60 protein-coding genes, 1 tRNA gene and 1 riboswitch (2 of these 62 cut by a window edge) are annotated in these 55097 nt (G+C 62.4%); of the genes, 35 read left to right on the top strand and 26 right to left on the bottom strand.

All coding sequences use genetic code 11. The annotated features are described in order from the left end of the window. Window positions 1–521 (top strand): IS630 family transposase gene (locus QA637_RS16205; RefSeq protein WP_283064986.1); it begins 425 nt to the left of the window's first position. Within the gene, window positions 1–521 belong to an annotated coding region that runs on past the window's edge; the region does not span the whole gene. Between the two features lie 93 nt (window positions 522–614). Here QA637_RS16205 and QA637_RS16200 read toward each other — a convergent pair. The 3 genes from QA637_RS16200 to QA637_RS16190 form a co-directional block, all read right to left on the bottom strand. Next, the gene (locus QA637_RS16200) at window positions 615–1118 is read right to left on the bottom strand and encodes an invasion associated locus B family protein (protein WP_153436797.1); all 504 of its coding nucleotides are present in this window, start codon (window positions 1116–1118) and stop codon (window positions 615–617) included. Window positions 1119–1519: 401 nt separating this feature from the next. Then, a complete protein-coding gene (locus tag QA637_RS16195; RefSeq protein ID WP_153436796.1) occupies window positions 1520–1900 on the bottom strand; it encodes a YkvA family protein in 381 nt (126 codons plus the stop codon). Between the two features lie 92 nt (window positions 1901–1992). Continuing rightward, window positions 1993–2310 carry a 4a-hydroxytetrahydrobiopterin dehydratase gene (locus QA637_RS16190; RefSeq protein ID WP_136505355.1) on the bottom strand — a complete coding sequence of 106 codons (318 nt, stop codon included), beginning with the start codon at window positions 2308–2310 and terminating at the stop codon, window positions 1993–1995. A gap of 206 nt (window positions 2311–2516) precedes the next feature. Between QA637_RS16190 and QA637_RS16185 the strand changes: the two genes are divergently transcribed. Continuing rightward, the gene (locus QA637_RS16185; RefSeq protein ID WP_153436795.1) at window positions 2517–2993 is read left to right on the top strand and encodes a low molecular weight protein-tyrosine-phosphatase; all 477 of its coding nucleotides are present in this window, start codon (window positions 2517–2519) and stop codon (window positions 2991–2993) included. On the opposite strand, the gene thpR is transcribed toward QA637_RS16185, so the two are convergent. Both thpR and QA637_RS16175 read right to left on the bottom strand, forming a co-directional pair. Beyond that, window positions 2930–3520 carry an RNA 2',3'-cyclic phosphodiesterase gene (thpR, locus tag QA637_RS16180; protein ID WP_153436794.1) on the bottom strand — a complete coding sequence of 197 codons (591 nt, stop codon included), beginning with the start codon at window positions 3518–3520 and terminating at the stop codon, window positions 2930–2932. The two genes, QA637_RS16185 and thpR, sit on opposite strands and share 64 nt — an antisense overlap. Before the next feature lie 114 nt (window positions 3521–3634). Continuing rightward, window positions 3635–4276, bottom strand: coding sequence for an arylesterase (locus tag QA637_RS16175; RefSeq protein ID WP_153436793.1), 642 nt, complete (start codon window positions 4274–4276; stop codon window positions 3635–3637). A gap of 71 nt (window positions 4277–4347) precedes the next feature. Between QA637_RS16175 and QA637_RS16170 the strand changes: the two genes are divergently transcribed. The 4 genes from QA637_RS16170 to QA637_RS16155 all read left to right on the top strand — a co-directional run bounded on the left by QA637_RS16170 (window position 4348) and on the right by QA637_RS16155 (window position 9293). Continuing rightward, the gene (locus tag QA637_RS16170) at window positions 4348–5073 is read left to right on the top strand and encodes an ABC transporter ATP-binding protein (protein WP_283062314.1); all 726 of its coding nucleotides are present in this window, start codon (window positions 4348–4350) and stop codon (window positions 5071–5073) included. After that, window positions 5070–7625, top strand: coding sequence for an ABC transporter permease (locus QA637_RS16165; RefSeq protein ID WP_153436792.1), 2556 nt, complete (start codon window positions 5070–5072; stop codon window positions 7623–7625). Before QA637_RS16170 ends, QA637_RS16165 begins: the two co-directional genes overlap by 4 nt. Before the next feature lie 210 nt (window positions 7626–7835). Beyond that, complete coding sequence (locus tag QA637_RS16160; RefSeq protein ID WP_153436791.1) at window positions 7836–8573, top strand: Bax inhibitor-1/YccA family protein; 738 nt, start codon at window positions 7836–7838, stop codon at window positions 8571–8573. A gap of 159 nt (window positions 8574–8732) precedes the next feature. Continuing rightward, the gene (locus QA637_RS16155; protein WP_153436790.1) at window positions 8733–9293 is read left to right on the top strand and encodes a GNAT family N-acetyltransferase; all 561 of its coding nucleotides are present in this window, start codon (window positions 8733–8735) and stop codon (window positions 9291–9293) included. A gap of 307 nt (window positions 9294–9600) precedes the next feature. On the opposite strand, the gene QA637_RS16150 is transcribed toward QA637_RS16155, so the two are convergent. From QA637_RS16150 to acnA, 3 genes are all read right to left on the bottom strand, one after another. Next, on the bottom strand, window positions 9601–10002 hold the full coding sequence (locus QA637_RS16150; protein ID WP_153436789.1) for a DUF2794 domain-containing protein: 402 nt from the start codon (window positions 10000–10002) through the stop codon (window positions 9601–9603). 332 nt (window positions 10003–10334) lie between these two features. Next, window positions 10335–11108: a DUF1223 domain-containing protein gene (locus QA637_RS16145; RefSeq protein ID WP_153436788.1), complete on the bottom strand. Its 774-nt coding sequence runs from the start codon at window positions 11106–11108 to the stop codon at window positions 10335–10337. 174 nt (window positions 11109–11282) lie between these two features. Further along, the gene (gene acnA / locus QA637_RS16140) at window positions 11283–13973 is read right to left on the bottom strand and encodes an aconitate hydratase AcnA (protein WP_184108639.1); all 2691 of its coding nucleotides are present in this window, start codon (window positions 13971–13973) and stop codon (window positions 11283–11285) included. A 270-nt stretch (window positions 13974–14243) separates the two neighbouring features. Between acnA and ccmA the strand changes: the two genes are divergently transcribed. From ccmA to QA637_RS16115, 5 genes are all read left to right on the top strand, one after another. Continuing rightward, window positions 14244–14867 (top strand): heme ABC exporter ATP-binding protein CcmA, encoded by a 624-nt coding sequence (gene ccmA / locus QA637_RS16135; protein WP_283062310.1) that lies wholly within the window; start codon window positions 14244–14246, stop codon window positions 14865–14867. Then, window positions 14864–15523: a heme exporter protein CcmB gene (gene ccmB / locus QA637_RS16130; protein WP_153436786.1), complete on the top strand. Its 660-nt coding sequence runs from the start codon at window positions 14864–14866 to the stop codon at window positions 15521–15523. Before ccmA ends, ccmB begins: the two co-directional genes overlap by 4 nt. 180 nt (window positions 15524–15703) lie before the next feature. Next, window positions 15704–16474: a heme ABC transporter permease gene (locus QA637_RS16125; RefSeq protein WP_153436785.1), complete on the top strand. Its 771-nt coding sequence runs from the start codon at window positions 15704–15706 to the stop codon at window positions 16472–16474. Next, a complete protein-coding gene (gene ccmD / locus QA637_RS16120; protein ID WP_153436784.1) occupies window positions 16471–16647 on the top strand; it encodes a heme exporter protein CcmD in 177 nt (58 codons plus the stop codon). Before QA637_RS16125 ends, ccmD begins: the two co-directional genes overlap by 4 nt. Next, on the top strand, window positions 16644–17252 hold the full coding sequence (locus QA637_RS16115) for a DsbE family thiol:disulfide interchange protein (protein WP_153436783.1): 609 nt from the start codon (window positions 16644–16646) through the stop codon (window positions 17250–17252). The genes ccmD and QA637_RS16115 overlap by 4 nt, the downstream gene beginning before the upstream one ends. 269 nt (window positions 17253–17521) lie before the next feature. Here the strand turns inward: QA637_RS16115 and QA637_RS16110 are convergent, their stop codons facing one another. From QA637_RS16110 to QA637_RS16085, 6 genes are all read right to left on the bottom strand, one after another. Beyond that, window positions 17522–18115, bottom strand: a complete 594-nt coding sequence (locus tag QA637_RS16110; RefSeq protein ID WP_184108640.1) for a DUF2585 domain-containing protein — start codon at window positions 18113–18115, stop codon at window positions 17522–17524. After that, complete coding sequence (locus tag QA637_RS16105) at window positions 18112–18744, bottom strand: septation protein A (protein ID WP_153436782.1); 633 nt, start codon at window positions 18742–18744, stop codon at window positions 18112–18114. The genes QA637_RS16110 and QA637_RS16105 overlap by 4 nt, the downstream gene beginning before the upstream one ends. A gap of 251 nt (window positions 18745–18995) precedes the next feature. Continuing rightward, window positions 18996–20483: a signal recognition particle-docking protein FtsY gene (gene ftsY, locus QA637_RS16100; RefSeq protein WP_428843134.1), complete on the bottom strand. Its 1488-nt coding sequence runs from the start codon at window positions 20481–20483 to the stop codon at window positions 18996–18998. Between the two features lie 414 nt (window positions 20484–20897). Then, window positions 20898–22172 carry a tRNA (N(6)-L-threonylcarbamoyladenosine(37)-C(2))-methylthiotransferase MtaB gene (gene mtaB, locus QA637_RS16095; RefSeq protein ID WP_153436780.1) on the bottom strand — a complete coding sequence of 425 codons (1275 nt, stop codon included), beginning with the start codon at window positions 22170–22172 and terminating at the stop codon, window positions 20898–20900. Continuing rightward, on the bottom strand, window positions 22169–23074 hold the full coding sequence (gene dapF / locus QA637_RS16090; RefSeq protein WP_184108657.1) for a diaminopimelate epimerase: 906 nt from the start codon (window positions 23072–23074) through the stop codon (window positions 22169–22171). The genes mtaB and dapF overlap by 4 nt, the downstream gene beginning before the upstream one ends. Window positions 23075–23167: 93 nt before the next feature. Beyond that, a complete protein-coding gene (locus tag QA637_RS16085) occupies window positions 23168–24184 on the bottom strand; it encodes an MBL fold metallo-hydrolase (RefSeq protein WP_283062305.1) in 1017 nt (338 codons plus the stop codon). 121 nt (window positions 24185–24305) lie between these two features. Here QA637_RS16085 and QA637_RS16080 point away from each other — a divergent pair, with 121 nt between their 5' ends. The 7 genes from QA637_RS16080 (at window position 24306) to trmD (ending at window position 29402) form a co-directional block, all read left to right on the top strand. Beyond that, window positions 24306–24779 (top strand): MarR family winged helix-turn-helix transcriptional regulator, encoded by a 474-nt coding sequence (locus tag QA637_RS16080; RefSeq protein WP_283062303.1) that lies wholly within the window; start codon window positions 24306–24308, stop codon window positions 24777–24779. Further along, window positions 24776–25423: a cysteine hydrolase family protein gene (locus QA637_RS16075; protein ID WP_153436776.1), complete on the top strand. Its 648-nt coding sequence runs from the start codon at window positions 24776–24778 to the stop codon at window positions 25421–25423. The genes QA637_RS16080 and QA637_RS16075 overlap by 4 nt, the downstream gene beginning before the upstream one ends. Window positions 25424–25681: 258 nt before the next feature. Continuing rightward, window positions 25682–27250 carry a signal recognition particle protein gene (gene ffh, locus QA637_RS16070; protein ID WP_153436775.1) on the top strand — a complete coding sequence of 523 codons (1569 nt, stop codon included), beginning with the start codon at window positions 25682–25684 and terminating at the stop codon, window positions 27248–27250. A 12-nt stretch (window positions 27251–27262) separates the two neighbouring features. Then, on the top strand, window positions 27263–27598 hold the full coding sequence (locus QA637_RS16065; protein WP_153436774.1) for a chorismate mutase: 336 nt from the start codon (window positions 27263–27265) through the stop codon (window positions 27596–27598). Between the two features lie 37 nt (window positions 27599–27635). Continuing rightward, window positions 27636–28010 (top strand): 30S ribosomal protein S16, encoded by a 375-nt coding sequence (gene rpsP / locus QA637_RS16060; protein ID WP_153436773.1) that lies wholly within the window; start codon window positions 27636–27638, stop codon window positions 28008–28010. Window positions 28011–28116: 106 nt separating this feature from the next. Continuing rightward, complete coding sequence (rimM, locus tag QA637_RS16055; RefSeq protein ID WP_153436772.1) at window positions 28117–28680, top strand: ribosome maturation factor RimM; 564 nt, start codon at window positions 28117–28119, stop codon at window positions 28678–28680. Between the two features lie 11 nt (window positions 28681–28691). After that, window positions 28692–29402, top strand: coding sequence for a tRNA (guanosine(37)-N1)-methyltransferase TrmD (gene trmD, locus QA637_RS16050; RefSeq protein ID WP_153436771.1), 711 nt, complete (start codon window positions 28692–28694; stop codon window positions 29400–29402). 33 nt (window positions 29403–29435) lie between these two features. Here trmD and QA637_RS16045 read toward each other — a convergent pair whose 3' ends face one another. Beyond that, the gene (locus QA637_RS16045; RefSeq protein ID WP_153436770.1) at window positions 29436–30182 is read right to left on the bottom strand and encodes a sulfite exporter TauE/SafE family protein; all 747 of its coding nucleotides are present in this window, start codon (window positions 30180–30182) and stop codon (window positions 29436–29438) included. Continuing rightward, on the bottom strand, window positions 30179–30502 hold the full coding sequence (locus QA637_RS16040) for a hypothetical protein (protein ID WP_153436769.1): 324 nt from the start codon (window positions 30500–30502) through the stop codon (window positions 30179–30181). Before QA637_RS16040 ends, QA637_RS16045 begins: the two co-directional genes overlap by 4 nt. A gap of 11 nt (window positions 30503–30513) precedes the next feature. Between QA637_RS16040 and rplS the strand changes: the two genes are divergently transcribed. From rplS to QA637_RS16015, 5 genes are all read left to right on the top strand, one after another. Continuing rightward, window positions 30514–31047, top strand: coding sequence for a 50S ribosomal protein L19 (gene rplS, locus QA637_RS16035; RefSeq protein WP_136505385.1), 534 nt, complete (start codon window positions 30514–30516; stop codon window positions 31045–31047). A 222-nt stretch (window positions 31048–31269) separates the two neighbouring features. Beyond that, window positions 31270–32079 (top strand): basic amino acid ABC transporter substrate-binding protein, encoded by an 810-nt coding sequence (locus QA637_RS16030; RefSeq protein ID WP_153436768.1) that lies wholly within the window; start codon window positions 31270–31272, stop codon window positions 32077–32079. Window positions 32080–32146: 67 nt separating this feature from the next. After that, window positions 32147–32965, top strand: a complete 819-nt coding sequence (locus QA637_RS16025; RefSeq protein WP_153436767.1) for an amino acid ABC transporter permease — start codon at window positions 32147–32149, stop codon at window positions 32963–32965. Between the two features lie 425 nt (window positions 32966–33390). Continuing rightward, window positions 33391–34800, top strand: coding sequence for a 3-isopropylmalate dehydratase large subunit (gene leuC, locus QA637_RS16020; RefSeq protein ID WP_153436766.1), 1410 nt, complete (start codon window positions 33391–33393; stop codon window positions 34798–34800). 108 nt (window positions 34801–34908) lie between these two features. Then, window positions 34909–35454 (top strand): SixA phosphatase family protein, encoded by a 546-nt coding sequence (locus QA637_RS16015; protein WP_283062297.1) that lies wholly within the window; start codon window positions 34909–34911, stop codon window positions 35452–35454. Window positions 35455–35563: 109 nt separating this feature from the next. Here QA637_RS16015 and QA637_RS16010 read toward each other — a convergent pair whose 3' ends face one another. Next, entirely contained in the window at window positions 35564–36112 is a 549-nt protein-coding gene (locus tag QA637_RS16010; RefSeq protein ID WP_153436764.1) for a L,D-transpeptidase family protein, read from the bottom strand. A gap of 144 nt (window positions 36113–36256) precedes the next feature. Here QA637_RS16010 and QA637_RS16005 point away from each other — a divergent pair, with 144 nt between their 5' ends. Further along, window positions 36257–36940 (top strand): response regulator transcription factor, encoded by a 684-nt coding sequence (locus QA637_RS16005; RefSeq protein ID WP_153436763.1) that lies wholly within the window; start codon window positions 36257–36259, stop codon window positions 36938–36940. Window positions 36941–37015: 75 nt separating this feature from the next. Further along, window positions 37016–37471 carry a cyclic nucleotide-binding domain-containing protein gene (locus tag QA637_RS16000; RefSeq protein WP_153436762.1) on the top strand — a complete coding sequence of 152 codons (456 nt, stop codon included), beginning with the start codon at window positions 37016–37018 and terminating at the stop codon, window positions 37469–37471. A 178-nt stretch (window positions 37472–37649) separates the two neighbouring features. On the opposite strand, the gene QA637_RS15995 is transcribed toward QA637_RS16000, so the two are convergent. After that, on the bottom strand, window positions 37650–38456 hold the full coding sequence (locus QA637_RS15995; RefSeq protein WP_153436761.1) for an exodeoxyribonuclease III: 807 nt from the start codon (window positions 38454–38456) through the stop codon (window positions 37650–37652). Between the two features lie 311 nt (window positions 38457–38767). Continuing rightward, window positions 38768–39430, bottom strand: coding sequence for an outer membrane lipoprotein carrier protein LolA (locus QA637_RS15990; protein ID WP_153436760.1), 663 nt, complete (start codon window positions 39428–39430; stop codon window positions 38768–38770). A gap of 26 nt (window positions 39431–39456) precedes the next feature. Here QA637_RS15990 and QA637_RS15985 point away from each other — a divergent pair, with 26 nt between their 5' ends. Further along, the gene (locus QA637_RS15985) at window positions 39457–39579 is read left to right on the top strand and encodes a hypothetical protein (protein ID WP_283062293.1); all 123 of its coding nucleotides are present in this window, start codon (window positions 39457–39459) and stop codon (window positions 39577–39579) included. Here QA637_RS15985 and QA637_RS15980 read toward each other — a convergent pair. From QA637_RS15980 to tesB, 4 genes are all read right to left on the bottom strand, one after another. Beyond that, window positions 39566–42220 carry an FtsK/SpoIIIE family DNA translocase gene (locus tag QA637_RS15980; RefSeq protein WP_153436759.1) on the bottom strand — a complete coding sequence of 885 codons (2655 nt, stop codon included), beginning with the start codon at window positions 42218–42220 and terminating at the stop codon, window positions 39566–39568. The two genes, QA637_RS15985 and QA637_RS15980, sit on opposite strands and share 14 nt — an antisense overlap. A 344-nt stretch (window positions 42221–42564) precedes the next feature. Continuing rightward, complete coding sequence (locus QA637_RS15975) at window positions 42565–43992, bottom strand: ammonium transporter (protein WP_153436758.1); 1428 nt, start codon at window positions 43990–43992, stop codon at window positions 42565–42567. A 28-nt stretch (window positions 43993–44020) separates the two neighbouring features. Further along, complete coding sequence (locus tag QA637_RS15970) at window positions 44021–44371, bottom strand: P-II family nitrogen regulator (RefSeq protein WP_167528132.1); 351 nt, start codon at window positions 44369–44371, stop codon at window positions 44021–44023. Window positions 44372–44596: 225 nt separating this feature from the next. Then, complete coding sequence (tesB, locus tag QA637_RS15965) at window positions 44597–45481, bottom strand: acyl-CoA thioesterase II (RefSeq protein ID WP_153436756.1); 885 nt, start codon at window positions 45479–45481, stop codon at window positions 44597–44599. Window positions 45482–45596: 115 nt separating this feature from the next. Here tesB and QA637_RS15960 point away from each other — a divergent pair, with 115 nt between their 5' ends. After that, window positions 45597–46811 carry a ubiquinone biosynthesis hydroxylase gene (locus tag QA637_RS15960; RefSeq protein WP_234886742.1) on the top strand — a complete coding sequence of 405 codons (1215 nt, stop codon included), beginning with the start codon at window positions 45597–45599 and terminating at the stop codon, window positions 46809–46811. Window positions 46812–47016: 205 nt separating this feature from the next. On the opposite strand, the gene QA637_RS15955 is transcribed toward QA637_RS15960, so the two are convergent. Both QA637_RS15955 and QA637_RS15950 read right to left on the bottom strand, forming a co-directional pair. After that, window positions 47017–47223, bottom strand: a complete 207-nt coding sequence (locus tag QA637_RS15955) for a DUF1737 domain-containing protein (RefSeq protein ID WP_153436755.1) — start codon at window positions 47221–47223, stop codon at window positions 47017–47019. After that, window positions 47220–48119, bottom strand: coding sequence for an HpcH/HpaI aldolase/citrate lyase family protein (locus QA637_RS15950; RefSeq protein ID WP_153436754.1), 900 nt, complete (start codon window positions 48117–48119; stop codon window positions 47220–47222). The genes QA637_RS15955 and QA637_RS15950 overlap by 4 nt, the downstream gene beginning before the upstream one ends. A 161-nt stretch (window positions 48120–48280) precedes the next feature. Between QA637_RS15950 and QA637_RS15945 the strand changes: the two genes are divergently transcribed. The 7 genes from QA637_RS15945 (at window position 48281) to QA637_RS15915 (ending at window position 54172) form a co-directional block, all read left to right on the top strand. Further along, on the top strand, window positions 48281–48526 hold the full coding sequence (locus tag QA637_RS15945; RefSeq protein ID WP_153436753.1) for a hypothetical protein: 246 nt from the start codon (window positions 48281–48283) through the stop codon (window positions 48524–48526). 90 nt (window positions 48527–48616) lie between these two features. After that, entirely contained in the window at window positions 48617–49222 is a 606-nt protein-coding gene (gene leuD, locus QA637_RS15940; protein WP_153436752.1) for a 3-isopropylmalate dehydratase small subunit, read from the top strand. Between the two features lie 12 nt (window positions 49223–49234). Continuing rightward, window positions 49235–49615 carry a RidA family protein gene (locus tag QA637_RS15935; protein WP_153436751.1) on the top strand — a complete coding sequence of 127 codons (381 nt, stop codon included), beginning with the start codon at window positions 49235–49237 and terminating at the stop codon, window positions 49613–49615. A 45-nt stretch (window positions 49616–49660) separates the two neighbouring features. After that, window positions 49661–50500 (top strand): AAA family ATPase, encoded by an 840-nt coding sequence (locus tag QA637_RS15930; RefSeq protein WP_283062289.1) that lies wholly within the window; start codon window positions 49661–49663, stop codon window positions 50498–50500. Window positions 50501–50688: 188 nt separating this feature from the next. Next, window positions 50689–50766, top strand: a riboswitch (SAM riboswitch). A gap of 61 nt (window positions 50767–50827) precedes the next feature. After that, window positions 50828–51754, top strand: a complete 927-nt coding sequence (gene metA / locus QA637_RS15925; protein ID WP_153436749.1) for a homoserine O-acetyltransferase MetA — start codon at window positions 50828–50830, stop codon at window positions 51752–51754. A 6-nt stretch (window positions 51755–51760) separates the two neighbouring features. Next, the gene (locus tag QA637_RS15920) at window positions 51761–52945 is read left to right on the top strand and encodes a vWA domain-containing protein (RefSeq protein WP_153436748.1); all 1185 of its coding nucleotides are present in this window, start codon (window positions 51761–51763) and stop codon (window positions 52943–52945) included. A 210-nt stretch (window positions 52946–53155) separates the two neighbouring features. Beyond that, window positions 53156–54172, top strand: a complete 1017-nt coding sequence (locus QA637_RS15915; protein ID WP_153436747.1) for an aldose epimerase family protein — start codon at window positions 53156–53158, stop codon at window positions 54170–54172. A gap of 130 nt (window positions 54173–54302) precedes the next feature. On the opposite strand, the gene QA637_RS15910 is transcribed toward QA637_RS15915, so the two are convergent. Beyond that, window positions 54303–54377, bottom strand: a tRNA-Gly gene (locus QA637_RS15910). A 327-nt stretch (window positions 54378–54704) separates the two neighbouring features. Here QA637_RS15910 and QA637_RS15905 point away from each other — a divergent pair. Next, on the top strand, window positions 54705–55097 hold the 5' portion of the coding sequence (locus QA637_RS15905) for a prolyl-tRNA synthetase associated domain-containing protein (protein WP_283064985.1). Its footprint extends 117 nt past the window's final position; the window shows 393 of its 510 coding nt (coding positions 1–393); it begins with the start codon at window positions 54705–54707; its stop codon lies off the right edge, out of view.

Here is a 55097-nt window from a genome sequence, read left to right as displayed (position 1 = left end):
ATCCGCGCCGCCTGGTGTTCGTTGACGAAACCTGGGTCAAAACCAACATGACGCGCAGCCGCGGCTGGTGTCAGCGCGGCCAGCCGCTGATCGCCAGAATACCGCATGGCCATTGGAAGACGCTGACCTTCCTCGCCGGGCTGCGTCACGACCGCATCGTCGCACCCTTCGTGCTCGACGGCCCGATCAACGGCATTGCCTTCACCGCCTGGGTCGAGCAATGCCTGGCGCCAACCCTCAACCCCGGGGATATCGTCATCCTCGACAATCTCGGCAGCCACAAGGGCAAGCCGGCGCGCAGCGCCATCCGCGACGCCGGCGCCCATCTGTTCTTCCTGCCGCCCTACAGCCCCGACCTCAATCCGATCGAGATGATGTTCGCCAAACTCAAGACCCTGCTGCGCAAGGCCGACGAGCGTAGCGTCGAGGCGACATGGCGGCGCGTCGGCGAAGTTCTCAAGGCGTTCAGCCCGCACGAATGCGCCGCCTATTTCAGGCATGCAGGATACGTTTCAACGTAGGTCTGACAGACTCTAGGGTGAGGGGCAATTGCCCAATGCAAAAAGGCCGGTCCAGAGGGCCGGCCTTCGCGATATAGCTCAAGCACCAGCGGGTTACTTGCAGGCTTCGATCTGCTTCAACGCGGCGGAAATGCCGGAGAGGGAATAGGAATAGGAAGTCGCGGTTCCCTTGCGGGACTTCGCGTTGACCGACATGTCCTTGCCCGACTTCATCGCCGCCACCAGCGCCGGTTCTTCCGCAGCGTTTTCGACCCAGGCGGAATTACCCTTGGTAAACATCACGAAAGTCTTGCCGTCGATGACCACATTGACCTTGGAATTGTCCTGCAGCGGGTAGCCCATCATCGCCTGAGGCTCGTAGCTGATGTTCTGCCCCGGGCGCTGCGAGACGAGGAAGAAGATATCGCCATGGTCGACACCGGCAGGGCTCTTCTCCTTCGGAACGGACAGGACGTAGCAGACCTTGCCGGCGCCGGCCTGGTAGGAATAGGCGCCCCAGGCATTGAATTGCTGGATCCGTGTCGGAGATTGAGCGGAAGCAACGCCGGCTGCTGCCACTACGAGTGCGATTGCAGTTGCGATCTTTCTTACAAACATGAGGTCCTGCCGCTTGTCTTGCTTGCGATCGCCCGAAGGTGGGACGGGCATCGCATAGTCATGATTTGATTTATTTTGACTTAATTCAGGTTACTAAACCGTCAACGATCACCGCAATCCGCTCGTTTCCGCCCCAAAACAGGCCGGAGACACGCCCGGCAGTCGGAGTTAGCGCGCTCATCCGGCGGGCCATCTCTTCGTGTCTGCGGATTTGCCGGTTCGGTCGATCGTCAATTCCGGAGGGCCGTGGCCGGTAGGAGTCCCCTGTCTCAAATCTCGCGCAACGCACTGTCCTCAAGCCTATTCGCCCACAGCCGCTGCGTCTGCGGAATCTATGTCACAAAGAATCAGGCAAGAGTTTGTCTTTCCGGCAGAAATGCGGCGGTCCCGCATTCTGATAATCATTCCTCATCCGGCCTGTCGCGCAGGGCTTCGTCGGCCTTGTCGTAATGCGTTTCCTTGATCTGGCCGCTGATCGCGGCGAAGGCAGCCGTCAACACGGCGATGTCGTCGGAAAAGCCGACGACGGCCAGCATGTCCGGCACGAAATCGAGCGGCAGGACGAAATAGGCAAGGGCTGCAAGCAGAATGCCGCGCGTACGCGTCGGAGTCTTCGGATCCACCGCGCAATAAAAGGCGGCAACGAGATCGCGGCTGAAGGGAATCTGGCGGGCTGCACGGCGAAAGGTCGGCCAGAACCGGCGGCGTACCTTGCGCTCCCGCCGTTCCTGTTCGGATTCCTCGCCGGGAAGAAGAATTTCACCGATCTTGATATCGTCCATCGCGTCCGTTTCCGAGTTGGGCCCTGCAGCGCCGCGCGTCTTTCCGGACGCGCGGAGAAACATGCAGGAAGCTGATATGGGAAGGGTGCCGGCTATTTCAAATGGTCGGGCATTCGTCCGGCAGCCGCGCGATCCATCTTTGCCGCCAGCTTGAAATCGAGTTCCGTCAGTCCGTTCGCATCATGCGTCGAAAGCGTGACGTCGACCCTGTTGTAGACGTTGAACCATTCAGGGTGGTGGTCGAGCTTTTCCGCCGCAAGCGCGCATTGAGTCATGAAGCTGAACGCCTCGGCAAAATTCTTGAAGCGAAACGCCTTCCAGATCGATGCGCCATCCTCGGCCAGAACCCAACCTTCCATCTTGTGCAAATGCTCGGCGACAGCCTCGGCGTCCAGTTTTTCCGGCCTCATGCTGTTTCTCCCTGTGATCTTTGGTGCTTAACAACGGCCTAGAACACGCTTTTATCCTTAAATGGGTTCCGATTTAAGGATAAAAACATGCGGCAATTCGAAGTACTGCAGCGGCCTTTGTCCACTTGAAAAGACACAGGGCGCTTTCGCCACGGATAAACTCCGCCCATGCCATGCGGCACAACTCTCGATGCCAACGGGGTGACATGAAGCCGGTCAGAATTCTCTTCGTTTGTCTTGGCAATATTTGCCGTTCGCCGCTCGCCGAGGGCGTCATGCGGGACCTCGCGCAGAAGGCCGGCCACGGGCAGGCGATTTCGGTCGATTCCGCCGGCATCGGCGCATGGCATGTCGGCGCTCCGCCGGATCAGCGGTCGATTTCGGTGGCGAAGGCGCACGGCATCGATATTGCGGCCCTGCGCGGGCGCCAGGTCAGCGCGGCGGATTTTGCGGCCTTCGACCTGATCCTCGGCATGGACATGAGCACCGTCCGCGACTTGAGCGTGCTCGCGCCGCCCGCAATGGCGGGCAAGGTGCATCTATTCATGCGTTATGCCACCGGTCGGGCGGGAGACGTTCCGGATCCCTATTACGAAGCGGCGGACGTCTTCGAAGCGCTCTACCAGATACTGGAAGCCGGGTGCTTGTCCCTGCTGGCAAGGCTCGAGGTTCGCGCCTCGTGAAGCGGAAAAACCTCTTCGGTCAGGTACGGACCGCCGCCGACCGAATCGCGCGACGACAGGAGAACGAAGCGGGAGACCGCAAAAGGTGAGGTGAGGAAATTGCCGCGCCCGGAAAGATAATTCACGACATCCTCGACGCGCGAGGAACGCAGCCTCGCGAGCGTCACGTGAGGCGTGAACTTGCGCGGGTCCGGCGGCAGGCCGAGGCGCTGGCAGATGCGTTCGATTTCCGCCTGGAGCGCAAACATTTCCGGGTCGTTGCTGACACCGGCCCAGACCGAATGCGGCTTTTTTGAGCCGAAGGCACCGGTGCCCGTCAGTTGCAGCTGGAATTCGGGGCGTTCGATCCGGTCGAGCCTTTCAACGATCTCGTCGGCGGTACGTCCGTCGACATCGCCGATGAAACGCAGAGTGATGTGATAGTTCTCCACATCAATCCATCGAGCTCCGGGAAGACCTCCGCGCAGCAAGGAAAGGCTCATTGCTGCATTGCGCGGAATTTCGAGGGCGGTAAACAGTCTCGGCATGGCGAGCTCCCCGAATCTCTTGCAGATGTCTTAGCGAATCACGCATCGAGTCTGCACGCAACTGTTATTTGGGCCGACAGAGTGTTAACTTTCTCTTAACTGTGGACCGATTGATCAGTCTCCTTTCGCAAGCCCTGCAATAAATCGTTCGGCGGCGGGCAGGAAGCGTTCGACCATCTCGCCGACGCCCCGGCTGTTCGGATGCATGCCATCCTCGAGCTTCAGCGCGCCGTCAGTCACAACGCCGTCGAGGAAGAACGGATAGAGCTCGAGATCATATTTCTGCGCCAGCTCCGGGTAGATGGGGTTGAAGCGGGCGGCATAGTCGGCACCCATGTTGGGCGGTGCCATCATGCCGGCAAGAAGCACCGCGATGCCGCGCTCCTTCAACCGGGAAATCATCGCCTCGAGATTTTTCCGCGACTGTTCCGGCGGAATACCCCGCAATGCGTCGTTCGCACCTAACTCGAGGATGACGCCTTTCGTTCCATCCGGCACCGACCAGTCGATGCGGGAAAGGCCGCCGGAGGTTGTATCTCCGGAAACGCCGGCATTGGTGATTGTGACGTCGAAGCCTTTGTTTTTCAATGCCTTTTCGAGTCGCGCAGGAAAGGCGTCCTCGGGCGGGAGCTGGAAGCCCGCCATCAGGCTGTCGCCGAAGCCGACGAGGCTTACACTCTCGGCGCGCACCGCTGACGATAACGCAATTGTCATTGCCAGGCTCAAGAAAAAGCGCAGAAAATCTTTTAATGCCATAGGCTCGTTCCTAAATCCCCGAGGGCAACCGTTTCGTCATCCGATCCAATTTCATATAGGGCTGTTTCCGCGTGGCAAGAACCATCATCGAGCTGAAAAATGCCGACTTGACGCTGGGCGAGGCGGCGGCCGCAGTCCATGTCCTGAAGGCTGTGAGCCTTACGGTTGACGCTGGCGAATCCGTCGGGATCGTCGGCCCATCCGGATCGGGAAAGTCGACGCTGCTGATGGTGCTGGCAGGTCTGGAGAGGCTCGACAGCGGAGAGATCACCATCGACGGGACTCCCTTGCACGGCCTGAGCGAGGACAAGCTTGCGGATTTCCGGGGTCGCAACGTCGGGATCGTCTTCCAGTCCTTTCACCTCATTCCCAACATGACCGCACTTGAAAACGTCGCGGTGCCGCTTGAGCTTGCGAATGTCCGCAACGCCTTCGACGTCGCGCGCCAGGAACTCGTCGCAGTCGGCCTCGGTGACCGGCTGACGCATTATCCGGGGCAGCTTTCGGGTGGCGAGCAGCAGCGCGTCGCGATCGCCCGTGCGCTGGCGCCGTCACCGAAGCTGCTGATCGCCGACGAACCGACCGGCAATCTCGACGCCGAGACCGGCCGGCAGATCGCCGATCTTCTCTTTGCGGAACAGCGCGAACGCGGCATGACGCTGGTTCTTGTTACGCATGATGCAGCACTTGCCGGGCGTTGCGGGCGGCAGGTGCAAGTGCGCTCCGGCGAGATCGTTTCCGGCGGGCATGCCGAATCGACGGCCGCCGCGGTTCGCCAGGAGGCGGCATCGGCATGAGCGAGACGGGCGCCATCAACCGCTTTCGCCCGTTTCTCGCCCTCAGACTGGCGCTGCGCGAAATGCGCGGCGGCCTCAAGGGCTTCTACATCTTCCTTGCCTGCATCGCGCTCGGCACCGCGGCGATCGCCGGCGTCAATTCGCTTTCACAGTCGATCAGCGCGACGATCGCGTCGCAGGGCCAAGAGCTCCTTGCCGGCGATATTCGCTTCGAACTCAACAATCGTGTGGCGACAGCCGAGGAGCAGGCCTTTCTCGACAGTCTCGGCAGCGTTTCCGCTTCCTCGGGTCTGCGTTCCATGGCGCGCCTCCCCGATGGATCCAACCAGGCGCTGGTCGAACTGAAGGCCGTCGACGGTGCTTACCCGCTCTACGGCACTCTTGAGAGTGAACCGGCAAGGCCGCTCGCCGAACTCCTGTCCAAACAGGGAGAGGTGTTCGGCGCGATCGCCGCGCCGCTGCTGCTCGAGCGTCTGGGCATCAGCCTCGGCGATGAAATCCTGATCGGCAATGCCCGCGTTCGGATCAGCGCAACGATCGTGCGGGAACCGGACGCGCTTTCCGACGGGTTCGGTTTCGCGCCGCGGCTGATGGTCTCGGCCGACGCGCTTTCTGCCTCGGGGCTCGTACAGACCGGCAGCCTCGTCGAGCACGGCTACAAGGTGAAGCTTGCCGATCCTCAGCGCGTCGCGTCCGTTCGCGCCGAGGCCGAGAAGCGATTCCCGTCGGCCGGCTGGTCGATCCGGACGAGCGGCAATGCCACCCCGTCGCTCAACGCCAATATCACGCGTTTCTCGCAGTTCCTGACCCTCGTCGGCCTGACGGCGCTGATCGTCGGGGGCGTGGGCGTCGCCAATGCCGTGCGCGCCTATCTCGATGGAAAGCGCAGCGTCATCGCGACCTTCAAATGCCTCGGCGCCCCGGCGTCACTGGTCGCCATGGTCTACCTTGCGCAGATCCTGATGATTGCGCTGATCGGTATTGGCATCGGCCTCGTTTTCGGCGCGCTGATCCCCTTCATCGCGGCCCAGTTCCTTGCCGATGTGCTGCCCGTTCCGACGTCGTTCCAGCTCTACCCGTCGGCGCTCGGCCTCGCGGCGCTTTTCGGCCTGCTGACGGCGCTCGCCTTCGCCATCCTGCCGCTCGGCCGCGCGCGCCGGGTGCCGCCAACGGCGCTCTTCCGGCAACAGGGTTTCGAACCGACCGGCTTTCCGGCCTGGCCCTATCTCGCAGGGGCTCTCGCCTGTCTTGCCGCGCTCGCCGGACTTGCCGTCTGGACGGCCTATGATCGCAGCATTTCGCTGATCTTCCTCGGCGCAATCGCCTTTGCCTTCATCCTGCTCAGGGGCGTGTCGTGGCTCATTTCCTGGCTGGCGCGGCGCAGCCCGCGGGTGAATTCGCCGGCGCTGAGATTGGCGATCGGCAATATCCATCGCCCCGGCGCCCTGACCCCGTCGGTGGTGCTGTCGCTGGGTCTCGGTCTCGCCCTGCTGGTGACGCTGGCGCTGATCGACGGCAATCTCCGGCGCGAACTCACCGGCGACATGGCCGAGCGCGCGCCCAACTTCTTCTTCGTCGACATCCAGGGCAGCGAGATCGAGGGGTTCCGGTCGCTGCTTGCGCAGGCGATGCCGGAGGGCAAGGTCGTCGAGGTGCCGATGCTGCGCGGGCGCATCGTGGCGTTCAACGGCGAGGACGTGAACAGCCGCAACGTACCGCCCGGCGGGCAATGGGTGCTGCGCGGGGACCGTGGCATCACCTATGCCAAAAATCGGCCGGAGAACTCGACGCTGACCGAAGGTACCTGGTGGCCCGAGGACTACCAGGGGGAGCCGCTGGTCTCTTTCTCGGCGGAGGAGGCCCGCGAACTCGGCCTGAAACTCGGCGACGCGGTGACCGTCAACGTGCTCGGCCGCAACATCACCGCGAAGATCGCCAATTTCCGCAATGTCGAATGGGAATCCTTGTCGATCAACTTCGTCATGGTCTTTTCGCCCAACACCTTTGCCGGTGCGCCGCACGCCTGGCTCGCAACCGTCATCGATCCGGATGCCACGGCCAAGGAGGAAGCGGCGGTCTTGAAGTCGGTCACCAATACCTATCCCACGATCACCAGTGTGCGCGTCAAGGATGCTCTCGATATCGTCAACACGCTTCTCGCACAGCTTGCCACGGCCATCCGCGCCGCCGCCGCCGTCGCCCTTATCGCATCGGTTCTCGTTCTTGCGGGGGCGCTCGCCGCCGGCAATCGGGCGCGCATTCACGATGCGGTGGTGTTGAAGACGCTGGGCGCCACGCGCGGCACGCTGATCCGCGCCTTCAGCTACGAATACATCATTCTCGGCTTCGCAACCGCCGTGTTCGCGCTGTTTGCCGGGGGCGTTTCCGCCTGGTTCGTCGTCAGCCGCGTGATGACGCTGCCGTCCGATTTCCTCCCGGATGTCGCGGTCGCCACAATCGTGATCGCGCTTGTCATGACCGTCGGCATCGGTCTTGCCGGAACCTGGCGCATTCTCGGCCAGAAGGCCGCTCCGGTGCTGCGTGAATTGTGAGCGCCGAAATTAACCGTAAATCACCCTTGTTTGATGGCTCAGGCCCCGGCTTTGCGCGATTCCGGCTCTTGCGGGTCTTGTGCGTGATCCGTTTCAACATCATATTTGTCCACAGGCATGCTGGAGCCCCGCAGCGGCGCCTGGGCGCTTGAAGGACAAGCACTTACCGCCCGACACCGTCACTCCAACCGGGGCTTAAATGAGGAAACAATGGCTGATCTGAGAAACTACCAAACCCGAATGTCGCCCGCCGGCGCTCAGGCGGGTGCCGTGATCGACGAAGGCCTTCGCGCTTACATGCTGAAGGTCTACAACCTGATGGCTCTCGGGCTGGCGATCACAGGTGTAGCAGCTTACGGAACCTATGCGCTTGCCGTCTCCAATCCGGCATTCGCCCAGCTCATCTACGCTTCGCCCTTGAAGTGGGTCGTAATGCTGGCGCCGCTGGCGCTGGTCTTCTTCATGAGCTTCCGCATCAATTCGATGAGCGTCTCCGCAGCGCAGACGACGTTCTGGATCTACGCCGCCTTGATGGGGGTTTCGCTGTCCTCGATCTTCCTGGTCTTCACCGGCCAGAGCATCGTGCAGACGTTCTTCGTCACGGCCGCCTCCTTCGGCGCCCTGTCGCTTTACGGCTACACGACGAAGAAAGATCTGTCGGGCTTCGGCACGTTCCTGATCATGGGCCTCTTCGGCCTGATCATTGCGTCGATCGTGAACATCTTCCTGGCGTCTTCGGCGCTCGCATTCGCGATCTCGGTCATCGGTGTGCTGGTCTTCGCCGGCCTGACCGCCTACGACACGCAGAAGATCAAGGAAATGTACTACGAGGCCGATGACGTCGCGGTTGCTGGCCGCAAGGCCATCATGGGCGCGCTGACGCTCTATCTCGATTTCATCAACCTGTTCATGTTCCTGCTGCAGTTCCTGGGCAACAGGAACGAGTAGTCAGACGCGCATTTACAGAAAAGGCGGCTTCGGCCGCCTTTTTTGTTGTCGCGTCGTCGTGCGTCCGATTGGATGCGCGGCGCCGTAAAGTAGAGCGGCCTTGATCGCGCCGTCCGATCCATGCGATTTGATCGGGATCAGCCAACATCACGAAGTCCCATGTCTGTCACTCTCCGCGACGCCGTCGCTGCCGATCTTCCCGCAATTACCGAAATCTACCGCGAGTCCGTTCTGAACGGCGTGGCGACCTACGAGATAACACCGCCCTCCGAGGCGGAGATGGCGCTGCGCTTTTCGACGATAACCGGCAACGGCTATCCCTACATCGTGGCACAGGAGGACTACGGCAGAGCGATCATCGGTTACGCCTACGCTTCCGCATTCCGCACGCGGACGGCCTATCGCTTCCTGGTGGAGGATTCCATCTATCTTGCGCCGGAGGCCCGGGGCAAAGGCGTGGGCAGGGCGTTGCTGGCGGAGCTGGTCAAACGGTGCACCGCGCTTGGCTTCCGCCAGATGGTCGCGGTGATCGGCGGCGCGCATCCGTCATCGATTGCATTGCATCGCGCTCTCGGCTTCGAGCATCAGGGGTTCATGAAGGCGACCGGTTTCAAGCACGGGCGCTGGCTCGACACGGCGATCATGCAGCTCGCGCTCGGAGACGGAGCGGCTTCGGACCCGGACGAGGGCGCCTACCCCGATACGCTCTACCGGACCTAGCGCATCGGACCCGATTTTCGGAAGGCACGATGCGTGGAATCAAAGAGTTACAGCGTCCTTTGTGCGTCCTAAAGGATGCACGGCGCTGTAAGTCGCGTCGGGTCATCGCTCCTATGCATGTCGTTGTCCCAAAACCGCTGCACACTTTTGGATGACATGCGTTAAGTCAGGTCGGCTTTGGGTGGCGGGCTTGCACCTCTTCCCGTTCGCAAGAAGAGCGAACTTGAGGCGCACAAAGGCCTTCGACCCGCCTGCGGGGGAAGGCGCCGGCAGGCGGATGAGGGGCAATTCCACAGGAGATATCGCGTCAGGTCTCGACGAGTTTCAGGACCTTGTCGAACACCTTGAGCACCAGGGCAAGCTCATGGCCGCGCTTCAGGATCGTGCCATGGGCATTGAGCACGCTGTAGGCGCCCTGCTTTGCCGCAAGCTTCGGGTTTTTCTCGATCCGGTAGAGCGGTGTCTCCCCCGATCGCTTGAACACGGAGAAAACGGCTCGATCCTTCGTGTGGTCGATCGCATAGTCGCGCCATTCGCCCTCGCCGACCATACGGCCATAGACCCGCAAAATCTGGTCCAGCTCGCGGCGATGAAATGTAACGGGTGGGGGATTCCTGGCGCTCTTGTATTCGTGAAAGTCGACCACTTGCGACGTGGCCTGGCCCTGGCGACGCGTCTCGCCTTCCGGTAAATCCGGTTGATCAGTCATCAGTATTTCGGCCTTCTGATGTGACAGGACTACGACAGTGTGCCTGACACGAGCGGAAAAGCAAGTCGGAAGCCGGTGAACAATGCCGGCAATTCTTGTCCTTGCCGCAATTCAGTCAAATCGGCGCCCCAATTCACGGCAAGACTTCCACCGCTGCCGGACAGAGTCGTTGCCACCGTATGTCCGGACAGGTCGTCATGCTGCGGGAGATTACGAACGCAGACATGACCGGTTCGGTCCGGTAACTTCGAACCCTCAGCCCCAGCCCCTCGATGCTGCCGGGCCGAACCACCCCCTTCTCAGAAAATCCCCTGTGTCGGAAATCACCGGGTTCAAAGCTTGCCCTGCGGGCCGGCAAGAACAGCTGCCGCTCCGACAATGGCCCCCGGCGTTTCCGCGTCCTTCATCGATTGCAGCAGGACGGCGCAGCCACTGTTGCCCTTTCCCTCGATCAGGACGGAGGCGGGCAAGGTGAATTCGGCCGGCTTGCCATCCCACATGCCGATCGTCTGGATGTCGCGCACGGCATGCCAATAGGCGATCTGCTTGCCGCTGTTTTCGCCCTTCTCGACATCGACCACCTTGGCCCGCTCGAAATAGACGACGACGACATTTGCCTTGCCTTCGCCGGCCCCGACCTTGATCGAGATTCCACCGTCGCCAATCGCCGCCTGCACCGGAACGGCCAGTCCCCGGCCCTCCGTGTTCATTGCGTCGAGCCGACTCCTGATCGCCTGCAGGTTGGCGCCGTTGAGATGATCGCGCCCGTTGAGGACCGCTTGCGGCGTATAGACGCCGTTGCGGCCGAGCATGCGCGCATAGGCATATTGCCGTTCGGTATTTTCCTTGGAAGCGAGCGTGTCCGCCCAGCCGAGATAGTTCCAGTAGTCGACGTGATAGGCGAGCGCGACGACGTCGCCCTCGTCGACCAGCTTCTTGAGCGCCGCGTCCGCCGGCGGGCAGGAGGAGCAGCCCTGGCTGGTGAAGAGTTCGACCACGCCCTTGACTGTTTTTCCGTCATCCGCCGCAACCGCTCCGCAGCCTGCCCCCAGAAAGCCTATCGTCAGGGCGAGACGCCGGATGGTTGTGTTATAGGCGAATGTCATGGCGTCACTTTTTTATAGGCAGGCTCGAATGCTGGAGTTCATACATACGACGGCCATTCTTCAACGGAAAGTCACGTTGGAGTGAGCATTTCACCGCTTATCGATACGGGGACGTGAAAAAGCCGGGGCACCATTCGATGCCCCGGCTCTCAAGCCGTGAAAACGTCAGCAGGCTCAGGCTGCGAGGTCGCGCAGAACCGTCTGCAGGATGCCGCCGTTGTTGACGTAGGTGACCTCGTCAAGCGTGTCGATGCGGCAGATCAGCGGAACTTCCTTGACCGAGCCGTCGCCATAGGTGATCCGGGCCACGCGCTTCTCGCGCGGCTGGACTTTGGCGAGGTTGTCGATGGTCACGACCTCGTCGCCCTTCAAGCCCAGCTGCTCCCAGGTCATGCCTTCCTCGAAGACGAAGGGGATAACGCCCATGCCGACGAGGTTCGAGCGGTGGATGCGCTCGAAGGACTGGGCGATCACCGCCTTGACGCCGAGCAGGTTGGTGCCCTTGGCCGCCCAGTCGCGCGACGAACCGTTGCCGTATTCGACGCCGGCGAAGATGACGAGCGGAACGCCTTCTTCCTTGTACTGCATGGCGGCGTCGTAGATCGACATCTCTTCCTTGGACGGATAGTGGATGGTGTAGCCACCTTCCTTGCCGTTCGGGCCGAGCATGTGGTTGCGGATGCGGATGTTGGCGAAGGTGCCGCGCATCATCACCTCATGGTTGCCGCGACGCGTGCCGTACTGGTTGAAGTCGGCGACGCCGACGCCATGGCCGAGCAGGTAGGAGCCTGCCGGCGACTGAGCCTTGATCGAACCGGCCGGAGAAATGTGGTCGGTGGTGATCTTGTCGCCGAAGAGACCGAGGACGCGGGCGCCTTTGATGTCGGAAATGCCAGCGCCCTTCTTGCCCATGCCGACGAAGTAGGGCGGGTTCTGGACATAGGTGGAAGCCTCGTCCCAGGCATAGGTTTGCCCGGCCGGAACCTGAACCGCCTGCCAGTTGGCGTCGCCCTTGAACACGTCCGCATATTTCGTCGCATAGAGTTCGCGCGTGACATACTTGAAGATGAAGTCCTGGATCTCCTGCGAGGTCGGCCAGATGTCCTTCAAGTATACCGGCTTGCCGTCCTTGTCCTCGCCGATCGGCTCCTTGGTCAGGTCCTTCTGCACCGTGCCGGCCAGCGCATAGGCGACGACGAGCGGCGGCGAGGCGAGGTAGTTCGCCTGGACGTCTGGCGAAATGCGTCCCTCGAAGTTGCGGTTGCCGGAGAGAACGCCGGCGGCGATCAGGCCCTTGTCGTTGATCGTCTTCGAGATCGGGCCCGGCAGCGGTCCGGAGTTGCCGATGCAGGTGGTGCAGCCGAAGCCGACCAGGTTGAAGCCGAGCTTGTCGAGGTCGGCCTGCAGGCCGGACTTCGCCAGATATTCGCCGACAACCTGCGATCCGGGTGCGAGCGAGGTCTTGACCCACGGCTTCGTCTTCAGGCCCTTGGCGACCGCGTTGCGGGCGAGCAGGCCGGCGGCGATGAGTACCGACGGGTTCGACGTGTTGGTGCAGGAGGTGATGGCAGCGATCGTAACGTCGCCGTGGCCAAGGTCGAAATCCGTGCCTTCGACCTTGTAGCGGTTCGAAAGCTGGCCGGGCTTCTTGTAGTCGCTTTCGAGCGCGGTTGCGAAGCCGGAGGCGATGTTTTCCAGCGAGATGCGGCCTTCCGGACGCTTGGGACCGGCCATCGACGGCACGACGTCGCCGAGGTCGAGTTCCAGCGTGTCGGTGAAGACGAGATCGGAGCCATCGCCTTCGCGCCACATGCCCTGCGCCTTCGAGTAAGCTTCGACCAGCGCGATACGCTGTTCTTCACGGCCGGACATGGTGAGGTAATTGATGGTTTCGGCATCGACCGGGAAGAAGCCGCAGGTCGCGCCGTATTCCGGACCCATGTTGCCGATCGTCGCGCGGTCGGCGAGCGTCATGTTGTCGAGGCCCTGGCCGAAGAATTCGACGAACTTCGAGACCACGCCCTTCTTGCGCAGCATCTGGACGACCGTCAGCACCAGGTCGGTCGCGGTGACGCCTTCCTTGAGCTTGCCGGTCAGCTTGAAGCCAATGACTTCCGGCAGCAGCATGGAGACCGGCTGTCCGAGCATCGCGGCTTCCGCTTCGATGCCGCCGACGCCCCAGCCGAGCACACCAAGGCCGTTGATCATAGTGGTGTGGCTGTCGGTGCCGACGCAGGTATCCGGGTAGGCGGTGACTTCGCCGTCCTCTTCGCGGGTCCAGACCGTCTGGCCGAGATACTCGAGATTGACCTGATGACAGATGCCGGTGCCCGGCGGCACGACGCGGAAGTTCTTGAAGGCCTGCTGGCCCCACTTCAGGAAGCGGTAGCGCTCACCGTTGCGCTGGTATTCCAGTTCGACGTTGCGGGCAAAGGCCTGGGGCGTGCCGAATTCGTCGACGATGACGGAGTGGTCGATGACGAGGTCGACGGGGACGAGCGGGTTGATCTTCTCCGCGTCGCCGCCGAGCGAAACCATGGCGTCGCGCATCGCCGCGAGGTCGACGACGGCCGGAACGCCGGTGAAGTCCTGCATCAGCACGCGCGCCGGGCGGTAGGCGATTTCGTTTTCCGCAGTGCCCTTGTCGCTGAGCCACGCGGCGACGTTCTCGATGTCCTTCTTGGTGACCGAGCGGCCATCCTCATTGCGCAGCAGGTTTTCCAGCAACACCTTCATCGAATAGGGGAGCTTCGAGACACCGGCAAGGCCGTTCGCTTCCGCCTTCGGAAGGCTGTAATAGACATATTCCACGCCATTGACGGTGAGCGTGGAGCGACAATTGAAACTGTCTAGGGATTTGGACACTGGATAATACCCCGTTCCGTCTGATCGCCAAAAGCTGACGTACGAACGCCCGAGCGCCTGTGAAGCGCGAAATGGGATGCGGGTGCGGCCATTTCCGCTGTCCGTACGTGGAATGTCATTCCATGTTCGGCGCTTGGATGATATTCACGCCGACCGCTGGCGTGTTGGCCGCGTTATAGATAATTTCTCCAGATGGTGCCAGACCAACCAAGGTTCAATCGGAACTTTTTTTGCTGTGCGGCAACGAGCGTCAAGGGAAGCTGAAAATACATGCGCCTGCTGGCTGAAGGTTTGAGTGCGAGGCGCGGCGAGGACCTGATTTTTAACGATATTTCCTTTGCTCTCGGAGAGGGAGAGGCCCTTGTGATCACGGGGCCGAACGGCTCCGGCAAGTCGACCTTGCTTAGGGTGCTCGCAGGTCTTTTGCGGGCCGAATCGGGCACGTTCAGAATCGAGGGGGGACCGGCGGAATTCGCGCATCCCCATGAGCTCAGCCATTATCTCGGGCATCGCAACGCAATGAAGCGGGAACTGACCGTCCGGGAAAATCTTTCCTTCTGGCAGCGGTTCATGGGTGATTCGCCAGGAGGGTCCGGGGTCGACATCGCGGCGGCCGCCGAAGCCGTCGGGCTTGCCGGCATCACGCACCTGCCCTTCGGCTATCTCTCTGCAGGCCAGCAACGGCGCATGGCCATGGCCAAGCTCCTCGTCGCCTACCGGCCGATCTGGTTGCTCGACGAGCCGACCGCCGCGCTCGATGCGGGGGCGGACCGGTTGTTCGCCGGACTTGTGAAGGCGCATCTCGAAGGCGGCGGTATCCTCATTGCCGCGACGCATCAGCCTCTTGGGTTCGGGTCGGCGCAGAGCTTGCAGATGAAGGGGTTCACGCATTGATCGCCCTCTTCTTCCGCGACCTCAAGCTTTCCGTGCGCGCCGGTGGCGGCGCGATGATCGGCGTGCTGTTCTTCATGACCGTCGTTGCGGTCGTCCCCTTCGGGGTCGGGCCGGATCTCAATCTCCTGTCGCGTATCGGTCCGGCGATGCTTTGGATCGGCGCGCTGCTCGCGTCACTGCTCGGCCTCGACCGTCTTTTCCAGGCGGAGCGCGAGGATGGGTCGCTCGATCTCCTGCTGATGCAGGAAACACCGTTGCTCATGACCGTATTCGTCAAGTGCGCGGCTCATTGGGCCGCGACCGGCCTGCCGCTTGTCATCGCCTCGCCGCTGCTCGGCCTTTTCATGAATATGAACGAGTTGGCGATCGGTGCGACCATGCTCACGCTCCTTGCCGGAACGCCCGCGATCACCTTCATCGGCGCGGTCGGTGCCGCGGTCGCGGTCGCCTTGCCGCGGGGCGGGCTGCTCGTCTCGATCCTCGTCCTGCCGCTTGCCATCCCCGTGCTGATCTTCGGTGTCAGTGCGGTCTATGCGGCGATCGAGGACCCCGCCCCGTTTCTGCCGCCTTTCATGATATTGATGGCGATAACCCTGTTCTTCGCAGTGATCGGTCCCGTCGCGGCAGCCGCGGCGCTCAGGCATTCGGCTGATTGAGGCGTGCGATATGCGCTAACGCAATCGTGATTGATCACGGCGTAATTCCTTAGATCGAAATCGTTCTGAGGCTAAAATCATGCAGTCATTCAGGGTGCTGCAGCGACCGTTGCGCGTCTAAAGGACGCGCGGCGCTGCAGGTCAATTGCGGAAGGGATGCTTCCGCGTTAAAGAGCCGTCATGAGCGAAAACAGCCTGGCTATCCGCAAATTCAGCGATCTCGCCAACCCGACCCGGTTTCTGGCGCTGGCTGACCGTGTCCTGCCCTGGTTTGCCGCCGCCACCGCCCTGTTCTTCGCCGCCGGTCTCTGGCTTTCATTCACGACCGAAGGTGACTACCAGCAGGGCGAGACGGTGCGCATCATGTATCTGCATGTGCCGGCCGCCTGGCTGTCGATGATGTGCTACACGGTGATGGCGATCTCGGCGCTCGGCACGCTCGTCTGGCGCCACCCGCTCGCCGATGTTTCCGCCAAGGCGGCCGCGCCGATCGGCGCCTGCTTCACCTTTCTCGCGCTGGTCACCGGTTCGCTCTGGGGCAAGCCGATGTGGGGAGCCTGGTGGGTCTGGGATGCGCGGCTCACCTCGGTCTTCGTGCTCTTCCTCATGTATCTCGGGCTGATTGCGCTCAACCGCGCCATGGACGATCCGGCCCGTTCTGCCCGCGTCTCCGCCGTTCTCGTGCTGGTCGGCTTCGTCAACATTCCGATCATCAAGTTCTCGGTCGAATGGTGGAACACGCTGCATCAGCCGGCGAGCGTTCTGCGTTTCGGTGGGCCGACGATCGATCCCGAGTTTTTGCGGCCGCTTCTCATTATGGCGGTCGCTTTCACGCTGCTGTTCTTCACGCTGCACATTGCGGCGATGCGCAACGAGATCTGGCGTCGCCGGGTCACGTCGCTCCGCCGTCAGGCTGTTCGCAACGCCGGCCGGGAGGCACAGACACTATGATGAGCCACGCCGCCTATGTCTTTGCGAGCTACGCCGTCGCCGCCGTTACGGTGGCGGGACTCGTGTTCTGGGTCATCGGCGATGGCCGCGCCCGTCAGCGTGAGCTGAAGGAGCTCGAGGCGGCAGGCATCCGACGCCGCTCGGCGGAGGCTTCTAGCGGAGCCGGCCGATGAGCAGCACCCACGCACCCCAGCCGGACGAGCGTAAGCCCGGCGCATTGCGTTTCGTGTTCGCGGCGCTGCCGCTCGTCATCTTCGCGGCATTAGCGCTGATCTTCTGGAGCCAGCTGAATTCCGGCAGGGATATCAGCGAAATCCCCTCGGCACTGATCGGCACCAAGGCGCCTAAGCTCGACCTGCCGCCGCTTGAAGGCGCGGCGCTTGCGGGCCAGCCGATGCCGGCACTCAACGATGCGGCAATCAAGGGCAGGCTGACGCTCGTCAATGTCTGGGCCTCCTGGTGCGTGCCCTGCCGGCAGGAGCACCCGATCATCCTCGAGCTCTCCAAGGATCCGCGGCTTCTGGTCGTCGGCATCAATTACAAGGACCAGAACGAAAACGCGTTGCGTTTCCTGGGTGAGCTCGGCAATCCGTTCTCGGCGATCGGTGTCGATCCGCGCGGCAAGGCCGCGATCGACTGGGGCGTCTACGGCATCCCGGAGTCCTATCTCGTCGGCGCCGACGGCACGATCCTTTACAAGCGCGTCGGCCCGTTCGACGAACGCAGCCTCAAGGAAGGGCTGATGCCGGCGATCGAAAAGGCGCTCGCGGGTTCGTGACGGGCCCAGCGGCTCTTTCGTCCCACAATTTGCCCCTCATCCCGCTGCCGCGACCTTCTCCCCGCACGCGGGGCGAAGGGACTTGCGGCACTCGCCCGCCCCTCCTCACCGAAGGCGGTCATGGCTTGGGAAGAAGAGAAGGTAGCGAATTTCCAGTTCTCCCCCCGTACGTGTAGCGATGGGATTTAGGTGGGCGCCGCGAGTCTCCTTCGCCCCGCGTGCGGGGAGAAGGTGGCCGGCAGGCCGGATGAGGGGCGAATGCGGACGAATTAAAGCCCCGCCTGCCATGCCTTCACCGCATCGAGCGGCCAGACGAGCATCAGCACGTTCAAGGTCAGGTTGTCGCGCACCGTCCAGGCGGTGAAGAGCTCCAGCACGATTGCGATTGCGACGGTCACAGCGACCGGTAGCCGCGATGCGAGCAGGAAGCCAGTCGCCATGGCGAGTGTATCCATGGTGGAGTTCAGGATGCTGTCGCCGAAATAGTCGAGCGAGATCGTTGCCGAACGGTAGCGGTTGATCACCATCGGCGTGTTTTCGGCAATTTCCCAAGCGGATTCGATTACGGTCGCAAACAGGAGGCGCGCGCTCAGCGGCTTTCCGCGCAGGAATAGGTGACCGAGACCGTAAAAGAGGAAGCCGTGAATGATATGGGACGGCGTGTACCAGTCGCTGAGGTGCTGCGAGTTGCCGCTGGACTTGACCACGCCTTCCCACAGCTTGACGTAGCCGCATTCGCAGATCCACAGCCGGCCCATGAGATGCTGTGTCAGTATCTGAATCGCAAGCACACCAAGGCAGGCGATCAGCCAGAACCAGGCCCAGCGCTGTCTGTTGTCGTCGGTCCCGGCCGCGATCGTCACTCGGCGCTTTCCTGTTCGAGCGAATGTTTCATGATCAGCGGCATCTGGGCAAGGGTGAAGACAATGGTGATCGGCATCGTTCCCCAGACCTTGAAGGCCACCCAGAAATCCGTCGAGAAGGTTCGCCAGACAATCTCGTTCAGCACCGCGAGGAACAGGAAGAACAGACCCCAGCGGATGGTGAGCTTCCGCCAGCCATCCTCGTCCAGCCTGAAGGCGGAATGGAAGACGTAGCCGAGCAGGGATTTGCCGAACAGGAGGCCGCCGAGCAGGATCGCGCCGAAGAGCGTGTTGACGATCGTCGGCTTCATCTTGATGAACGTGTCATTCTGCAGCCAGAGCGTCAGCGCGCCGAAGACGAAGACGACGATTCCGGAAACGAGCGGCATCATCGGCAGCGTTCGGGTCAGCATCCAGGAAGCGACAAGCGCAATCGCCGTTGCCGCCATGAAGAGCCCGGTGGCGATGAAGATCGGTCCACCGAGTTCGGCAAGCATGGGAAAGCGGCCCGCCAGCCAGTCGCCGCGGGAATTGGCGAAGAAGAAGACCATGAGCGGCCCGAGCTCCAGCACGAGCTTAAGGAGTGGGCTCACCTCTGTCCGCGCCTTGGCGGCTTCGATTGTCGACATATGCGGATCCTGTTCTTGCATATCGCGCCTTCTACCGCGCCACGCGTCTTACGGGACGCGCAAAGGCCGCTGTAGCATTTGAGTTGCTGCATTCTCCTTAAATCGGGCTCGATTCAAGGAGAATGCACCGGAGCGGGTGGAAACACTTCCTCGCCCCATCCGGCTGCTCATAACACCAGCATTGCGGCAAAACCATATCAACGAGGCGGGCGGTGTCCAAACGTCCTTCGAACCATTGTCTGCTGTCGCCATCAGGCGGCAACGCCGGCGATCGCATCGGCGAAATCCTTTGCCTCGAAGGGTTCGAGATCGTCGACGCCCTCGCCGACACCGATGAAATAGACCGGCAGCTTATGCTTGGCGGAGATCGCGACGAGAATGCCGCCGCGCGCCGTGCCGTCGAGCTTGGTCATGATCAGGCCGCTGACGCCCGCGACGTTGCGGAAGATCTCGACCTGCTGGAGGGCATTCTGCCCGGTCGTCGCGTCCAGCGTCTGCAGGACCGTATGCGGCGCGTCCGGGTCGAGCTTGCCGAGGACGCGGACGATCTTTTCGAGCTCCGCCATCAGCTCGGCCTTGTTCTGCAGCCGCCCGGCCGTGTCGATGATCAGCACGTCCGACTTCTTCTCGCGCGCGAGCTGGAACGCCTCATAGGCTAGGCCGGCTGCGTCGGCGCCGAGCTTCGAGGACACGATGTCGGATTTCGTCCGATCGGCCCAGATCTTCAATTGCTCGATCGCTGCGGCGCGGAACGTGTCGCCGGCCGCAAGCATCACTTTCAGGCCCGCGCCGGAAAGCTTGGCGGCAAGCTTGCCGATCGTCGTGGTCTTGCCGGTGCCGTTGACTCCGACGACGAGGATCACATGCGGCTTGTGGCTGAGATCGAGTTCGAGCGGCTTGGCCACCGGTGCCAGCACCTTCGTGATCTCGCCGGCCATGATGCGCGACACGTCCTCGCCGGAGACGTCCTTGCCATAGCGCTCGGAGGCGAGCGTATCGGTGATGCGCATTGCCGTCTCGACGCCGAGATCGGCCTGGATCAGCAGGTCTTCGAGATCCTGCAGCGTCGCCTCGTCGAGCTTCCTCTTGGTGAAGAGGCTGGTGATCTGGCCCTTCAGGTGGGACGAGGAGCGCGCAAGACCGCGGCGCAGGCGCTGGTACCAGGGAAGCTTCGGCTGAGGGGCGGGCGCTGCTTCCTTCGGACGCTTGTCGGCGGTGGCAAAGCCTTTGGGGAGGCTTGATGCCGTTGCGATTTGATCTTCCCGCTTGTGGGGGAGATGCCCCGAAGGGACAGAGGGAGGTGTCGCCGCTCGAGCCTCTTCCTCTTGCTTCTCGGCGTATCCGGAAGCGGCCTCACCCCCCTCTGCCCTGCCGGGCATCTCCCCCACAGGCGGGGAGATTGGAGGAGGCGCGCGCTCGTCTTTCACCGGAACGGTTTCGTCCGCGGCTGCGTCTTCATGGGCGGCGAAGTCGGGGCTTGCCTCGGCGTTCTCGCCTCTCGTATCGGTGTCTTCTGCGCTTGTGTCGGGCGAAGCGGCGATATCGTTCACACCGGCCGCTTTCTCCGCAGCGCGGGTCTGTTCGTCCTCTGCGGTTACCTCGGTCTCCGCCTGATCTCCCCTCTTGTGGGGGAGATGTCCCGAAGGGACAGAGGGGGGTGTGGCGGCCTTGGCCCTTTCACCTTCGCGCGTCTCGGCGTGATCAGATGGGGACGCACCCCCCTCTGCCCTGCCGGGCATCTCCCCCACAAGCGGGGAGATTGGGGGAGGCGCGCTCTCGTCCTCCACCGGGACAGTTTCGTGCACGGCAATGTCTTCATACGCGGCTATATCGAGGCTTGCGTCGGCATTCCCGCCTTTCGTATTGGCGTCATCGGCGCTTGTGTCGGGCGATGCGGCAATATCGTCCACACCACCTGCGGCCTCTCCAGCGCGGGCCTGCTTCTCGGCGGTCGCCTTGGGCTCCACCCCCTCTCCCCCCTCGTGGGGAAGATGTCCCGAAGGGACAGAGGGGGTCGTCGCAGCCCCGCTGGAGACCGCGTCCGGTGCCGCTTCCGGCGCCTCCTGCGGCGGCGCGGGTTTCTCCTCTACGGCGCCTTTGCCAAAGGAGAAGATCTTTTTGATGAAACCAATCGCCATGAGAATTCTCGGATTTCAGGCCGCAGCCATCTGTTTTTGTTGCATCGTCAGATGCTTGCCATTGTGGCCGGTAATTGTGACAGCAACGAGCGACCGCGGCTCGAGGCCGGCCGCATCGACGAGTGTGAAGTTTTCGGTGTGCGCCAGCCCGTTCATCTCGACCAGAATTGTCTGCTTGCTGCCGATCATGCGATCGAGATGGGCGGCGTGGAGTTCCGCCCCTTTGGCGCGCAGGCGGGCGGCGCGCTCCTTGACGAGCGCACGGTCGAGCTGCGGCATGCGCGCGGCCGCCGTGCCGGGGCGCGGGCTATAGGGAAAGACGTGGAGATGGGCGATGCCGCAGTCCTCCGCAAGGCGCGCGGCATTTGCGAACATCGCATCGGTTTCGGTCGGAAAGCCGGCGATCATGTCGGCGCCGAAGCTGATCTCGGGCCTCAAACCGCGTACCTCGTTGCAGAAGGCGCGGGCGTCGGCGCTCGAATGGCGCCGCTTCATCCGCTTCAGGATCATGTCGTCGCCGTGCTGGAGCGAAAGATGCAGATGCGGCATGAAGCGCGGCTCGTCGGCGATGAGGTCAAGGAGATGCCGGTCCGCCTCGATGCTGTCGATTGACGAGAGGCGCAGGCGCAGGATTTCCGGCACCTGCTTCAACAGCGTCTTGGCAAGCAGACCGAGTGTCGGCGTTCCGGGGAGATCGGCGCCATAGCTCGTCGCATCGACGCCGGTCAGCACAATCTCGCGATATCCGCTTTCGACGAGCCGGCGGGCCTGATCGACGACGGCGCCCATCGGCACGGAGCGGGAATTGCCGCGGCCATAGGGGATGATGCAGAAGGTGCAGCGGTGGTCGCAGCCGTTCTGCACCTGGATGAAGGCCCGGACGTGGCCGTCGATGTGTTTGACCATCTGCGGCGCGGTGGCGCGCACGCTCATGATATCGTTGACGCGCAGCTTCTCCTCTGCCGAAACGCCGAAATCCGGCAGCGAGCGATAGGACGTGCTCTTGAGCTTCTCTTCGTTGCCGAGGACCGCATCCACCTCGGCCATTTCGGCAAAGGTTTCCTTCTCGGTCTGGGCGGCGCAGCCGGTGACGATGATGCGGGCGTGCGGGTTGTCGCGGCGGGCACGGCGGATCGCCTGGCGTGCCTGGCGCACGGCCTCGGCGGTGACCGCGCAGGTGTTGACGAGTATGGCGTTGTTCAGTCCCGCCTTCTCGGCCTCGGCCCGCATCACTTCCGATTCATAGGTATTGAGGCGGCAGCCGAAGGTTATGACCTCGACGCCGCTCAAAGCGCCCGCGCTCCGCTTTCGCCAGCCGCTGCACGATCGCGCTGAAAGGCGCCGGTGGCGGGATCAAGCGTGCCCGACCATTCCCACTCGGCCGGCCCCGTCATGATCACGTGGTCGTCCTTCTCGCGCCATTCGATGAGGAGGGGCCCGCCAGGAACGTTCACGGTTACCGTCCGCTCCGTGCGGCCAGTTCTTGCGCCGCTGACGGCGGCGGCACAAGCTGCCGAGCCGCAGGCAAGCGTCAGCCCTGCGCCACGCTCCCAGGTCCTGAGATCCATCTCGTCGCGCGAACGGACGCGGGCGATCGAGATATTGGCGCGCTCCGGGAAGATCGGATGATTTTCAAGGAGCGGCCCGAAGCGATCGAGCTCGTAGGACGAGACGTCGTTCTCGACCCAGAAGATCGCATGCGGATTGCCCATCGAGGCGACGGAAGGTGAGTGCAGGACCGGAGCGTCGATCGGCCCGATCTGCAATTCGATCCGACGCGTGTCATGAAATTCCTCGGCGAGCGGAATCTCGTCCCAGCCGAAGCGTGGGCGTCCCATGTCGACCGAGATCGCCCCGTCCTCATGCTCCTTCGCTTCGAGCAGGCCCGCAACGGTATGGAAGAGGAAGGCCTTCTTGCCGGTTTCGGCGGCGAGCGCCTGCACGACGCAACGGGTGCCATTGCCGCAGGCCTGCGCCATCGATCCGTCCGAGTTGATGATGTCGATCCAGGCATCGGTGCCGGCGGCCTTCGGATCGTGGATCGCCATGATCTGGTCGAACTCGGTCGCCGGATCGGCATTGAGCGCGACCGCAGCATGAGGCGTGACGCGATCCTTCCGGCCGCGCATGTCGACAACCAGGATCTTGTTCCCAAGCCCGTTCATCCTGGCAAATTGCACGCTGTCGGCCATGTCGCGATTATCCAAACTCGCCTCCACTTCGGGGAGGCGTCCTTCATTTGCGCTGTATATGGCGGAAAAGCCCGGAAATTACCAGTGCCGGCTTCATTCGGCCTTCGATGCGGTCGCGGGAACGTCGAAGATCTCGCCGGGACGCATCGCCCTGAAACGCGCCCGCTCGATGCCGGCGCTGTCGAGTGCCGCCTCCAGGGCTCGCAGCGGCTCTTCGATCCCTTCATTGGTCAATCGGAACGTGCCCCAATGGTGCCCGGCGACGTGTTCGGCGCCGCAGGCGATCATGCCCATGACCGCTTCTTCCGGATTCTGGTGCTGGGACGCCATGAACCAGCGCGGCTCGTAGGAGCCGAACGGCAGGTTGGCGAGGCGGAACGGGCCGTGTTTGGCGCGGGCGGCGCGGTAATTGATGCCGTCGTGAAAGCCGGTGTCGCCTACATGATAGATCTTGCCCGCCGGCGCCTCGATGACGAAGGCGGCCCATAGCGCCATGCGCCGGTCGCCGGAACGACGGGCCGCCCAGTGGTGGCAGGGCTCGGCATGGATGGTGATCCCATCTTCCACCTCGACCCGGTCACCCCAATCGACAACGGATATTTCGGCGCTCGGGACCGAACGCCGGATGATGGTGTCGTTGCCGAGCGGTGTCACGACGCGCGGTGCGTGCTCCTCGTTCAATGCCATGAGCGTGGCGAGATCGAGGTGGTCATAGTGATTGTGCGTGACAAGGACGACGTCGATCGGCGGCAGGTCGTCCATGAGAATGCCGGGTGCATTGCGCCTGTGCGGACCGGCGAAGGTAAAGGGGCTCGCGCGGTGCGACCAGACCGGATCCGTCAGGATGTTCAGGCCGCCGACCTGGATCAGGAGCGTCGCGTGTCCGACCATAGTCACCCGGAGACCGTCACCGTCGACGTTGAGATCGGGTTTCGCCTGAAGGAACGGACTGGCATGGTGCTGAGGCCACCGCACCCGGCCGCCGCCAAGCTGCCAACGCAGGAGAGCGCCGAAGCCGCGCGGTGCGGTGCCGCCGGGATTGAAGAAGCGAACGCCGTCGAAATGATCCGAAACGGGGCCGGCGTAATAGGGATTGACACCTTTCCTCATTGCCGTCCTCGGTGCCGTTGCGATGAAACAAGATAGGCGCACCGGAGGTCCCATCACAGGGTTCAGGCAATAGTCTTTAACAAATTCTTGAAGATGACAACTCGATTGCTATCATCGGCCGATGCTCGTCCGATTCGACAAACAGGAACGCCTCTACAAGGCCATCAAACTTGTCCGCCCCATCCAGCTCAACGTCAACAGGACGGTGGAGAAGATGCTCGACGGGGCGGGGATCACGGTTGCCGAGCGGGCTATCCTCGAAGTGCTTTGCAACGAGCCGCTGACGGTGCCGGAGGCGGCAAGGCGCCTGTCGATGAAGCGGCAATTTGTCCAGCGCATCACGGCGGGGCTGTTTGCAAAGGCCCTGATCGAGAAAAAACCCAATCCGGAGCATCGCAAGGCCTATTTCTGTGTCCCGAGCGCCGCCGGCCGTGAGTTGTTCAACGCCGTTCACCAGCGCGAACTGGAACTGCTGCATGCGGCTCTCGGCGATATCAACCAGACCGAGGTGGTGGTGGCTCTCCGGGTGATGGCGCGAATCGACTCGGCTTTCGAGGAACTGGCACATCAGTTGGGCGCGGAGGAAAGCGGATGACTACGGTTCTCGCGGCGGTGGCGGCAGTCGTCGTTGTCGGCGCCCTCTTCGTCATCCGCCTGAAGTATGAATTGCGGAGGGCGAATACGCCGACCACCGGCGAGCGCATCGACATTTCCATGCGGCCGAACCTGGCGCTGCTCGTCATCGACATACAGAAGGACTTCACCTCGATCGGCGGAAAATACGGATGGGACGAGGCCTATCTGAAGAAGCGACTTGCCATGATCAGCACGGCTGCCGTCAAGGCGAGCCAAGCCGAGATACCGGTGATTGCCATCCGCCATGTCTATCGCGCGCCGCTCATCAGGCTGATGATCTGGTTTTTTGGCGAGGGGCGGGGAATCCCGGGATCGAAAGGGCTCGGTCTCGCGTTGCCGCTGTCGCCGGATTTCGATATCGTGAAATCGCTGAGCGATGGCTTCTCCTCACCGGAGCTCGAAGGCTATCTGGCTGCAAACAGGATCGGTACCTTGCTGCTGACGGGGCTCGACGGTTGCCATTGCGTCCAGAACACCGCCAACGGTGCGCTCAACCGCGGCTATCGGGTCGAAATCCTCGAAAACGCCGTATTGAGCCGCGACAAAGCCGGATGGCGCAAGCATGCCGAGGCGCTTGAAGGGCGGGGCGCCGTGCTCACCTGAAGTGGCTTCCAAGCTCATTTGCCGCCAATCCTTGACTTTTCACCCGCTTTCCTGTTTATCGCGGCTAATTCCTTCGCAAGTGATGACTTCGAAGCCGCCGACCGGGCCCCGCAAAGGTATAAAGAGAGCCCGGAGGTCAACATCCGACAGCGCGTTGCGCCCTCGGGTGGTTTTTGGCTTTGCGCCTTGTTTTCCGCGCGAGGGAACCCACGTTTCCGGCTGAGCAATTGGTAAACCGGAAACCAGAAGGATGAGAGTATGTTCGAGAGCCTGCAGGACCGCCTTGGTTCCATATTGAATGGACTGACCGGCCGCGGCGCACTGTCGGAAGCTGATGTTTCCGCGGCGCTTCGGGAGGTTCGCCGTGCGCTGCTCGAAGCCGACGTCGCGCTCGATGTGGTGCGGTCCTTCACGGAAAAGGTTCGCGAGAAGGCGGTCGGCGCCGAAATCCTGAAATCGATCAAGCCCGGCCAGATGGTCGTCAAGATCGTCCACGACGAGCTCGTCGCGATGCTCGGCTCGGAGGGCGTGCCGATCGATCTCAACGCGCCGGCCCCGGTTGTCATCATGATGGTCGGCCTTCAGGGCTCGGGCAAGACGACGACCACCGGCAAGATCGCCAAGCGGCTGACCGCGCGGGACAAGAAGAAGGTCCTGATGGCCTCGCTCGACACGCGCCGTCCGGCCGCGCAGGAGCAGTTGCGTCAGCTCGGCGTCCAGACCGGCGTCGATACGCTGCCGATCATCGCCGGCCAGTCGCCGACCGACATCGCCGCGCGCGCCGTCCAGGCAGCCAAGCTCGGCGGCCATGATGTCGTCATCCTCGATACCGCCGGCCGCACCCATATCGACGAGCCGCTGATGATCGAGATGGCGGAAATCAAGCGGAAGTCCAATCCGCATGAGATCCTGCTCGTGGCCGATGCCCTGACTGGTCAGGACGCGGTCAATCTCGCACGCAATTTCGACGACCGCGTGGGCATCACCGGTCTGGTGCTGACCCGCATGGACGGCGACGGCCGCGGCGGTGCTGCCCTGTCGATGCGCGCCGTCACTGGCAAGCCGATCAAGCTGATCGGCGTTGGCGAGAAGATGGGCGAGCTCGAGGAGTTCCATCCGCGCCGCGTTGCCGACCGCATCCTTGGCATGGGCGACATCGTTTCGCTGGTCGAAAAGGCGGCGGAAAACATCGATGCCGAGAAGGCGGCGGCCATGGCCGCCAAGATGGCCAAAGGCAAGTTCGACCTGAACGATCTCGCCGACCAGCTCAGGCAGATGCAGAAGATGGGCGGCATGGGCGGCATCATGGGGCTGATGCCGGGCATGGCCGGCATCAAGGACAAGATGGCCGCTGCCGGTCTCGACGATTCACTCTTCAAGCGCCAGCTCGCCATTATCTCCTCGATGACCAAGGCCGAGCGCGCCAATCCGGACATCCTCAAGCATTCGCGCAAGAAGCGCATCGCTAGCGGCTCCGGCACCGATGCTGCCGACATCAACAAGCTTCTGAAGATGCACCGCCAGATGGCGGACATGATGAAGATGATGGGCGGCAAGGGCAAAGGCGGCATGATGAAGCAAGTGATGGGCGGCCTTGCCAACAAGATGGGTCTTGGTGGATTGGGCGGCGGCATGCCGGATCTGTCGAAGATGGACCCGAAACAGCTCGAGGCGCTGCAGAAGCAGGCCGAGGCCGCCGGTCTCGGAAAGCCCGGCGGCGGCCTGTCCGGTCTTGGCGGCGGTGGATTGCCAGGCTTGGGCGGCACCAAGCTTCCGGGTCTTGGTGGCGGTTTCCCGGGTCTACCCGGCCTGCCGAAGAAGAAGTGAGGATCGCAGAGAATGGTTGATCCCGAGATCAGAGAGGAATTGGCGGGCTACCGGCAGTCGATCGACAATATCGATGCCGCGCTCGTCCACATGCTGGCCGAACGTTTCCGCTGCACCAAGGCGGTCGGCGTTCTTAAGGCCAAGCATCAATTGCCGCCGGCCGATCCGGCGCGCGAGGAATACCAGATCGAACGCCTTCGCCGTCTGGCGAAGGATGCCAATCTGGACCCGGATTTCGCCGAGAAGTTCCTGAACTTCATCATCAAGGAAGTCATCCGGCATCATGAAGCCATCGCCGCCGATCGCTCGCAGCCCGCGGGCAACGCCGGCGCCACCCATTCCGCTTGAACGAAGCGGTCAAGAAAGCCTGCAAGGAGTAACTGAAATGGCACTGAAAATTCGTCTCGCCCGTGGCGGCTCCAAGAAGCGCCCGTATTACCAGATCGTCGTTGCCGATGCGCGCAGCCCGCGTGACGGCCGCTTCCTCGAAAAGCTCGGCTCCTGGAACCCGATGCTCGCCAAGGACGACGAAAAGCGCGTCGAGCTCAACGCGGAGCGCGTGAGCCACTGGATCGCCCAGGGCGCACAGCCGACGGACCGCGTCCTGCGTTTCCTCGATCAGGCTGGTCTCGCCAAGCGCCCGGCCCGCAACAACCCGAACAAGGCACAGCCCGGCAAGAAGGCACAGGAACGTGCCGCCGAAGCCAAGCAGCGCGCTGAAGAAGCTGCGGCCGCCGCTGCCGAAGCAGCCGCCGAATAATAATATCGCCGTCAAAACGGTGTGGCATACGGGTGGCATTTCCATGCCGCCCGTTTTGTTTTATGTGCACACGGAATTCGGATCGCGCCGGAAATGGATCGAGACCATGAGCAAGCTTGAAAACCCAGTCCTGATGGCGACCATCGGCGCGGCCCAGGGCCTGCGCGGCGAGGTGCGGGTGAAATCCTTTACGGATGATCCGACGGCGCTCGGCGACTACGGCAACTTGCACAGCGCCGACGGGCGCGTCTTCGAGGTGCTCGAAATCCGCGAGGCGAAGAACGTGGTCGTGGTGCGCTTTCGCGGTGTCAACGACCGCAATGCGGCCGAAGCCTTGAACGGGCTGGAGCTCTTCATCGAGCGCGACAATCTTCCCGACGATGATCTCGACGAGGACGAGTTTTTCTACGCCGATCTCGAGGGGCTGGAGGCGGTGGACGGCACCGGCAAGAGCTATGGCTCGGTGACCGGCGTCTTCGATTTCGGTGCCGGCGATCTCCTGGAACTGAAAGGACCGGGCAGGCGGCCCGTGCTGATCCCCTTCACCGAATGGTCGGTGCTCGAAATCGATCTCGAGGCGGGAAAGCTACTGGTCGACCCGATCGCGGCGGGCCTTGTTGACGACAAGGACGAAGGCACCGGGAATCCGTTCTCGAAAAAGAGCAAGTGAGCGGTTCGGCGATGTCTTTTCGTGCCACGGTCCTGACGCTCTATCCGGAGATGTTTCCCGGACACCTCGGCGTCTCGCTTGCCGGCAAGGCGCTGGAACGCGGTGAGTGGTCGATCGAGGCCGTGCAGATCCGCGATTTCGCCGAGGACAAGCACCGGACCGTCGACGATACGCCGGCCGGCGGCGGCGCCGGCATGGTGCTGAAGCCCGACGTGCTGGCGCGCGCAATCGATAGAGTCGCGGCCGACGATGAACGTCCGCGGCTGCTGATGAGCCCGCGCGGCCGGCCCTTGACGCAGGAGCGCGTGCGGGAAATGGCTGCCGGCCCCGGCGTCGTCATCGTCTGCGGCCGCTTCGAGGGTGTCGACCAGCGGGTCATCGATACGCGCAATCTCGAGGAAGTGTCGATCGGCGACTATATTCTTTCCGGCGGCGAGCCGGCGGCACTCGTGCTGCTCGATGCCGTCGTGCGCATCCTGCCGGGCGTGATGGGCAACGAACTGTCCGGCGTGCACGAAAGTTTCGAGGGCGGCCTGCTGGAGCATCCGCACTACACCCGGCCGCAGGTCTTCGAAGGCCAGGAAATCCCGGCGGTGCTGACTTCCGGAAACCATGGCGCCATCGCCAAATGGCGCGAGGCCGAGGCCCGAAAATTGACGGCGGAGCGCCGGCCGGATCTGCTGGCGCGTGATCCGAAATGTGGGAACCGGTTTTCGGAATAATCACGCGCGGATCAAAACTTGCCGTGCGGCCGGTCAGCCGGTGAAGAAATAATAGGCGGCAAGCAGCAGACCGACCGCGACGACGAGTGCGCGAATGATCGCCTGCGGAACGCGCCGCGCCGCCCAGACGCCCGAAAAGCCGCCAAGTGCCGCTCCCGGAACCATGATGGCGGCATGCAGCCAGGAAACGACGCCGCCTGCGGCAAAGACCGCGATGGCGATTGCGGCGATCACGATCGAGATGAAGTTCTTCAGCGCATTCAGCCGATGGTAGCCGCCACCGGTCGCAAGGCCGAGAACGGCCAGCATCATGATGCCCATGCCGGCGCCGAAGAAGCCGCCATAGACGGAGGTCGCCATCTGGCTGGCGACCCCGAGCGGGCCGATTCGGTGTTCGTCGCTGCGTGCCTTGGGCTTCAGCAGCGGACCGGCCGCGAAGATCGCGGTCGCGGCGATCAGCAGCCATGGTACCATCGCACGGAAGGACGGATTGGAGAGCGAGAGCAGAAGCAGCGCACCGGCCAGTCCGCCGACTGCCGAAATGACGCCGAGCAGGATCGCGTTCCGCCGGTCGGCGCGGATTTCCTTTGCATAGGCAAGCGCCGAGGTGATGTAACCCGGAAACTGGATGATCGACGAGGTGGCGTTGGCAACGATCGGCGGCAGGCCGCCAAGCGTCATGGCGCCGAAGGTCAGAAAGGTGCCGCCGCCGGCGATGGCGTTGACGACACCGGAGAGGAATCCCGAAACAAAAAGCAGAAAAGCTTGAACAATCGTCATGGCCATCCCCGTACCGCGTGGACACCGGGATAGCCGCTGGCGATATCGACCGCAAGCCCGTAGCCGAAACTGTCTCCAAAGCCTGGAATTTCAGGCAATTCTGATAAAATGCCGTTTCTGAGGCGGCAAGTGCCCGGAAAATCGGCTTTCGGGGATGACAAGGCGGATTGTTTGGTGTATGTGCCGCCCCGGTTCGGGTTCTTTGCCCGTCGACCATCAACAAAGAATGGCGAATCCGCTCCTGCCATGGATACGGCAAGGCTTGAAGGGAAATCCAACAGGCTGATCGAGAGCGCTCTGGCTGTTTCAGAAGAACGCAAAGGTTAGACCGATGAACATCATCCAACAGCTGGAAGCCGAACAGGCCGCCAAGATCGCCGCAAAGCGCACCCTTCCCGATTTCTCCGCCGGCGACACCGTCCGCGTCAACGTCCGCGTTGTCGAAGGCAACCGTACCCGTGTCCAGGCCTATGAAGGCGTCTGCATCGCCCGTTCCGGCGGCGGCCTCAACGAAAGCTTCACCGTTCGCAAGATCTCCTACGGCGAAGGCGTCGAGCGCGTATTCCCGGTTTACTCTCCGCTCGTCGAGAGCGTCGAAGTGGTTCGCCGCGGTAAGGTTCGTCGCGCCAAGCTCTACTATCTGCGCGATCGTCGCGGCAAGTCGGCCCGTATCGTGGAAAACACCGGCACGCGCGCCCGCAAGCTGAACGAAGCCGAGCGTCAGGCCGTTGCCGACGAGAAGGCACGCATCGAGGCTGAAAAGGTTGCAGCCGCCCAGGCTCTGGCCGCCGAGAAGGCTGCAGCGGAAGCCGCTGAGGCAAAGGCAGCAGAAGAAGCAAAGGCAGCGGAGAACGCAGCCGAATAAGATTTCAATTCCTCGGAATTGTCAGGAAGGCGGCCTCGGGGCCGCCTTTCTTTTTGCCGTAGCGGAATCAGGAAAAGTGTGAAGCAGTTTTACGCCCGCGTCCCGCTAGGCCCTCAAGGGAATCGGATTTCGCATCGACCCAAGATCTAGCGATCTATCTTCTTGTCTTCCCGGTAGAATTTGTGACATTTTCTGTCGCCACAATTTTCGGGAGCTTCTCCAATGACATGCCGTCGCCATGTGCTTGCGGGTATAGCCGCAGCCCTCGCCATTCCATTCGCATTCTCCGCGCCCGCTCACGCGAGCGATCTGCCGGACCTCGGCGGCAAGACGGTCGTCGTCGTGACCGAGAATGCCTACCCGCCGCTGCAGTTCGTCGACCCCAAGACCGGCCAGGCGGTCGGCTGGGAATATGATGCGATGAACGAGATTGCCAAGCGGCTGAACTTCAAGGTCGAGTACCAGAACACGAGCTGGGATGCGATGATCCAGGCGGTCTCCGACGGCCAATACCAGATCGGCATGACCGGAATTACCATCAAGGACGACCGGAAGGAAAAGGTCGACTTCTCCGATCCCTATATGCGCTCGCAGCAGTTCATGCTGGTGCGTGGCGACGAAGCCCGCTTCAACGACGCCAAGAGCTTCGCTTCCGTCGAGGATGCGTTGATCGGTGCCCAGCCCGGCACCTCTCCCTTCTACACGGCCGTCTATGAAATCCTCGACGGCAACGAGCAGAACCCGCGCATCAAGCTGTTCGAGACCTTCGGTGCGACCGTGCAGGCGCTCAAGGCCGGCGACGTCGACCTCGTGCTGACCGACAGCGTGGCGGCGAAGGGCTATGTCGATTCGTCCGAAGGCAAGCTCAAGGTCGTCGGCGAGCCGCTCGGCACCGAGGATTTTGGCTTCATTTTCCCGAAGGGCTCCGATCTCGTCGCCCCGATCAATGCCGCCATCAAGGCGCTGAAGGAGGACGGCACCTTCGATGTGCTGAACAAGAAATGGTTCCTCGACTACAAGATGGGCGGCTGATCGCCGGAGCGGGATGAGGAGTGTGCGGCTTTCCGCCGGCATCCCGCCCCAACTTATCGGAATCATGATGGCGCCAGTTAAATCCGACACTTCCGAAAAGGGCGACTATCCCTGGTGGCTGGTCGCCCTTCTCCTGATCGCCGTGTTGCTCGCCGCGGTCATTGCAACCAACGACATCTTTTCCCAGGTCTTCGGCGTTGTCCTCAAGGGCATTGGCGTCACCATTTTCGTGACGCTGGTGGGTTTTGCGCTGGCGACGGTGCTCGGCCTCGGCGTGGCGTTGATGGCGCTTTCCGAGCATGTCGCGCTGCGCCAGACCGCGCGCTTCTATACGGAGGTGATCCGTGGCGTGCCGATCCTCGTGCTGCTTTTCTACATCGCCTTCGTCGGGGCGCCGGCGCTGGTGGTCGTGGCGAATTTCGCGGCTGCGCCGTTCATTTCTGCAGGCTGGATGGAGCCGCTCGTCGTTCGCGATATCTCGCTGATGTGGCGGGCGATCATCGCCCTGATGATCGGCTATTCGGCCTTCATCGCCGAGGTCTTTCGCGCCGGCATCCAGTCGGTCGACAAGGGGCAGGTGGAGGCGGCCAAGGCGCTCGGGCTTTCGCGCTATCAGCGCTTTCGCCTCGTCGTCTTCCCGCAGGCGATCCGCGTCATCCTGCCGCCGCTCGGCAACGACTTCGTGGCGATGGTCAAGGATTCCTCGCTGGTCTCGGTGCTCGGCGTCGCCGACATCACCCAGATGGGCAAGATCTACGCCTCGGGCTCGTTCCGCTTCTTCGAAACCTATTCCATCGTCGCCTATGTCTATCTCATCCTGACGATTGGCCTCTCGTTGGCGCTCCGGGCGCTCGAGCGGCGGTTGAGACGGGCGGAGACGCGGTAGGCATTGCGTTCTTGGCAAGACCCAACCCCTCCCCACAAGGGGGAGGGCTTCCGGTGCCCACGTCCGGCGGGGTGCCAAATTCCGACATCCGAGTTCACGGGGCCGCTAAGACAGGAATGGGATGGCGCGGCATCGTAACCCCTCCCCCTTGTGGGGAGGTGGGGAGGGGTCTTGATCGTCTGCGTCCCATCTCTTCGATTGCCGAACCGTCGAAAAATTGATATGAGCACCGGCCATGGAATCCAAATTCGGATGTCGCGAACAGAAAATCGTCGTGCTGCAAGACCACAAGCGTCTGCCGGCACGCTTTTTCGCGCGGGTTTCCGGCGCGCTCACCAGCCGCCTATCCTGATCGTTCGATCAGTTTTCCGGCCGTCTGCAGCCGGCATTTCCCCATATTCTGAAAATCGAATGGACATATCGCCATGAGCGCACCGCGTACCCTCTATGACAAGATCTGGGACGATCATCTGGTCAACAGCCAGGACGACGGCACCTGTCTTCTCTACATCGATCGTCACCTCGTTCACGAGGTGACGAGCCCGCAAGCCTTCGAGGGCCTGCGCATGGCCGGCCGCAAGGTCCGCGCGCCGGAAAAGACGCTCGCCGTCGTCGACCATAACGTCCCGACCTCACCCGATCGCCATCTTGGCATCAAGAACGAGGAGAGTCGCATCCAGGTTGAGGCGCTCGCCAGGAATGCTGCCGACTTCGGCGTCGAATACTATTCCGAGAACGACAAGCGCCAAGGCATCGTCCACATCGTCGGTCCCGAACAGGGCTTCACGCTGCCCGGCATGACGATCGTCTGCGGCGACAGCCACACCTCCACCCACGGTGCCTTCGGCGCGCTCGCGCATGGCATCGGCACTTCGGAAGTGGAACATGTTCTGGCGACGCAGACGCTTATCCAAAAGAAGGCGAAGAACATGCTGGTGCGCGTCGACGGCCAATTGCCGCCGGGCGTCACTGCCAAGGATATCATCCTCGCGATCATCGGCGAGATCGGCACGGCCGGCGGCACCGGTCATGTCATCGAGTTTGCCGGCGAAGCCATCCGTTCGCTCTCGATGGAAGGCCGCATGACGATCTGCAACATGACGATCGAAGGCGGCGCCCGCGCCGGCCTGATCGCGCCGGACGAGACGACCTTCGCCTATATCAAGGACCGGCCGCGCGCGCCCAAGGGCAAGGCCTGGGACATGGCGCTCGAATACTGGAAGACATTGCACACGGACGAGGGCGCCCATTATGACCGCGTCGTCGTGCTCGACGCCGCCAACCTGCCGCCGATCGTGTCCTGGGGCTCCTCGCCGGAGGACGTGGTCTCGGTGCAGGGCATCGTTCCGAACCCGGATGAAATCCAGGACGAGACCAAGCGCGCCTCGAAATGGCGTGCGCTCGACTATATGGGCCTGAAGCCGGGCACGAAGATCACCGACATCGCCATCGACCGGGTCTTCATCGGTTCCTGCACCAATGGCCGCATCGAGGACCTGCGCGCCGTCGCCAAGGTCGTTGAGGGCCGCAAGGTTGCCGCGACCGTTTCGGCGATGATCGTGCCGGGCTCCGGCCTCGTCAAGGAACAGGCGGAAGCGGAAGGACTCGACAAGGTCTTCAAGGAAGCAGGTTTCGACTGGCGCGAGCCCGGCTGCTCCATGTGCCTGGCGATGAACGACGACCGGCTGAAGCCGGGCGAACGCTGCGCCTCGACGTCGAACCGCAACTTCGAAGGCCGTCAGGGCTTCAAGGGGCGCACGCATCTGGTTTCGCCGGCGATGGCCGCCGCTGCGGCGGTTTCGGGGCACTTCGTCGATATCCGCGAGTGGAAATAAGCCGGTTCGAGCTTTTCCGGCATCTCAGGCCGCCCTTCGGGGCGGCCTTTTTTATTGCGCACGACGGTGCGAGAATGGAACAACCGCCGACAGATGAGGAGCGCCCCCATGCCTGACGACGCCAGCCCCCCGACACGCCGCCTCCTGTTGCTGCGCCACGGCAAATCCGCCTGGCCCGAGGGGGTCGCCGACCATCGCCGTCCGCTCGCCGGCCGCGGCCGGAAAGCGGCGCCGGCAATCGGCGCTTTCATGGCACGGCAGGAGTTGATCCCGGACCTCGCGCTCGTTTCGACCGCCCGGCGCGCGCAGGAGACCTGGGAGCTTGTCGCCAACGAACTGCCACAGAAGGTCGAAACCCGCGACGCCGTCGCCATCTACGAGGTGACAGCCAAGGCCATGATAGATGTGATCCGCGAGGTGGAGCCGTCGGTCGAGAAGTTGATGCTCGTCGGGCACAATCCAGGCATGGTGGAGCTTGCACTTCTGCTCGTCGGCGGTGGTGACGAGGTGGCGTTGGCGCGCCTGCGCGACAAGTTCCCGACGGCCGCTCTCGCCGTCATGGATTTTACCATCGAGCAATGGTCGGAGATTGCGCCCGGGAAGGGCCGGCTCGTTCGGTTCGTGACGCCCCGCATGCTGGACGGCGGAGGGTGAGGAAATCGCCTCTGCATGATTCCTTACATCGGGACGGATTTAAGGAATCATGCAGCAATTCAAGATGCAACACCGAGCGCGTCCGTCTGGTTGCCCGGCGCTGTAGTTCCTACACCACCTTCACGATCGTTCCCTGGCGCATATGCCGGATCAGCCGCTTCATTGCCGGCAGGCTGACGGCGACGCAGCCCTGCGTCGGCTCGTAGCCGGGGCGAATCAGATGGAAGAAGATCGCGGAGCCGGCATTGCGCCGTCTGCAGAAAATGTTCCAATCCATGACGAGGCATACGTCATAGAGGCCGTCGTCGCGCATCATCGTCTCGTGGCTTGCCGCAAGCGGGGGCTTGGCCGGGCGATTGTATGAGGCGTGGCCGGGATCGTCGCACCACAGCATGTCGCGGCGGGTGGCACGCATGGGCAGCCGCGTCGGCGGCAACGAGATGCGGTCACGGCGCGTGTAGCCGCCGATCAGCTTCATCGATGCCCGCGGCGTCGCGCCGTCACCCTCGCGCTTGATTACCGTTATGCCGCTGCGGCCGATCGCCGCCTGTTCCGTTCTGCCGGCGAAGCTGACAAGCGCGCGCCGGCGGTCGCGCGGCGCCATTCTGACGACGATCGTTGATTTTGGCGATCTTACTCCCGACGTTTTCTTGCGCATTATTCTCACAAAATTTTGCCTTGTCCGCGAGTAGGTGACGACCATAGGCATGGTTGCATTTATGACGGTGTTCAACGGCGGCCGGCTTGCCAAGAGCGGCATTTGAGCTAGTTTTGATTCAGGAAGCAAACAGGAATTGTCCCTATGGCGACACGTACCATTCTCCTTGTCGATGACGACAATGACCTGCGCGAAACACTGGTAGAGCAGCTTTCTCTCTATGAAGAGTTCGATCTCCTGCAAGAGGCAACCGCCGGCAAGGGGATCCAGGCGGCCCGTGCACATCAGGTCGACCTTCTGATCATGGATGTCGGCCTACCCGACATGGATGGTCGCGAAGCGGTCAAGATCCTGCGCAAGGGCGGCTTCAAGGCGCCGATCGTCATGCTGACCGGGCACGACACCGATTCGGACACCATCCTCGGGCTCGAAGCGGGCGCCAACGACTACGTCACCAAGCCCTTCCGCTTTGCCGTGCTGCTCGCGCGCATCCGCGCCCAGCTTCGCCAGCACGAGCAGAGCGAGGACGCCACCTTCAGCGTCGGTCCCTACACGTTCAAGCCGAGCCAGAAACTGCTGACAATGGAGAATGGCCAGAAGATCCGCCTGACCGAGAAGGAAGCGGCGATCATCCGCTATCTCTATCGCGCCGATCAGAAAGTGGTCACGCGCGATGTCCTGCTCGAGGAGGTCTGGGGCTACAATTCCGGCGTCACCACGCATACGCTGGAGACGCATGTCTACCGGCTCCGCCAGAAAATCGAGCGCGACCCTTCCAATGCGGAGATTTTGGTGACAGAGAACGGCGGCTACAAGATTGTTCCTTGAGCGGGATCGCGGAAAGGTGTGAAGCGGCCTTCCGTTCCGCATTCCGCCCCCAAAGCGAACAGGGAGAATGCCGCCTTGGCACTCAACGACGACATCGCGCTTTTGTCCAATGTGGCGCTCTTTGCCGATATCAGCGAGGACAAGCTGAGGCTGATCGCCTTCGGCGCCGAACGCCGCCGCGTCTTGAAGGGCCAGGAGCTTTTTCGCGAAGGGGCGCCGGCCGACTGTGCCTTTGCCGTTGCTGCCGGCAGTTTCACGCTTTCGAAGGCGGACGGCGAGGGCCGACAGCAGCATGTGGCCACCGTCGAGCATGGCGCGCTCCTTTCTGAACTGGCATTGATCTCGATGGTCGAGCGCAAATTCACGGCGACCGCCGACGAAGACAGCGAAGTCATCCGCATCAATCGCCCGCTTTTTCGCCGGATGTTGGAAGAGTACCCGGAGGTGACGGCGCTTGTCGAAGCCCGCATCCGCGAGAATCTGCTGGCGATGATCCGGCGCGCCGAGGCGCTTGCGGGGCGGTTTGCCTGACGGGATCATTGAGGTCCTACCACTTAAAAGACCCCTCCCCACAGGTGGGAGGGGCTCCGATGCCGCACCGCTCAATTCATGTCATTACGGTTCAATGAGCGCGAAAATGTTAGAATTTAGCACGCTCTCGGACGCGGGTGCGTAGCCCCTCCCCCTTGTGGGGAGGGATAACCGCGAATCAGAGCTCGAAATGCGCGATCACCGGCACGTGGTCGGAAGGGCGATCCCAGCCGCGGGCCTCGCGGATGATGTCGACGCGGCTCAGTTTCGGCGCGATATCGGCCGAGGACCAGATGTGATCGAGGCGGCGGCCGCGGTCGGCCAGCTCCCAATCCTTCGCGCGATAGCTCCACCAGGTGTAGAGCTTTTCGGGCGGGGGCACGTGCTGGCGCATCAGGTCGACCCAGGCACCCCCGGTCATCACCGATATCAGGCCCTCGGTCTCGATCGGGGTGTGGCTGACGATCTTCAACAGCTGCTTGTGCGACCAGACGTCGTGCTCGAGCGGCGCGATGTTGAGGTCGCCGACCAGGATGGACGAGACGCCGGCCTCGGCTTCGGCGTGCAGGAGCTTCATTTCATCGACAAAGTCGAGCTTGTGGCCGAACTTCGGATTGATCGTCCGGTCCGGCTCGTCGCCACCGGCCGGCACATAGAAATTGTGCAGGCGTATCGTGTTGTCCCCGGCCTTAAAGACGACAGAGAGATGGCGGGCGTCGCCGACGCCGCAATAGTCGCGGCGGTCGGAAAGCTCATGCAGCGGCAGGCGCGAAACGGTCGCCACGCCGTGGTAGCCCTTCTGGCCGTGCATCTCGATGTATTTGTAGCCGAGGCTTTTCAGCGGCGACGACGGAAACTGGTCGTTCGGGCATTTGGTTTCCTGCAGGCACAGGATGTCGGGCTGCCATGTCTTCAGAAAGTGCTCGACCAGCGGCATCCGCAGGCGAATGGAGTTGATGTTCCATGTGGCGATGGAAAGGGTCATTCCGCGTTCCCTACTGCATGATTCCTTAAATCGGGATCGATTTAAGGACAAAATCATGCATCATTTCAAAGTGCTACAGCGACCTTAGCGCGTCCGATCGGACGCGCGGCGCTGTAGAAAGGATGAGTGCGCCGGCAATTGGGCAGGAAGCCCCGGCAGTCCGTTCGCGTTTCTAAGAGGTCAAACGGCAAACGACAAGGCATGAAAACGCCTGCGGCGCGTGTCTATTCAGACGCGCAGCGGTCGCTCGAGCACGTTGAATTCTGTGATTATCCTTGATCGGTTTCGTTCGCCGCAGCCGGCGTCGCGCTTCAGCCGCCTCTTCTGTTGCGCACTTCGTCATAGGGGATGCGGAAGACCTTGTCGTCCAGCTCCATTCCGGTGCGAACGTTGAAGATCATCACCGAGGTATCCTTCTTTTGCGGGTCGGTGATCGTCCACTGCCTGAGATCGTAAGTCTTCGGGTCGAACATCATCGTGATGGTCGAATCGCCGAAGACCGAGCGGTCTCCGAGCACGATGGTGATGAGATCGGACTCCTCCCGGACGGCGCGCACCATCCTGCCGGTCAGGTCGATCCTCTCGCTCAGCAGCAGATTGAGCGGCGTCTTCGAAAGCGGGTAGATGTCCCAAGTCTTCAGCTTCATATTGCCGATGACGACCGACTTGCCGTCGGCGATCACCCGCATCGGCGAGGGGGCTTCGTAATTGAAGCGGATGCGCCCGGGGCGGCGGATGTAGAACTTGCCGCCCGTCTGCTCGCCGCGCGGTCCGAACTGTACGAACTCGCCCGCCATGGTCTTCACCGACGAAAAGTGATCGGCGATCTTCTGGGCGACGCCGGTGGCCTGTGCGGAGGCGTGCCGCGCATCGAGCGTCGTTCCGGCCATGCCCGCAAGAGCCGCCAGGCCGCAAACGAAGACACGCCGCGAGATTGCCTGATTGCTGCCCTGGCCGGTTTTTGTCTTTGTCATCGCAGTCTCCTTCATTTCAGGATCATTTGAAGAGCAAGTGGGGCGCCTTCAAGGCGCTCACCGATGCCGCAAGGGGCGTCGTTTCAAATGACCGTTACCGGCCGCGCGTCATGGCGGCCGGCGATGAGGGCCGGATTACCGGCCGGTGATTTCCGCCTCGGTCGGCACCAGGATCTCGCGCTTGCCGGCATGGTTCGCCGGTCCGATGATGCCTTCCTGCTCCATGCGTTCGATCAGCGAGGCGGCACGATTATAGCCGATACCGAGGCGTCGCTGCACGTAGGAGGTCGAGGCCTTGCCATCGCGCAGCACGATCGCCACCGCCTGATCGTAAGGATCGTCGGAATCGGCGAGGTTGGAGGTGCCGGCCGGACCGCCGCCGTCCTCGTCCTCGCCATCGTCCTCGGTGATCGCATCGAGATATTGCGGCACGCCCTGGGTCTTCAGGTAAGCCACCACTTCCTCCACCTCCGTGTCGGAAACGAAGGGGCCGTGCACGCGCTGGATGCGCCCGCCGCCGGCCATGTAGAGCATGTCGCCCATGCCGAGCAGTTGTTCGGCGCCCTGCTCGCCGAGGATCGTGCGGCTGTCGATCTTCGAGGTGACCTGGAAGGAGATGCGCGTCGGGAAGTTGGCCTTGATCGTGCCGGTGATGACGTCGACCGAGGGACGCTGGGTTGCCATGATGACGTGGATGCCGGCGGCGCGCGCCATCTGGGCGAGCCGCTGGACGGCGCCCTCGATATCCTTGCCCGCGACCATCATCAGGTCGGCCATTTCGTCGATGATCACGACGATATAGGGCAGCGGCGTGAGATCGAATTCCTCCGTCTCGTACATCGCTTCGCCCGTCTGGCGATCGAAACCGGTCTGAACCGTGCGGGTGATCGCTTCGCCCTTGGCGAGCGCCTGCTCGACGCGTGTGTTGAAGCCGTCGATGTTGCGCACACCGATCTTCGACATCTTCTTGTAGCGCTCTTCCATCTCGCGCACGGTCCATTTCAGCGCGACGACGGCCTTCTTCGGGTCGGTCACGACCGGCGAGAGCAGGTGCGGAATGCCGTCATAGACGGAGAGTTCCAGCATCTTCGGGTCGATCATGATCAGGCGGCACTGGTCGGGCCTGAGCCGATAGAGCAGCGACAGGATCATGGTGTTGATCGCCACCGATTTGCCCGAACCGGTGGTACCGGCGACGAGCAGATGCGGCATCTTTGCAAGATCGGCGATGACGGGCTCGCCGCCGATCGTCTTGCCGAGCGCCATGGCGAGCCTGGTCTTGGTCGTCTCGAAGTCGCGCGAGCCGATCAGCTCGCGCAGGTAGACCGTTTCGCGCCGCTGGTTCGGCAACTCGATGCCGATGGCGTTGCGGCCGGGGACGACTGCGACACGGGCGGCGATCGCGCTCATCGAACGGGCGATGTCGTCGGCAAGGCCGATGACGCGGGAGGATTTGATGCCCGGAGCCGGCTCCAGTTCGTAAAGCGTCACTACCGGGCCTGGGCGGACATGGATGATCTCGCCCTTGACGCCGAAGTCCTCCAGCACGCCCTCGAGCATGCGGGCGTTCTGTTCGAGCGCGTCGGACGAGAGCGAGGGATCGCGGGCAATGTTCTTCGGTTCGGCGAGGAATTGCATCGGCGGCAGCGTGAATTCGCCGTCGTCCTCGACGAACGAGCGCTGCGCCTCGCGCTCGATGCGCTGGCCCGATTTGGGGCGCGGCGCCGGCGACGCGACGCGGGATCCGGCCTTGGCAAGCCCCGCCTTCGGCGGAGCCGCTCTCGGCGCCCAATCGGCGGCAATGTCATCGTCGTCGTCATCCGGCAGTATGCCCGCAGGGCGCTGCTCGTCGAGGTCGAAAGGCGGATCGTCATCGTCAGCCATGATCGGCGGCGGTGTCACCACGCGGCGCTCCGCGCGGTCAAGGGAAGGCTCGACACGGCCGGTGAGCGGCTTCGGCCGCACGGGTTCGTTCAGCGTGCCGAATTCGTCGTTGTTGAAGTCATAGGGCTCGTCATACTGGCGTTTGGTGTTCCGCTTGCTGCTCATGCCGAAGGCACGCCGCAGGCGGGCTTCAAGCGTAAAGCGCATATGGGCAAGCGAGCCCATGAGTAGCGTCAAGGGGCCGCCAGCATCCTCGTCGTCGAGTTCCTCGCCGATGGTGCGGGCCTTGCTGGGTGCGACTTCCTCCGCCGGCTCTTCCTCCTGCTCTTCGCTGACGCCGATGAGGCCGGCGCTATAGATCAGGCACCAGGCAGCCGGGACAGCGAAAAGGCAGGCGAGAACGGTCGCGAAGGTGCCGGTCGGGAAGGCGCCGGTGAAAAGGGCGGGGAAGCGCAGGATCATATCGCCGAAGACACCGCCGAGACCGTTCGGTAGCGGCCAGGTGATCGGTGCCGGAACGCAGCTCAGCGCCGCGCCCGCGAGTACGGAGCCGACGAACCAGAAGCCGAGGCGTTTGAAGACCTTGTCGAACGGCTTGCCGCCGATGAGGACAAGCGCCCAGGCGACAGCGGGAAGCAGCGCGACGACGCTCGCCAGCCCGAAGAACTGCATGAAGATGTCGGCGAAGGCGGCGCCGGCATGGCCGAGCACGTTGGTCGGTTCCTCCGAGGTCGCGTAGGAGAAGCTCGGATCGGACACGTTCCATGTCGAAAGCGCGGCGACGGCAAGCGCCAGCGCGCCAAACAGGGCAAAACCTGCCAGCGAGGCGATCTGACGCCAAACGAAAGTCGCCAGCACGAACCGGTTGGAACGGCCGTCAAGCGTTGCGGGATTGCTTCTGCTCATATTGCCTGTTGCCCGTGTCGATCCTTCGGAGCGTCGCGCGTCCATGGGTAGGCCATGGGGACGTTCCAGTAACTTGGTTCCGGAGCATCTCTCCCACGTTCGAAGAGCGTGTGAGCGGGTGCTTCGGGCACATTGCGTGCGATGGAATCAACCTAAGCGGAGCAGGGTTAATACGACATTAACCATGAGCGTGTGCCGCGAATTTAGCGGATTTGCTCATGGAGGGAACAATGGAGTCGCTAAAAAAGGCCCGGATCTTTGGATCCGGGCCAGTGGCGGTCCGCAATAACCGGACGGACCGCGACGGGACTGTCGGCGGCGCCGCTTTCGGGCGCCGCAATCGCTTAGCTTGCGTGGTACGCGGCTTCGCCGTGCGAGGAGAGGTCGAGACCCTCACGCTCGGCTTCGACCGAGACGCGCAGACCGACGATCGCGTCGACTACCTTGTAGAGGATGGCCGAGCCGATGCCGGACCAGACGACGGTGACGAGGACGCCCTTGAGCTGCGCCCAGACCTGCGTTGCCGTGCCAGCATAGCCCGCGGCGAAGTCGGCGGTCGAATAGTCGACGATGCCTGCGCCGCCGAGTGCCGGGTTGACGAGGATGCCGGTTCCGATCGCGCCGAGGATGCCGCCGACGCCGTGGATGCCGAACACGTCGAGGCTGTCGTCATAGTTGAACTTGTTCTTCACGACGTCGACGAAGAAGTAGCAGACCGGCGAGACGGCGAGGCCGAGAACGATCGCGCCCATCGGGCCGGCGAAACCGGCAGCCGGCGTGACAGCGACGAGGCCGGCAACGGCGCCCGAGGCAGCGCCGAGCATCGAGGCCTTGCCGCGGACGAGCGTTTCAACCACGGCCCAGGAGATGATTGCGGCGGCCGTAGCGAGGAAGGTGTTGATCATGGCGAGCGCCGCATAGGCGTTGGCTTCCAGGTTGGAGCCGGCATTGAAGCCGAACCAGCCGACCCACAGCAGCGAGGCGCCGACCATGGTGAGCGTCATCGAATGCGGTGCCATGATCTCCTTTTTGTAGCCCGTGCGCTTGCCAAGCAGGATGGCGCCGACGAGGCCCGCGATACCGGCATTGATGTGGACGACAGTGCCGCCGGCAAAGTCGATTGCGCCGAAGGAGAAGATCAGGCCGGTCGGAGCCGTATAGGCGCTCGGACCGCCCCAGAACCAGACCATGTGGGCGACCGGGAAGTAGACGAAGGTGACCCACAGGACGACGAAGAGCATGACGGCCGAGAACTTGATGCGTTCGGCGAAAGCACCGACGATCAGCGCCGGCGTGATGCAGGCGAAGGTCATCTGGAACACGACGAAGACGTATTCGGGAATGAAGACGCCCTTAGAGAAGCTTTCCGCGAGCGTCGTCGTGTCGACGCCGGCGAGGAACATCTTGGAGAAGCCGCCGACGAAGGAGTTGAGCGAGCCGCCATCGGTGAAGGCCAACGAATAGCCGTAGGTCACCCAGATGATCATGACGACGGCGGTGATCATCAGAACCTGCATCAGCACCGAGAGCATGTTCTTGGCGCGCACGAGACCGCCGTAGAAGAGTGCCAGCCCCGGAACGGTCATGAGCAGCACGAGAATGGTCGACAGCAGCATCCAGGTGGTGTCGCCCTTGTCGGGAACCGGCGTTGCCGCAACGGCCTCGGCGGCGGCAGGGGCCGTCTCCTGGGCGAAGGCGACGACCGGCGCAAGCAGGGCGGCAGCGGTTGCGCCCAGGCGTCCAAGAGAGGTGGAAAGTTTGAACGATGACATCTGAGAAATGCTCCCTGAACGGCGTGGTTTACAACGCTTCTGAATCGGTTTCGCCGGTGCGGATGCGCACGGCATGGTCGATCGCGTAGACAAAGATCTTGCCGTCGCCGATCTGGCCGGTCTTGGCGGCAGAGGCGATCGCGTCGACGGCCTTGTCGACGATCTCCGACGGCACGGCGATCTCGACCTTGAGCTTCGGCAGGAAGCTCACGGCGTATTCGGTGCCGCGGTAAATTTCGGTGTGCCCCTTCTGGCGGCCGTAGCCCTTCACTTCGGTTACGGTCAGCCCCTGGATGCCAACTTGGGTGAGGGCTTCGCGAACCTCATCGAGCTTGAACGGCTTGATAATGGCCATCACAATTTTCATCTGGTTTCCCATCCTATTCCGCCTCCGCCGGAGGCCGTTCTCCTTGCTGCTTAAGCGCGCGAAGCGCCGGGCAACCGGAAACAGACATTCAAGGGGCGTGCCAGATTCGACGGGAGGGATTAAGTCATTGAGAAAACGTGCGAAAATAGAATTCCGGGTAGATTGTTCCACGGAATGCTAAAAAATCATCAGATCTTCAGCGTAAAAAATGAGCAGAAATTGAAAAATGCTCAATTATTATTCAGTTGCCTTTTTGCGGATCAATCCTTCCTGCGCCACGGAGGCAATCAACACCCCTGAGCGGTCGAACAGGCTGCCACGGGTCATGCCGCGGGCGCCATGCGCACTCGGGCTGTCCTGGGTATAGAGCAGCCAATCATCCATCTTCGAGGGGCGGTGGAACCACATGGCATGGTCGAGACTGGCAACCTGCAGGTTTCGGTCGAAGACCGAAGTGCCGTGGGCGTAGAGGGAGGTGTCGAGCAGGGTCATATCAGAGAGATAGGCGAGCACGGCCGCCTGCAGATGGCGCTCGTCGGGCACGGTGCCGACAACCTTCACCCATACATCCTGCGTCGGCTGCAGCTTGTCGCGCGAGAAATAGTGCTCGAGCGCGACCGGGCGAATCTCGATCGGTCGCGGCCGTTCCCAGTACCTGCGGATTGCCTCGGGCGCGTGCACGAGGAACTTTTCCTTGAGTTCCTGCTCGCCGGGCAGGGTCTCTGGCATCGCCACCTGCGGCATCTCGAACTGATGCTCGAAACCGTCCTCGTCGTATTGGAAGGATGCCGACATGGAGAAGATCGCCTTGCCGTGCTGAATCGCCACGACCCGCCGGGTGGCAAAGCTCGAACCGTCGCGGATGCGATCGACCTCGTAGATGATAGGGACCGACGGATCGCCCGGCCGCATGAAATAGGCGTGCAGCGAGTGCACATAGCGGCCCTCGTCGACGGTGCGTTGCGCCGCCACCAGAGCCTGGCCGATCACCTGTCCGCCGAAGACCCGTTGCCAGCCGACCTGAGGGCTCAAGCCGCGAAAGAGGTTCTCCTCCAGTTTTTCGAGGTCGAGTATCGCAAGGAGCGCATCCATGGGCGTGGCGGTTTCGGCAGGGCGCGACATTTCGGCGGTCTCCGGTGTAGGAACAGCGATGGCATTGATCTATATAGCCACAGATCAATGCTCAAGTGGGATGGGGCTCAAGTACGATGGGCCCAAAGTGCGACGGGAGAAGCGGATGATCGATGTGTTGATTGCCGGAGGCGGCTATGTCGGTCTGTCGCTTGCCGTGTCGCTGAAGAAAGCGGCGCCCCATCTCGACATCACGGTCGTCGACGGTGCGCCGGAAGGCGCCTGGAAGAAGGACGAGCGGGCGTCCGCCGTCGCCTCGGCCGCTGAGCGGATGCTGGATGTTCTCGGCGTCTGGGATGCGATTGCGCCCGAGGCCGAACCGATCCTCAGGATGGTGATCACCGATTCGAAGGCGGCCGATCCCGTTCGTCCGGTCTTTCTCACCTTCGAGGGCGACGGCGGCGATGGCCGTCCCTTCGCCCATATGGTTCCGAACACGGCACTGGTCGGCGCGCTGCGCGCCGCCTGCAAGGACCTTGGCGTTTCCATCCGGCAATCGACGATGGTCGAGAGCTTCAAGAGCCGCGAGCACGCAGTGGCGATCACGCTTGCCGGTGGCGAAACGCTCGAGGCACGCCTTCTGGTCGCCTGCGACGGCGTTCGCTCCAGGCTGCGCGATGCGGCCGGCATCAAGGTGGTCGAGTTCGACTACGGCCAGTCGGGGATCGTCACGACGGTCGAGCACGAGCGCCCGCACGAGGGCACGGCCGAGGAGCATTTCCTGCCCGCCGGCCCCTTTGCCACGCTGCCGCTGAAGAACAACCGTTCCTCCCTCGTCTGGACCGAGAGCACCTTCGATGCCGAACGCCTCGTCAAGGCAGACGATTTCCTCTTCGACGAAGAGCTCGAACGCCGCTTTGGCCACAAGCTCGGCCACCTCAAGGTCGTCGGCGGCCGCAGGGCGTTTCCGCTTGGCCTGACGCTTGCCCGGGAGTTCATAGCACCCCGCTTCGCGCTGGCGGGCGATGCCGCTCACGGCATCCACCCAATCTCGGGCCAGGGGCTCAATCTCGGTTTCAAGGACGTGGCGGCGCTCGCCGAAACGATCGTCGAGGCGGACCGCCTCGGCCTTGACATCGGGTCGCTCGCGGTCCTCGAGCGCTATCAGATCTGGCGGCGTTTCGATACCTTCCGGATGGGGGTGACGACGGACGTCCTGAATCGGCTGTTTTCCAACGACATCACACCGATCAGGATCGCCCGCGACGTCGGCCTCGGCATCGTCGATCGCATTCCGTCGCTCAAGAATTTCTTCATCCGCCAGGCGGCCGGTGTGGCCGGCGAGCGCGACCCGCGCCTGCTTGCGGGCCAGCAGATCTGAACGATCTTGGACTACAAGAAGTTCTTTCGCGTGTAAGCCCTCATCCGGCCTGCCGGCCACCTTCTCCCCGCAGGCGGGGCGAATGAGACGCGCGGCACCTGTCTGCAGCGATCACGGGAGGAGAGCAAACGGCAAGCTCCCGTCCCCCCCCTCGCCCCCCTCGCGGGGAGAGGGTGAGGGGCAACTACTCAGTGCCAATGATTGCTCACTGCTCCGATAGCTTCATGTCCGGGTGATAGTCCTTGCCTGCCACCTCCTTCACTACCGCCTGGCCGCACTGCATGTGCTGGGTGTCGGCATTGAAGGCGTAGGTCGGCGGACCATGCAGCATCCATCCCTGGTTCAACGCCGCCGTGACCTTGTGGCAGAAGGAGGCGTCGTCAGGGCCGGTGAGGAAGCGGTAGAGTTTCAAGGTTTTGCCTTTCGTCTTTCGATCATGTCCGCCTTGGCGGCGAGTTTCAGGGCCTGGTCGAGATGCAGCCGCTCGACCATGCGGCCGTGGAGATTGATCACGCCCTTGTCGGCGTTTTCCGGAAGGTCGAAGGCGGCGATGATCGCGCGTGCCTCCTCGACTGCCGCCTGATCGACGCCGAAATGCTCGTTCGCCGGACCGATCTGGGCCGGGTGAATGAGCATCTTGCCGTCATAGCCCATGTCGCGCCCCTGGCGGCATTCGGCCTCAAAACCGTCCGCGTCGCGGAAATCGTTGTAGACCGCATCGATGACATCAAGCCCGCTGCCGCGCGCTGCGAGCAGGATCTGCATCAGCCAGGGCACCAGATAGGCGCGGCCGGGATTCGCGGGAACGCCTGTGTCCTTCCCGAGATCGTTGAGCCCGACGACGAAGCAGTCGAGCCTGCCGCCGAAGGTGCGGCCGGTCTCGGCGATTGCCGCAACATTGAGCAGGCCGCGCGGCGTTTCGATCATCGCCCAGAGCCTGAGGCTTTCAGGCGCATCATTTTCGCCAAGCCAGTCGACGGCCGCCTGGATGTCCGACGGGCTCTCGACCTTCGGCAGAAGGATGGCGTCGGGACCGGCGGCAACTGCGGCGGTGAGATCCATCTGGCCGAAGCCTGATCCCAGCGCATTGATGCGAATGACCACCTCACAATCGGGCCTGTGCTTCGAAAGATGCCGGACAAGCGCTTCGCCCTTGTGTTCGGGAGCGACGGCATCCTCCAGGTCGAAGATCACGGCGTCGGCGGCAAGCTGCCGCACCTTTGCCAGGGCGCGAGCATTGTCGGCCGGAACGCAAAGCACGGAGCGACGCAGGCGAGCGGGATGATGATGGGCGATAACAGTTGTCATGGAACCGTTGTGCCCGCCTTTCGATTGTTACGCAAGACGAGCGACTGCAGCGCCGCGCGTGCAATTGGGCGCGCCAAGGTCGCTGCGACACTTTGAAGTGGGCAACCTCTTGCAAGAGGCGCATTGAGCTCCCACATCGCATGTCAGAAAGGTTGAAGATCATGCAAAGCATTCGCTCTGTTCTCCTGACGACCGCAGCCATTGCCATTACCTTGGCAGCTCTCGTCTTCACCGCATCGCTTGCCGTGGCTCTGGCCGGCATCGCCGCCGTCGTTGCGATCGGCAGCGCCATCGCCGCAAGGCTCAATGGCAAGCCCGCGCCTGCGCACGCCCGGGTGAATCCGACCGGAGAACGGCGCGAAATGCGGATCTGGAATGACGGACGCGGCACGATCATCGATCTGTGACGTCTCGCAAACGCAGATTTTCCTTCATTTCGGCGCGAAACTGCTCTAAACGCTCTTCCAACGTTTCCGCTGAAATCGAAGGCCAAAGTCATGGAAAAGTTCGTCAAGCTCACCGGCGTCGCTGCGCCCCTGCCCGTCGTCAACATCGACACGGACATGATCATTCCGAAGGACTACCTGAAGACGATCAAGCGCACCGGCCTTGGCAAGGGACTTTTCGCCGAAGCCCGCTATAACGAGGACGGCACGCCGAATCCGGATTTCGTGCTCAACAAGCCGGCCTACCAGAACGCCAAGATCCTCGTTGCCGGCGACAATTTCGGCTGCGGCTCCTCGCGCGAGCATGCGCCATGGGCGCTCCTGGATTTCGGCATCCGCTGCGTTATTTCGACCTCGTTCGCCGACATCTTCTACAACAACTGTTTCAAGAACGGCATACTGCCGATCGTCGTCAGCCAGGCCGACCTCGACAAACTGATGGACGATGCCAACCGCGGCTCGAACGCCGTGCTTTCGGTCGATCTGGAAGCACAGGAAATCACCGGCCCCGACGGCGGTTCGGTCAAGTTCGAGGTCGATGCTTTCAAACGCCATTGCCTTCTGAACGGCCTCGACGACATCGGCCTGACGCTGGAGAAGGCGAGCGCCATCGATAGCTTCGAGCAGAAAAACGCCGCATCGCGCCCCTGGGCGTAAGCGCGGGCGCCCATGACGCGCAAGCTCATCTCATCCGGTTCCCCTTTCGAAAAGACGGCAGGCTATTCGCGTGCCGTCGTCAAGGGGGACTGGTGCTTCGTCTCCGGTACGACCGGTTATGACTATGCGACCATGACGATGCCGGAGACGGTGGAGGAACAGGCGCGCAACTGCCTGAAGACGATCGAGGGCGCCTTGAAGGAGGCCGGATTCTCGCTTTCGGATGTCGTGCGCAACCATTACTACGTCACGGACGCGAGCTTTGCCGACCGGGTCTTTCCGATCTTCGGCGAGATGTTCGGCGACATCCGCCCGGCGGCGACGATGATCGTCTGCGATCTCATCCGCCCGGAAATGCTGATCGAGATCGAGGTTACGGCGCTTCGCGGGTGAAGCCTGTGCTCTCCAACTGAGCGTAGAGAGACCGAAGAGAAGCCCATGCAGTTCGAAGGCACGGCCGACTATATCGCCGACAAGGACCTGATGATCGCCGTCAACGCGGCAATCCGGCTGGAGCGTCCGCTTCTCGTCAAGGGCGAGCCCGGCACCGGCAAGACCGAGCTTGCACGCCAAATCGCGGCCGCCCTCGGTCTCGATCTCATCGAGTGGAACGTCAAGTCGACGACCAAGGCGCAGCAGGGGCTTTACGAATACGACGCCGTCTCGCGGCTGCGCGACAGCCAGCTTGGCGATCTCCGCGTCAATGACGTGAAGAACTACATTCGCAAGGGCAAGCTCTGGCAGGCTTTCGAGGCGCCGCGGAAAACCGTGCTGCTGATCGACGAGATCGACAAGGCGGACATCGAGTTCCCGAACGACCTCCTGCAGGAGTTCGACCGGATGGAGTTCCACGTCTACGAGACCGGCGAAACGATCCACGCGCGGCACCGGCCGATCGTCATCATCACCTCCAACAACGAGAAGGAACTGCCGGACGCCTTTTTGCGCCGCTGCTTCTTCCATTACATCCGCTTCCCCGATGCCGAGACGCTGGCGCGCATCGTCGAGGTGCACTACCCAGGCATCCGCAAGACGCTGCTGTCGGCGGCACTCACCGCCTTCTACGGCATCCGCGAAGTGCCGGGGCTGAAGAAGAAACCCTCGACCTCCGAGGCGCTCGACTGGATTCGGCTGCTGGTCGCCGACGAGATCGATCCGGCGGATCTGCGCGCCGACCCAAAAACAATGCTGCCGAAGCTGCACGGGGCGCTGTTGAAGAACGAGCAGGATGTACATCTCTTCGAGCGCCTGGCCTTCATGGCGCGCCGCGACGGATGATCCATATGGTACCTACCTTTGCCCCTCACCCTAACCCTCTCCCTGCAAGCGGGGCGAGGGACTTAAGAGGGTGCCGCGAGTCTCCTTCGCCCCGCTTGCGGGGAGAAGGTGGCCGGTAGGCCGGATGAGGGGCGGCCGCGACGGAGCCGAATCGTTTTTCATTGACCGCCAGCCACTTACCGCGCTATCAAACAAACCGTGGTGATTTGGCCGGCCGGCTTGCAGCCACGTTAAAGAAATCGCTAAAGGGCCGAGGAAAAGTGGATTTCCAAGGACCGGTCGCGATCATCTCGCCGCCGGTTTTTTTGTATTGATCGAGTGGACCCCATGCCCATCAAGATTCCCGATACGCTGCCCGCCTTCGAAACCCTTGTGCATGAGGGCGTGCGGGTGATGACCGAGACCGTGGCGATCCGTCAGGACATCCGCCCGCTTCAGATCGGGCTCCTGAACCTCATGCCGAACAAGATCAAGACCGAGATCCAGATGGCGCGGTTGATCGGCGCGACGCCGCTGCAGGTCGAGCTGACGCTGGTCCGCGTCAACGGCCACCGGCCGAAGAACACGCCCGAGGATCACCTGCTCGCCTTCTACGAGACCTGGGAGGAGGTGAAGGGCCGCAAGTTCGACGGCTTCATCATCACTGGCGCGCCGGTCGAGACGCTCGAATACGAGGACGTCACCTACTGGAAGGAACTGCAGCGCATCTTCGACTGGACGGCGACGAACGTACATTCGACGATGAACGTCTGCTGGGGCGCGATGGCGGCGATCTACCATTTCCACGGCATTCCGAAACACCCGCTCAAGGAAAAGGCCTTCGGCGTCTACCGCCACCAGAACCTGAAACCCTCCTCGGTCTATCTGAACGGATTTTCCGACGATTTCGCCGTGCCGGTTTCACGCTGGACCGAGGTGCGCCGCGCCGACATCGACCGCGTGCCGGAGCTCGAAATCCTGATGGAATCGAAGGAGATGGGCGTCTGCCTGGTGCACGAGAAGAAAGGCAACCGGCTCTATATGTTCAACCACGTGGAGTATGATTCGACCTCCTTGTCGGACGAATATTTCCGCGACGTGGATGCCGGCGTGCCGATCAAGCTGCCGCACGATTATTTCCCGCACAATGATGCGGACCTGCCGCCGCAGAACCGCTGGCGCAGCCACGCGCATCTCTTTTTCGGCAACTGGATCAACGAGATGTACCAGACGACGCCCTACGAGCTCGAAAAGATCGGCACGGGAGACCATTGAGCCTCGATGTTCATCCCCTTCTTCCTCGAATTGAAGGCCGCGAAAGTCCCGGTGACGCTCCGGGAGTTCCTGTCTTTGATCGAGGGAATGGAGACGGGAATCGCGACCTTCGACGTCGAGGCCTTCTATTTCCTCGCCCGCGCAGCGCTGGTGAAGGACGAGCGCCACATTGACCGGTTCGACAGGGTGTTCCGGCATTGTTTTGCCGGTCTGGAAGCGGTTTCCCCATCGGAGGCCTTTGGTGAGGCAATCATTCCCGAGGAGTGGTTGAAGAAACTTGCCGAGAAATACCTGACAGAGGAGGAGAAGAAGCTCGTCGAGGCGCTCGGCGGCTTCGACAAGCTGATGGAAACGCTGCGCCAGCGGCTTGCGGAGCAGACCGGCCGCCATCAGGGCGGCTCGAAATGGATCGGCACCGACGGCACCTCACCTTTCGGCGCCTATGGCTACAATCCGGAAGCGGTGAGGATCGGCCAGGAGGGCTCGCGTCATCGGCGCGCGGTCAAGGTCTGGGACCGGCGTGAATTCAGGGACTATGACGACACGGTCGAACTCGGCACGCGCAACATCAAGGTGGCGCTGAAACGGCTGAGGCGCTGGGTGCGTGAGGGCGCTGCCGAGGAACTCGATCTTTCCGGCACGATCCGCTCCACCGCCGAGCATGGCTATCTCGACGTCGTGACACGGCCGGAGCGGCGCAACGCGGTCAAGCTCCTGATGTTCTTCGACGTTGGCGGATCGATGGACGACCATATCCGCGTCGTGGAAGAACTCTTCTCGGCTGCGCGCGGCGAATTCCGGCACATGGACTATTTCTACTTCCACAATTGCGTCTATGAGGGCCTGTGGAAGGACAATCGCCGCCGGCGCGTCGATGTGACCCGCACGGCGGAGCTCTTGCGCACCTTCGGCGGCGACTATCGCGCCATCTTCGTCGGCGATGCCTCGATGAGCCCTTACGAGATCAGCCATCCGGGCGGATCGGTCGAACACTGGAACGACGAAGCCGGCGCACTCTGGCTCACGCGCATCACGGCGCATTTCCCGCGCTCGATCTGGCTCAACCCGGTTCCCGAGGAGCATTGGCGCCACACCCAGTCGATCGGCATGATCCGCGCCCTCTTCGGCGGCCGGATGTTTCCGCTGACGCTCGCCGGCCTGCAGGCCGCGACGAAGGAACTGTCGCGGTGAACGACGCGTACGGCGCTTGCCCCTTCGCTCCGCCTGCGGGCAGAGGGGGCGTGGGCGGAGCGGCATGTCCTTCTCCCCGCAAGTGGGGAGAAGGTCGCGGCAGCGGATGAGGGGCAGCCGGACGCAGGCAGAGGAAAAGTATGACTTTCCGGTTGCCGCGTCGCCGGAAATACCGCAGGTTGACGCCGACTCGCAGAAGATGGAGACAAGATGAGCGCGGACATGGAAATCTTCGGTCACCTGCCCTCCGGTGAACCGGTTCATCGCGTGACGCTCAGAGGCGGCGGCTTGACCGCGAAGGTGATCACCTGGGGGGCGGTCATCCAGGACCTGCGGCTCGAAGGGCACCAGCCGCCGCTGGTGCTCGGTTTCGAGGATTTCGACAGCTATCCTGCGCATTCGTCCTATTTCGGCGCGACCCCCGGCCGCAACGCCAACCGCATCGGCGGCGGACGTTTCACGCTCGACGGCAAGGCCTATCAGCTGGAGCGCAACGAAAAGGGTGTGACCCATCTTCACGGTGGCAGCGATAACATCGCCAACCGCAACTGGACGATTATCGACCTTGCAGAGGATCGCGTAACGCTCAGGATCACCGATCCCGACGGACGGGCCGGCTATCCCGGCAATTGCACGACCACCTGCAGCTATACGCTGAAACCCGGTGGCGTGTTGAACGTCGCTTACGCAACGGAAACCGATGCCCCGACGCTCGCCAATGTCTGCCAGCACAGCTACTTCAATCTCGACGGCAGCGACGACGTGTTCGGCCATGACATCATGATCGCCGCCGATCACTATCTGCCGACCGACGAGCGGCAGGTCCCGACCGGCGAAATCCGCGCCGTTGCCGGCACGGCCTTCGATCTCAGGGAAATGACCTCGCTGCGACGGCAGACGGAAGGCGAAAAGATCACCTACGACCACAATTTCTGTCTCTCGCCGGAGCGGATGGAAAAACACTCGGTGGCGCTGGTGCGCAGCATCAATTCCGGGATTTCGCTGGAAGTGCTGACGACCGAGCCCGGCATCCAGCTCTATACCGGCTTCAAGCTCGACGTGCCGGTGCCGGGCCTGGAGGGCCGCCGCTACGGCCCCTTCGCCGGCTTCTGCCTCGAAACGCAAATCTGGCCCGACGCCATCAATCACGAAGGTTTTCCGAACGCGGTGCTCAGGCCGGGTAAAACGCTGCGTCAGGAGACGGACTACGTATTTATGAAGAGCTGAGGGGCTGCTGCGGCTGCAGTAATTCAAAGTGCTAGGGTCTTTGCGCGTCCGATTGGACGCACCCCACGTTAAAGCAGCGTGGCTCAACGATAGAGGCCAAGGCGACAATGAAATGAAGTGGTTGGAAAATTGGAGCGGGTGAGGCGATTCGAACGCCCGACCCCAACCTTGGCAAGGTTGTGCTCTACCCCTGAGCTACACCCGCTCATCATCCGCGGCCCGGGGGTAGTCGGTGGACCGTGGTGCCGCCCCGTCTTGCGGCGACGGGCGCTATATGGCCTAAGCCTTTTTCAAATGCAACAGGGAAATGACGCAAATGCGAAGAATTTTTTCGGGGCAATCCAGAAAGCCTGGAAATGCTGGTGTTTTCCACTGACGCATGTTGGTCAAGAGTGCGCACCGCATGGGAAGCGTGAACGGCTTCCGCCCACATGCCGCACCAGCCCCTGAGAATCGCCGCGCCTGAGATTGCGGAGCGCGCCTGTTCTCCGTAAAGCAGGGCGAAAATCGCCACGACAGGAAGGATTTGATGATGAGCGAGGCTGAGCCGAAGACCGCGGAGGACCTGTTCCGTTTTCTCGACGACCTTGGGATCGAACACACGACGAAGCGCCATGCGCCGGTCTTCACGGTGGCCGAATCGGTGGCGCTGCGCGACGAAATTCCCGGCGGACATACAAAGAACCTGTTCGTGAAGGATAAGAAGGGCAACTATTTCCTGCTGACCGTCGAGGAGCACGCTACGGTGGACCTGAAGACCGTCCATCAGGTCATCGGCGCGGCGAGCAAGGTTTCCTTCGGCAAGCCGGAAAAGCTGATGGAATATCTGGGCGTCATCCCCGGCGCGGTGACCGCATTCGGCGCGATCAACGACACGGGCGGCAACGTGAAGTTCATTCTCGACGAGGCGTTGATGGAATTTGAC

It is taken from the genome of Sinorhizobium terangae (genome assembly GCF_029714365.1).
Lineage (GTDB): Bacteria > Pseudomonadota > Alphaproteobacteria > Rhizobiales > Rhizobiaceae > Sinorhizobium > Sinorhizobium terangae.
The sequence above is the reverse complement of the archived record's forward strand: the minus strand, read 5'-3'. Positions and strand labels throughout refer to the sequence as shown.

Bases quoted from the DNA above. Each gene is read 5' to 3' on its own strand.
- QA637_RS16200 (WP_153436797.1), bottom strand. From the start codon at position 1,118: ATGTTTGTAAGAAAGATCGCAACTGCAATCGCACTCGTAGTGGCAGCA.
- QA637_RS16195 (WP_153436796.1), bottom strand. From the start codon at position 1,900: ATGGACGATATCAAGATCGGTGAAATTCTTCTTCCCGGCGAGGAATCC.
- QA637_RS16190 (WP_136505355.1), bottom strand. From the start codon at position 2,310: ATGAGGCCGGAAAAACTGGACGCCGAGGCTGTCGCCGAGCATTTGCAC.
- QA637_RS16185 (WP_153436795.1), top strand. From the start codon at position 2,517: ATGAAGCCGGTCAGAATTCTCTTCGTTTGTCTTGGCAATATTTGCCGT.
- thpR (WP_153436794.1), bottom strand. From the start codon at position 3,520: ATGCCGAGACTGTTTACCGCCCTCGAAATTCCGCGCAATGCAGCAATG.
- QA637_RS16175 (WP_153436793.1), bottom strand. From the start codon at position 4,276: ATGGCATTAAAAGATTTTCTGCGCTTTTTCTTGAGCCTGGCAATGACA.
- QA637_RS16165 (WP_153436792.1), top strand. From the start codon at position 5,070: ATGAGCGAGACGGGCGCCATCAACCGCTTTCGCCCGTTTCTCGCCCTC.
- QA637_RS16160 (WP_153436791.1), top strand. From the start codon at position 7,836: ATGGCTGATCTGAGAAACTACCAAACCCGAATGTCGCCCGCCGGCGCT.
- QA637_RS16155 (WP_153436790.1), top strand. From the start codon at position 8,733: ATGTCTGTCACTCTCCGCGACGCCGTCGCTGCCGATCTTCCCGCAATT.
- QA637_RS16150 (WP_153436789.1), bottom strand. From the start codon at position 10,002: ATGACTGATCAACCGGATTTACCGGAAGGCGAGACGCGTCGCCAGGGC.
- QA637_RS16145 (WP_153436788.1), bottom strand. From the start codon at position 11,108: ATGACATTCGCCTATAACACAACCATCCGGCGTCTCGCCCTGACGATA.
- ccmA (WP_283062310.1), top strand. From the start codon at position 14,244: ATGCGCCTGCTGGCTGAAGGTTTGAGTGCGAGGCGCGGCGAGGACCTG.
- QA637_RS16125 (WP_153436785.1), top strand. From the start codon at position 15,704: ATGAGCGAAAACAGCCTGGCTATCCGCAAATTCAGCGATCTCGCCAAC.
- ccmD (WP_153436784.1), top strand. From the start codon at position 16,471: ATGATGAGCCACGCCGCCTATGTCTTTGCGAGCTACGCCGTCGCCGCC.
- QA637_RS16115 (WP_153436783.1), top strand. From the start codon at position 16,644: ATGAGCAGCACCCACGCACCCCAGCCGGACGAGCGTAAGCCCGGCGCA.
- QA637_RS16105 (WP_153436782.1), bottom strand. From the start codon at position 18,744: ATGTCGACAATCGAAGCCGCCAAGGCGCGGACAGAGGTGAGCCCACTC.
- ftsY (WP_428843134.1), bottom strand. From the start codon at position 20,483: ATGCCCGGCAGGGCAGAGGGGGGTGCGTCCCCATCTGATCACGCCGAG.
- dapF (WP_184108657.1), bottom strand. From the start codon at position 23,074: ATGGCCGACAGCGTGCAATTTGCCAGGATGAACGGGCTTGGGAACAAG.
- QA637_RS16085 (WP_283062305.1), bottom strand. From the start codon at position 24,184: ATGAGGAAAGGTGTCAATCCCTATTACGCCGGCCCCGTTTCGGATCAT.
- QA637_RS16080 (WP_283062303.1), top strand. From the start codon at position 24,306: ATGCTCGTCCGATTCGACAAACAGGAACGCCTCTACAAGGCCATCAAA.
- QA637_RS16075 (WP_153436776.1), top strand. From the start codon at position 24,776: ATGACTACGGTTCTCGCGGCGGTGGCGGCAGTCGTCGTTGTCGGCGCC.
- ffh (WP_153436775.1), top strand. From the start codon at position 25,682: ATGTTCGAGAGCCTGCAGGACCGCCTTGGTTCCATATTGAATGGACTG.
- QA637_RS16065 (WP_153436774.1), top strand. From the start codon at position 27,263: ATGGTTGATCCCGAGATCAGAGAGGAATTGGCGGGCTACCGGCAGTCG.
- rpsP (WP_153436773.1), top strand. From the start codon at position 27,636: ATGGCACTGAAAATTCGTCTCGCCCGTGGCGGCTCCAAGAAGCGCCCG.
- rimM (WP_153436772.1), top strand. From the start codon at position 28,117: ATGAGCAAGCTTGAAAACCCAGTCCTGATGGCGACCATCGGCGCGGCC.
- trmD (WP_153436771.1), top strand. From the start codon at position 28,692: ATGTCTTTTCGTGCCACGGTCCTGACGCTCTATCCGGAGATGTTTCCC.
- QA637_RS16045 (WP_153436770.1), bottom strand. From the start codon at position 30,182: ATGACGATTGTTCAAGCTTTTCTGCTTTTTGTTTCGGGATTCCTCTCC.
- rplS (WP_136505385.1), top strand. From the start codon at position 30,514: ATGAACATCATCCAACAGCTGGAAGCCGAACAGGCCGCCAAGATCGCC.
- QA637_RS16030 (WP_153436768.1), top strand. From the start codon at position 31,270: ATGACATGCCGTCGCCATGTGCTTGCGGGTATAGCCGCAGCCCTCGCC.
- QA637_RS16025 (WP_153436767.1), top strand. From the start codon at position 32,147: ATGGCGCCAGTTAAATCCGACACTTCCGAAAAGGGCGACTATCCCTGG.
- leuC (WP_153436766.1), top strand. From the start codon at position 33,391: ATGAGCGCACCGCGTACCCTCTATGACAAGATCTGGGACGATCATCTG.
- QA637_RS16015 (WP_283062297.1), top strand. From the start codon at position 34,909: ATGCCTGACGACGCCAGCCCCCCGACACGCCGCCTCCTGTTGCTGCGC.
- QA637_RS16010 (WP_153436764.1), bottom strand. From the start codon at position 36,112: ATGCGCAAGAAAACGTCGGGAGTAAGATCGCCAAAATCAACGATCGTC.
- QA637_RS16005 (WP_153436763.1), top strand. From the start codon at position 36,257: ATGGCGACACGTACCATTCTCCTTGTCGATGACGACAATGACCTGCGC.
- QA637_RS15995 (WP_153436761.1), bottom strand. From the start codon at position 38,456: ATGACCCTTTCCATCGCCACATGGAACATCAACTCCATTCGCCTGCGG.
- QA637_RS15990 (WP_153436760.1), bottom strand. From the start codon at position 39,430: ATGACAAAGACAAAAACCGGCCAGGGCAGCAATCAGGCAATCTCGCGG.
- QA637_RS15980 (WP_153436759.1), bottom strand. From the start codon at position 42,220: ATGAGCAGAAGCAATCCCGCAACGCTTGACGGCCGTTCCAACCGGTTC.
- QA637_RS15975 (WP_153436758.1), bottom strand. From the start codon at position 43,992: ATGTCATCGTTCAAACTTTCCACCTCTCTTGGACGCCTGGGCGCAACC.
- QA637_RS15970 (WP_167528132.1), bottom strand. From the start codon at position 44,371: ATGGGAAACCAGATGAAAATTGTGATGGCCATTATCAAGCCGTTCAAG.
- tesB (WP_153436756.1), bottom strand. From the start codon at position 45,481: ATGTCGCGCCCTGCCGAAACCGCCACGCCCATGGATGCGCTCCTTGCG.
- QA637_RS15960 (WP_234886742.1), top strand. From the start codon at position 45,597: ATGATCGATGTGTTGATTGCCGGAGGCGGCTATGTCGGTCTGTCGCTT.
- QA637_RS15950 (WP_153436754.1), bottom strand. From the start codon at position 48,119: ATGACAACTGTTATCGCCCATCATCATCCCGCTCGCCTGCGTCGCTCC.
- QA637_RS15945 (WP_153436753.1), top strand. From the start codon at position 48,281: ATGCAAAGCATTCGCTCTGTTCTCCTGACGACCGCAGCCATTGCCATT.
- leuD (WP_153436752.1), top strand. From the start codon at position 48,617: ATGGAAAAGTTCGTCAAGCTCACCGGCGTCGCTGCGCCCCTGCCCGTC.
- QA637_RS15935 (WP_153436751.1), top strand. From the start codon at position 49,235: ATGACGCGCAAGCTCATCTCATCCGGTTCCCCTTTCGAAAAGACGGCA.
- QA637_RS15930 (WP_283062289.1), top strand. From the start codon at position 49,661: ATGCAGTTCGAAGGCACGGCCGACTATATCGCCGACAAGGACCTGATG.
- metA (WP_153436749.1), top strand. From the start codon at position 50,828: ATGCCCATCAAGATTCCCGATACGCTGCCCGCCTTCGAAACCCTTGTG.
- QA637_RS15920 (WP_153436748.1), top strand. From the start codon at position 51,761: ATGTTCATCCCCTTCTTCCTCGAATTGAAGGCCGCGAAAGTCCCGGTG.
- QA637_RS15915 (WP_153436747.1), top strand. From the start codon at position 53,156: ATGAGCGCGGACATGGAAATCTTCGGTCACCTGCCCTCCGGTGAACCG.